The organism is Citrobacter sp. S46_ASV_140, from assembly GCF_018919545.1.
GTDB lineage: Bacteria > Pseudomonadota > Gammaproteobacteria > Enterobacterales > Enterobacteriaceae > Citrobacter > Citrobacter braakii.
Genome location: NZ_JAHLRC010000005.1, coordinates 1 through 57,671 on the forward strand (window position 1 = coordinate 1; position 57,671 = coordinate 57,671).

A 57,671-nucleotide genomic window follows, 5' to 3' on the forward strand; every position below is an offset into this window, starting at 1 on the left:
GATGCATATAGCCGTTATCAAAGGTCCAGTTATGCGGGAACACTTCCAACATTTGCTCGGAATACCCCATATATTCCTGTACGCCGAAGTTCGGCACCCACAGATCAAAGTGCAACGCGGCGGCCATGCATACTGGAGACAGATCGGAAGGTCCATGCGAACCGGTACGTACCTGATACAGCGACGCGAAATCGGCAATTCGACGCATGCCAGTGATACCGCCCGCATGGGTGATGGTGGTGCGGATATAGTCGATCAATTGCTCTTCGATAAGCTGTTTGCAGTCCCAGATGCTGTTGAAAACTTCCCCTACCGCAATCGGCGTGACCGTATGCTGGCGGATCAGGCGGAAGCATTCCTGGTTTTCAGCCGGGGTTGGGTCTTCCATCCAGAACAGACGGTATTGCTCGATGCTTTTGCCGAAACGGGCCGCTTCAATTGGCGTCAGACGGTGGTGCATATCGTGCAGAAGATGTTCGTTGAAGCCAAACTTATCGCGCACGGCTTCAAACAGTGTTGGTGTGAAATCGAGATATTTCTCCGTTGACCATAACTGCTCTTCTGGCCACTGCCCTTTGGTGGCGGGTTCGTAGGCCAGTCCTTTGCCTTTAGACATACCGTAAGTGGTTTTCATACCCGGCACGCCGCACTGCACGCGAATTGCTTTAAAGCCCATCTCTTTATGGCGCGCATAATCTTCGAGTACGTCATCAACGGTATGGCCAGTGGTGTGACAGTAAACCATAACGCCTTCACGAGATGCACCGCCGAGCAGCTGGTACAACGGCATATTCGCCGCTTTCGCTTTGATGTCCCACAATGCCATATCCACCGCGGAAATCGCCGACATGGTGACCGGACCACGACGCCAGTACGCGCCTTTGTAGAAAAACTGCCAGATATCCTCAATTCGGTGCGCATCGCGACCAATCAACTGCGGACAAACATGATCTTTCAGATAGGACGCTACGGATAACTCGCGTCCGTTTAACGTGGCATCTCCCAGCCCAGTGATCCCATCGTCTGTCGTAATTTTCAACGTGACAAAATTACGCCCCGGACAGGTGACAAACACTTCAGCCCCAACAATCTTCATTTCTTATTCCTTGCATTTGTTCTTGTGATGCAGGAAATTTACCCAACTGAACTACTACCATACAAGTATGAAGATCAAAAAAACGCTGATTGATCACAAAAAAGGCGCTATGCGCGCCCCCATCCAGCCACAATAATCAGCATGCCGCACAATGCCACCAGCGCGCCTGACCAGTCGTACAGGCTAAGTTTTACGCCGTCAACAATGCGTAGCCAAAGCAACGCTGTCACCACGTAAACTCCACCATAGGCCGCGTACACACGCCCGCTTGCTGCCGGATGTAGCGTCAGTAACCAGACGAATAAGGCCAGTGACATCCCGGCGGGTATCAGCAGCCAGGCCGTAGCCCCTCGCTTAAGCCAGAGCCAGGGTAAAAAGCAGCCAATGATTTCGCATAACGCGGTGATGAAAAAAAGGAATGTGGTTTTAAGCATTGATGTTATTCAGTTACCTTCGGTTTAACCATGATACGACAGAATGTCGTTAGCGTATCCATCTCCGCTGAGTGGGTATGCCCGCAAGCCTGAATAGTGTAGAATTTAGCCCTGTTTTATTGTTTTTCCCCTTTCCCATAAAAGGAATTCGCCATGAATATTACACTGACCAAACGCCTGTGCCTGACGGCTATGCTGACGCTGGCTGCGGCTGTGTACACCTCTTCCGCTTTTGCTGAAACCAGTAAACTGGTCATTGAATCCGGGGACAGTGCGCAAAGTCGTCAACAGGCAGCAATGGAAAAGGAACAATGGAACGATACGCGTCAGCTACGCCAGAAGGTCAACAAGCGTGCAGAGAAAGAGTGGGACAAAACCGACGCAGCTTTCGATAGCCGTGATAAGTGCGAACAGAGCGCTAATATTAATGCGTACTGGGAGCCCAACACCCTGCGCTGCCTCGACCGCCGCACTGGCCGCACCGTTGCCCCATAATGATTGCACTTTGAAAGATATTGAAAGGATACGATATGACTAGCGCCCTCAGTGTTAAGTTGCGCCCGCTGGAGCGTGAAGATTTACGATTTGTCCATCAGCTTGATAACAACGCCAGCGTAATGCGTTACTGGTTTGAAGAACCTTACGAAGCATTTGTTGAGCTGTCAGATCTGTATGACAAGCATATCCACGACCAAAGCGAACGTCGCTTTGTTGTGGAATGCGACGGTGAAAAAGCCGGACTGGTGGAGCTGGTTGAAATTAACCATGTGCACCGCCGGGCAGAATTCCAGATCATTATTTCGCCGGAGTATCAGGGCAAAGGTTTGGCTTCCCGGGCTGCTAAGCTGGCGATGGATTACGGCTTTACCGTACTTAACTTATATAAGCTGTATCTGATCGTTGATAAAGAGAACGAAAAAGCCATCCACATCTACCGTAAACTCGGCTTTATGGTCGAAGGCGAGCTGATTCATGAATTCTTTATCAACGGTCAATACCGCAACACTATCCGCATGTGTATCTTCCAGCAGCAGTATCTGGCAGAACATAAAACGTCAGGTCCCAACCTGCTGCAACCTACCGCTCAATAAAGACTGACTAATAGTAATCGATGGTGTTTTCAATCGAGTAATGGTGTTCAACTGCCGGCTTCACGCTCTCGTCAACGATAACAAGCTGGCAGTTGACCGGATTAGCATAGTCATCATACTTGCACGTTTGTTTTACATTACCTAACGGATGGTTATTGAGCAGACTTACCGCGGTGTAATCCAGCTTCTTTAACGGGTCAACCGACGGTTTGGCATCAACCTGCAAGGTATTGTCCTTATTGACGGTGGTTTTACCCAGCGGGTAGCCTTCCGCATCATAGCGATATTGCACCTTCATCTCTTTTCCCGTGGCGGAAACGACAAAACCGTTATCGTCGGTATCCCATACCACGCCCGCCGCAGGCAGTTCTGCTAACTGACATTTACCCTGTAAGCGGATCCGTTTTTCCAGCGTTTTGGCGTCCCGGTAATAGTTAGCATCCAGGACCAGCGCCATGCCGGTATTGCTTTCAATATTATGCAATTCAAGCGTATCGAAGCACCCTTCCTGTGAGAGCGTACCGACAACGCGCTTGGTGATTTCACCTTTGTCATTAAGCAGCGTCTGGCTGAAATCTTTTACTGGCCCGCGCAGCGGATCGAAATCAAATTCATTGGAAAAACTGGCCATTTCCGGCGTAAAGGAATCCAGGCCTTTGGCGTTATCACACCCGACCAGCATGACGCACAGGAAACCTAACAAGATCTTTTTCTTCACATTTTTCACCGGGATAAGAAGATAATTCTCAATCATATTAGCAAATACAGTTATTTACACCAGAAATGCTAATCTTAGTCCAGGTCGATCATAAAGGAGCTGATGATGAAATACATAACAGGAATTGCCGCGCTCTTACTGGCCGTCGCGTCCCCGCAGGTTTTGGCGGCACCGGCGTCATGTGAACGCGTGAAAAGCGATATCGAACAGCGCATCATTAATAATGGCGTTGCTGAATCCAGCTTTACGCTGAACATTGTTCCCAACGATCAGGCCGATCAGCCTGATTCACTGGTCGTGGGACATTGTGCAAACGATACGCACAAAATTCTCTATACCCGAACCAACAGTGGCAACGCCCCTGCCAATAGCACCCCTGCCCAGGACGGGCACGTCGCCGAACCGCAATAAATCACGCCCTCCGTGCGCGGAGGGTCACTCCAGTTTGATATGCATTAAGATGACATACCCATAAGTGGGTAAACTCAAACCATTATTAGCATGCTATTAATTTCGTTATAGAAATTAATATATAGCGATAACTATAATGAGGTGAGTAATGTCAAAAACTGAGCAATATGGAGGCATTAGCCGCAGGACGTTAGTGAAATCCTCGGCAATCGGTTCGCTGGCGCTTGCCGCGGGTGGGCTGTCGTTACCTTTCGGAATGCGCACTGCCGCCGCAGCGGTACAGCAGGCGATACAACCCGTTGAAGAGAAGGTTGTCTGGAGTTCTTGTACCGTTAACTGTGGTAGTCGTTGTCTTTTACGTCTGCACGTTAAGGATGACTCCGTCTATTGGGTAGAGTCGGACACAACGGGCGATGATACCTACGGTAATCATCAGGTACGTGCCTGCTTGCGTGGCCGATCGATCCGTCGCCGTATGAATCACCCTGACCGCCTAAAATATCCAATGAAACGTGTAGGCAAGCGTGGAGAAGGAAAATTTGAAAGGATCACCTGGGATGAAGCACTGGACACCATTAGTGGTAATTTGAAGCGGATCCTGCAGGATTACGGTAACGAAGCGGTTCACGTGCTGTACGGTACAGGTGTAGATGGTGGGAATATTACTAACTCCAACGTCCCCTACCGCCTGATGAATTCTTGCGGCGGCTATTTGAGCCGCTACGGTAGTTATAGTACCGCGCAAATCAGCGCCGCAATGGGTTATATGTTTGGTGCTAACGACGGCAACAGTCCTGACGACATCGCCAATACAAAACTGGTCGTCATGTTTGGCAATAACCCTGCCGAAACCCGTATGAGCGGCGGCGGTGTAACCTGGTATGTCGAGCAAGCCCGCGAACGTTCTAACGCACGAATGATCGTTATCGATCCTCGATATAACGATACTGCCGCTGGTCGTGAGGATGAATGGCTGCCTATCCGACCAGGAACTGACGCTGCATTGGCTGCGGCGATCGCCTGGGTACTGATCACCGAAGATCTGATTGATAAACCTTTTCTTGATAAATACTGTGTCGGCTTCGATGAAACCACTCTTCCCGCCAGTGCACCGCGGAATGCACACTATAAAGCCTATATTTTAGGCGATGGACCAGACGGGATAGCCAAAACACCGGACTGGGCTTCCCACATTACCAGCATTCCGGCTGAGAAAATTATCCAGTTAGCGCGTGAAATCGGCGCAGCGAAACCCGCTTATATCTGCCAGGGTTGGGGACCGCAGCGTCACTCCAACGGTGAACAAACCGCTCGCGCGATTGCGATGCTCTCCGTTTTAACCGGCAATGTGGGGATAAACGGTGGTAACTCAGGGATGCGCGAAGGGACCTGGGATCTGGGCGTGGAATGGTTCTCCATGCTAGAAAACCCGGTTAAAACGCAGATATCAGTCTTTACCTGGACGGATGCTATTGATCATGGTGCAGAGATGACCGCGACCAAGGACGGTGTTCGCGGTAAAGATAAGCTGGACGTGCCTATCAAGTTTATCTGGTGTTATGCCAGCAATACGCTCATCAACCAGCATGGCAATATCGCGCATACCCATGATGTCTTACAGGATGACAGCAAGTGCGAAATGATCGTCGGTATTGAGCATTTTATGACTGCCTCCGCAAAATACTGCGACATTCTGCTACCTGACCTGATGCCAACTGAACAAGAAGATCTCATCTCACACGAGTCTGCCGGGAACATGGGCTATGTCATCCTTGGTCAACCTGCGACATCGCCAAAATTTGAACGTAAACCCATTTACTGGATGTTAAGTGAAGTCGCCAAACGTCTAGGTCCGGATGTATATCAAAAATTCACCGAGGGTCGTACGCAGCATGAATGGGTGAAATACCTGCATGCCAAGACCAAAGAGCGTAACCCGGAAATGCCGGATTACGACGAAATGAAAACGACAGGTATTTTCAAGAAAAAATGCCCCGAAGAACACTATGTTGCTTTCCGTTCTTTCAGAGAAGATCCTGGGGCTAACCCATTGAAAACGCCATCAGGGAAAATTGAGATTTACTCTGAACGGCTAGCAACCATTGCAGAAACATGGGAACTCAAAGACGATGAGATTGTTCATCCTCTTCCAGCTTATGCACCAGGCTTTGACGGTTGGGACGATCCTAAGCGCAAAACGTATCCATTGCAGCTCACGGGTTTCCACTATAAGGCGAGAACCCACTCCAGCTACGGCAATATCGATGTTTTACAGCAGGCTTGCCCGCAGGAGATCTGGATAAACCCCGTCGATGCCAGGACGCGCGGCATCCGTAATGGCGACACAGTTAGGGTGTTTAATAATATCGGCCAGATGCTGATCAGCGCGAAAGTCACACCGCGTATTTTGCCCGGCGTCACTGCCATCGGACAAGGAGCCTGGCTCAATGCCGATATGTTCGGCGACCAGATCGATCATGGTGGTTCCATAAATATTCTCACGTCGCATCGACCTTCTCCATTAGCGAAGGGGAATCCATCCCACAGTAATCTCGTTCAGGTTGAAAAGGCATAAGGACTAACCCATGACAACTCAGTATGGATTTTTTATTGATTCCAGCCGTTGCACGGGGTGTAAAACCTGCGAGCTGGCCTGCAAAGATTACAAGGATCTCACTCCCGACGTCAGTTTCCGGCGTATTTACGAATACGCTGGAGGCGACTGGCTGGAAGATAACGGCGTCTGGCAACAGAATGTCTTCGCCTACTACCTCTCCATTGCCTGTAATCACTGCGAAGATCCGGCCTGCACCAAGGTTTGCCCCAGCGGCGCTATGCATAAGCGTGAAGATGGTTTTGTGGTGGTGGATGAAGACATATGCATAGGCTGTCGCTACTGCCACATGGCCTGCCCGTACGGCGCACCGCAGTACAATGCCGCCAAAGGTCATATGACCAAGTGCGATGGCTGTCATGACCGCGTGGCCGACGGCAAAAAGCCCATCTGCGTCGAGTCCTGTCCGCTGCGCGCGCTGGACTTTGGTCCAATTGATGAGCTGCGCAAAAAGCACGGTGAACTGGCGGCGGTCGCTCCGCTGCCAGGTGCGCACTTCACCAAACCGAGCATTGTGATCAAACCCAACGCCAATAGCCGCCCGACCGGGGATATCACGGGTTATCTGGCGAATCCGCAGGAGGTGTAACATGGGCAATGGATGGCATGAATGGCCGCTGGTCCTGTTTACGGTGCTGGGCCAGTGCGTGGCCGGGGCGCTGATAGTGAGTGGCTATGGCTGGCTGACCGCTAAAGACGAGGTGGCAAAACAACGTATCGTGCGCAGCATGTTTTTTCTGTGGCTGGTAATGGGCATCGCCTTTCTCGCCTCGGTAATGCACCTGGGTTCGCCACTGCGTGCCTTTAACTCGCTGAACAGAGTTGGCGCATCTGCGCTGAGTAACGAAATCGCCAGTGGTTCACTGTTTTTCGCCGTCGGTGGCCTGTGGTGGCTGGTGGCGTTTCTCGGTAAAATGCCCGCAGCGTTAGGTAAAATCTGGCTGCTGGTGGGCATGCTGCTGGGTCTGGTATTTGTGCTGGCGATGACCAGCGTCTACCAGATAGACACTGTCCCGACCTGGTATAACGGCTACACTACGGTGGCATTTTTTATGACGATGTTGCTGAGCGGACCGCTGTTTGCCGCCCTGCTGCTGCGTGCTGCGGGTGTTTCCTCTGGCACCGCCAGATTCGCCTACATAAGCGTTTTGGCCCTACTGGTGATCGTGGCGGTTATTGTTCTGCAGGGACTGTCGCTCGGCGGGATCCACAGTTCGGTGCAATCCGCCAGCGCGCTGGTTCCCGACTACGGAAGCTTGCAGGTCTGGCGCATCATTCTGCTGGCCGCCGGTCTGGGCTGCTGGATATGCCCGCTGATACGTCGTAAAGCACCGTCCGTCGGCGGCCTGGCGCTGGGCTTAGTGTTAGTCCTCGCCGGTGAAATCATTGGCCGCGGATTGTTTTACGGTTTACATATGACAGTCGGAATGGCTGTTGCAGGTTAACTTTCGGGTGCGGGGCAACCCGCACTGTTCAGGATTGTTTGCATGACCCATTTTTCGCAAGGTGACAACTTTTCTACCGCGGCGCGCGTTCTCGGCGCACTGTTTTACTATGCGCCAGATAGCGCGGAAGCCTCTGCATTAGTCAGCGCGTTAAGAGCCGATGGCTGGCAGGCGCAGTGGCCGCTCGATCAGGCAATGCTTTTTCCGCTGGCTGCACGGCTACAAGCCGAGGTCGATGAGCCTCTCCCGCAGGCCTGGCAACGCCTGTTTGTCGGTCCATATGCGCTACCCTCTCCGCCCTGGGGATCTGTCTGGCTGGATCGCGAAAACGTGTTGTTTGGCGACTCTACGCTGGCACTTCGTCAGTGGATGCGGGACCACGGCATCCAGTTTGCCATGCAGCAAAATGAGCCAGAAGATCACTTTGGTTCACTGCTGTTGCTGACGGCCTGGCTTGCTGAAAATGAACGCCACACCGAGTGCGAACAGCTGCTGGCCTGGCATCTGTTCCCGTGGTCATCCCGCTTCCTTGATGTGTTTATCGAAAAAGCTGACCACCCGTTTTACCAGGCGCTGGGGGAGCTGGCCCGTCTGACGCTGGCGCAATGGCAGTCGCAGTTACTGATCCCGATAGCCGATAAGTCACTTTTTCGTTAGTTTCACCACAGGCAGGATGTGTCCTGCCTGTGTAGCATCCTGTTGCGCACGCTGAGCTTTTGCTTCTATTGCCAAATAGCCGCAAAATAAAGCGTCTGAAATTTCCTGTCTGGCCACTCATGCATCATTTACATGCTTATCCTGACCTGCGCGCCATGTTCCGCCGCCTGCTGATTGCTGCGCTGATTGGTATCCTTGCTGCGTTGGCCGTCGCAGGATTTCGCCACGCCATGCTCCTTCTTGAATGGTTGTTCCTGAGCAATGACACAGGGAGTCTGGTCAACGCGGCAACAAACCTTTCCCCTGTAAGACGCATGCTGACACCTGCGTTAGGAGGGCTGGCGGCGGGTTTGCTGCTTTGGGGATGGCAAACGTTCAACCGGTTACGCCCGCAGGCTCCCACTGATTACATGGAAGCCTTGCAAACTAACGGACAATTTGACGTCAGTGCAAGCCTGGTGAAATCGCTGGCCTCGTTACTGGTCGTCTCCAGCGGGAGTGCCATCGGGCGCGAAGGTGCCATGATTTTACTGGCAGCGCTGGCAGCCTCCAGCTTTGCTCAACGCTTCACCCCGCGCACGGAATGGAAGTTATGGATTGCCTGCGGAGCCGCTGCGGGTATGGCCGGAGCGTATCATGCCCCACTGGCGGGCAGTCTATTTATTGCTGAAGTGTTGTTTGGCACCTTGATCCTCGCGTCACTGGGACCGGTGGTGGTATCCGCCGTCGTCGCCTTGCTCACCACCAATATGCTGAGCGACAGCAATGCGCTGCTGTATGCCGTGCACTTCACACGGGAACTGCATGCGCTGGAATACGTCATGATCATCAGCACCGGTCTGGCTGCCGGCGTTTGCGGACCGCTATTCATATGGTTGATGACCGCCAGCCATAATGGGTTTTTGCGCTTAAAACTCTCGCCCCCGTGGCAACTGGCGCTCGGCGGGCTGATCGTTGGCCTGCTGTCATTGCTCACGCCTGCGGTCTGGGGTAACGGCTACAGCGTGGTGCAGTCATATTTACTCTCCCCACCGCTGCTGGCCGTGGTGAGCGGGATCTTCATCTGCAAATTACTGGCGGTGCTTGCCAGCAGTGGTTCCGGTGCGCCTGGCGGTGTGTTTACGCCAACGCTGTTTGTCGGTCTTTCGGTGGGTATGCTGCTGGGACGAGTGTGGGGATTATGGCTTCCGGGTCCGGATGAGATTGCCATTCTGCTGGGATTAACAGGGATGGCCACGCTGCTGGCAGCGACCACGCATGCGCCAATAATGTCGACACTGATGGTTTGTGAAATGACCGGGGAGTATCGTCTGCTCCCCGGATTGCTGATTGCCTGTGTGGTGGCGTCTGTGCTGTCGCGAACGTTACGCCAGGACTCTATCTACCGACAACACGCTGCCGAGCATTGACAGACGGATGTACTGAGACAGCTCGCGCTGCTCTGCACGAGGCAGATAAGGCAGTTCACCGATCAGCGGTGCGGGTAATTTTTTGCCCAGCACATCAATGATTTCCGCATAATGCGCTAGCCCCGGGTTGATTCGGTTCGCGACCCAGCCAATCAAAGGCAGTCCGTCGCTGGCAATCGCCTGCGCGGTGAGAATGGCATGATTAATACAGCCTTCCTGGATACCCACCACCATCAGCACCGGCAGTTGTTCCTGCACCACCCATTCAGATAACGGACGCAGATCGTTCATCAGGCTCCGCCAGCCTCCGGTGCCTTCCACGACAACGTGATCCACTTTTTCGCTGAGGCTTGCGAGGCCGTTGGATAACAGGGTGTAATTGACCGGACCACTATGCGCTACGCTGCTTTCATCCTCACTCAACGCAATCGGGTTGATCGCCTCGTAGGGCAGTTCGATAGTGGACACGCTTTGCAGCACCAGCGCATCTTTGTTGCGCAGACCTTCAGGTGTCTCTTTGCTTCCTTTAGCCACGGGTTTGTAGCCCGCAACGCTTTTACCCCCTGACGCTAACGCTTGTAGTAATGCGCGGGAAACCACGGTCTTCCCAACAGAAGTGTCTGTACCTGTAATAAAGAAACGCTTCAGCATCACTAACTCCACCGTTATGCTTTGAAAATATAAGTCAGGAAAATAATACAGTGGAGAAAGTCTAAGGTATGACGACGAGAATCGGCTTGAGATAGCGCAATTTTTCGTACAACAGTTAAAAAATGTTAACCCTGTAATAGACGAATCAACAAAGAACCGTTATACATCGCGTCCTTCACGAGCGCCGCCCCTGCCATCGTCCCTTGATTGGTGAACTGCGTACTTTCGACGACAATATGCTGACTGTAGGCCGGGAGCGCTTGCTGACGAATGCTGTCAGCAATAGTGGGAAACAAAATATCCGCCGCTTTACTGAGCGGCGAACCAATCAATATCTTTTGCGGGTTGAACAAATTCACCATGATGGCCAGAATGCGTCCGACATGGGTCCCGACGCCGCTAATGATATCTTTCGCCAATAAATCCCCCTGCATCGCCGCCAGACACAGCGCGTCTACCGTTAACGGTTGCCCGTGTAGAGAAGAACTCATCGACTGCTTCAAGCGTACCTGTGCCAGTTCGAGCACGCTGTCGACGCTGGCGATCGTTTCCAGGCAACCATGGTTGCCGCAATAGCAGCGTTTGCCGTAGGGGTCCACCTGCGTATGACCAATTTCCACCAGGCTACTGCTGCCGGCATGCAGTAGATGACCGTCGGTGATTACTCCGGCCCCCACGTTATGATCGATCACCACCTGAATGACGTCGCGCGCGCCGCGCGATGCGCCAAAAAGCGCCTCGGCCATAGTCCAGGCGCTGATATCATGCTGAATATAGACCGGCACGCCGGTATGATTTTCAAGCGCTTCACCCAGCGGCATCTCTTTGACATCGTCGTAGAATGGCATGCGATGAACGATACCGTTTTCAGTATCAATAATGCCGGGTAAGGTAATGGCGATGGAGGTTAAGCGCTCCAGCTTTTGCTGGTGGCGGATGAAAAACTGATCGACCTGGGTAATAACGCGTTCCAGCAATGGTGTTTCACTGACCAGCGCCATTTCAAGACAATCTTCAACCACCAGTTTGCTGCTCAGATCGCGCAGCGCCAGAAAGATCTCGCCGCGACTGATACGAATGGATAGATAGTGCCAGGCTTCCGTTTCCACAACCAGCCCAACGGCCGGACGTCCTCGGCTGCCCGCTTCCTTGATTTCCAACTCTTGCACCAGGTGCGCTTCGAGCATTTCGCGGACAATTTTAGTAATACTAGCAGGCGCCAATTGTGCCAGGCGAGAGAGATCAATACGCGATACCGGACCCAGCTGATCAATCAGGCGATAAACCGCGCCCGCATTGGTCTGCTTAATTTGATCGATATGCCCAGGCTGACTATCAGCAACCACCACTTACTCCCTTTATTTTCGCGCTCCGAAATAATCTGCGGGCTATGGTGAAGCACTTCAATGGCTTCCGTCAACTTTTTACTTAGCCTTGTGATTTACTGCACATTTTCGCCCATTTTTAAACTAAATTAATCGCCTGAACGGCCGCCAGCAGTTGCTCGCGAAAGCGTTGCGCGGCGTGACTTTGCTCATGATGTTTTGGCCACACCAGCCACATTTCCGAAACGGCATCTTCTTCCGCTATCGGGATCCAACACATTTCATACAATTGCACCCGTTTAAAGGAAGCGGGAAGAATGGAAACGCCTAATCCTGCGGCCACCAGCCCGATGATAGTCATCGCCTCACCAACCTCCTGAGTGATAGTCGGCTTCAGTCCATAGCGACGCATGAGGCCAAGAATATCGTCATACAACCCCGTCCCCACATGCGGATCAAAAAAGACAAATGGCTCATTGGCCAACTCCGCCAATGTGACCACCGGCTTTTGCGCCAATGGATGCGCGCGCGGGATCATCGCCATCAGCGGCTCATGCAGAATGATTTCACGCTCCAGCGTTTCCGGAAGCTGCGTGTTGCGCAGAAGTCCCAAATCCAGCGTTCCTTCATTGAGCGGAGCAATTTGCTCGCGCGTGTTCATTTCACGGGTTTGCATATGTACAGCGGGGTAGCTCTGGCGAAAGAGGGATAACGTATCTGAAACCGCTTTGATAAACGGTGCCGATGACGTAAAGCCGATACGCAATTCCCCCGCTTCTCCCAGATGCAGACGCTCAGCCCTGGCAGCGGCCTCATTAACCAGCCCCAGGATCTGCCGACTGTCTGCCAGAAACTGCTTTCCGGCAGAGGTCAGCGCCACGCTGCGGTTAGTGCGCGCCAGAAGTCGGGCGCCGACCTGCTGCTCGAGGATCTGGATTTGCTGGCTCAGCGGCGGTTGCGAAATATTCAGCCGTGCCGCCGCCCGGCCAAAATGCAATTCTTCGGCAACCGCTACAAAGTAACGTAAATGACGCAGCTCGATATTCATATTTTTAAGATATCATTTGAGATTATTAATATATTAGACAGAATAATGTGATTTTCATACTCTTAATGCTAGTCATGTAGAGGTAATTGATTGAGCAAGGATTTCAAGTGAGCCGTACAACCACTGTCGATACCGCGCCGACAAGCGATGTTGATGAACAGAGAGTTACCCCGCCGGATAGTTTTATCAAACGCGGAACATCCCCATTTATGCGCGTCACGCTGGCGCTGTTTTCTGCCGGACTGGCGACATTTGCTCTCCTCTATTGCGTGCAACCCATACTGCCAGTGCTCTCGCACGAGTTTGGGGTCTCTCCCGCCAGCAGCAGTATTTCGCTTTCCATCTCAACGGCGATGCTCGCGATCGGTTTACTGTTTACCGGTCCACTTTCCGATGCGATAGGCCGCAAGCCGGTGATGGTGACCGCCCTGCTGCTCGCGTCCTGCTGTACGTTGCTTTCGACGATGATGACCAGCTGGCACGGTATTTTAATCATGCGTGCGCTGATAGGTCTTTCGCTCAGCGGCGTGGCGGCAGTGGGAATGACCTATCTGAGCGAGGAAATACATCCCAGCTTCGTCGCCTTCTCAATGGGCTTATATATCAGCGGTAACTCGATTGGTGGTATGAGTGGCCGTTTGATAAGCGGCGTGTTTACCGACTTTTTTAACTGGCGTATCGCGCTGGCGGCGATCGGTTGTTTTGCCCTCGCCTCCGCGCTGATGTTCTGGAAAATCTTGCCGGAATCTCGTCATTTCAGACCCACATCGCTGCGACCGAAAACGCTGTTTATCAACTTTCGTTTACACTGGCGCGACAGAGGGTTGCCGCTGCTGTTTGCGGAAGGTTTTTTACTGATGGGGTCGTTTGTCACGCTGTTTAATTACATCGGCTACCGTCTGATGCTCTCGCCGTGGGAACTCAGCCAGGCGGTTGTCGGTCTGTTGTCCGTGGCCTATCTGACCGGGACCTGGAGCTCACCGAAAGCGGGGTCGATGACCACCCGTTATGGACGTGGTCCGGTAATGCTCTTTTCAACCGGCGTGATGCTGGTTGGACTGTTGATGACCCTGTTCACGTCGTTGTGGCTGATCTTCGCCGGGATGCTGCTCTTTTCAGCCGGGTTCTTTGCCGCGCACTCCGTGGCAAGCAGTTGGATTGGACCACGGGCGAAACGCGCTAAAGGCCAGGCATCTTCCCTGTATCTGTTCAGCTATTATCTGGGTTCCAGTATTGCCGGTACGCTGGGTGGCGTATTCTGGCACAGCTACGGCTGGAACGGCGTGGGCGGATTTATCGCCCTGATGCTGGTGCTGGCGTTGCTGGTCGGTGCGCGTCTGCACCATCGTCTGCACGTATAATCCACGATGCCCGGGTTCCGGGCATCGCCTTCATCAACCTGGCTGTAACGTCTGAGCCCCCATTTGCAGGGCAATAACCGTCCCGTTCATCGCTATATGCAGTATAACCGGCATCAGCAGGCCGTTGCTTTTCAGTCTGGCGATGATCAAAACCTGCGACACAAGAAACAGCATCAGCAACGTGCGCAGATCCACATACTGCGTATGCATGATGGCAAAAATGACCGATACCACCACCGACGACAGCCAGGTTTTATTATTGAACCAATACTGGAATGCGTTGAATAAACAGCCCCTGAAAACAATCTCTTCATACACTGGCGCAATAAATATCAGGGTCAGAGTGGATAACCACAGCGCGTAGCTGTTTAGGGATATCTGGCTGGTCACCCACGCTTCGGTTTGTCTGAGGCCCAGAAACCATGGCAGGATAAGCTGAATAAACAGCAGCGCCACGAACAAAATGGCAAACCACCTGGCGTTGAAAATTCCCTTTCCCAGCCCCTCTCTTTTTCTGAAGAAGAAGTAATACAGCGGGACCAGCACAACAAATTCCAGCGCAAACAGCAGCGGAAAAAGTAGCCCTTTGGCAAGCAGAACCTGGCTGGTGGGGAAAAACAACGGGATAAACGTGAGGCCAAACATCAGCAAAAACATGGTAAAACAGCCAGCAACCGCTTTGGTCCTGACGATATACAGGTTGTCGGCATCCTGTGACATACGATCTCCTTGCGCTTATCAAAGATAACTTGATGAATTATCAATACATGATAAAAATTCTCATTATCACTGACAACCTACCAACATTTACGCAATGCCCACGGTTTACAACGCGTATAGCGTTACAGACTCTTTTCAGCGGAACATTCTCATCAGCTACTCAGTGGAGAATCCGCCAGCGGCAACGAAAAACGGAAACAGGCCCCTGCCGTTGAATTAATCAGGCGGATATCTCCCCCATGCAGTTCGAGCATTCTGCGCACGATCAGTAAGCCCAGACCACCACGCTCAGCCCGCTGCTCACGGGGTAGTAACGCCGTCGGGCGCTGAAATAATACTTCGCGAACAGCCTCTTCGACGCCAGGCCCGCTGTCCTGCACTTCTGCTAACAAGCGGTCTTCATCACGCCAGACTTTTAGCCACACTTCGCCCCCGTCAGGCGTATGACGGATAGCGTTATCCAGCAAATTCGTGACGATTCTTTCCATCATCGATAAATCGGCATTCACCAGCGGTAACGGACCAATTACGTCAAGGTGCAACTGCAAATGACGCGTGGCAACGGGTAGATCAAATTTCTGTGCCACATCCTGGATCAGCTCGCCAATAGCAAAACGTTCACGCTGTGGTTTTATGCCGCCATGCTCAAGTCTCGCCAGCTCAAAAAGCTGTTGTGACAGATGGCGAACCTTATGCCCCTGGCGCAGTGCAATGCTTAGATAATGCCGGTTTTCCTCCGGCGTCATCGTATCGGCTTTCAGCGACAGCATTTCCAGATACCCCAGCAGTGAAGTGAGCGGCGTACGTAAATCGTGCGAAATATTGGCGATAAACTCTCTGCGCTGACGATCGCTGTCAGCTAATAAATCCCATTGGTGGGCAATTTTCTGTGCTAACTCGATAAATGCATTGTTCAGCAACGCAATTTCATTCGCCGGGGCCAAATCAGGCTTTTTCTGCGCCAGCTGTTTGATGACGCTAATGCTGTCCTGCTCCAGATTAACCACCTGTCCGGTCAGCCTTTTCACCGGATTCGTCACCCATCTCCACACCAGGTACCCCGCGATTGCACCGGCTAATAAAACCAGTATTAACGTCCCGGTCACGGTATTCCAAAGCGTTTTTTGCCAGGCGGTATTCGCCAGTATATTGAGATCTTCGCCCTGGAGAATAATGTACAAATAGCCATGCAGCTTGCCGTTAAATAAAACTGGCGCAGCGCTGAATACCTTTTGCTGGCTGCTGCGCGGATCATTGCCATAGACGGGCAGCTCGTCCGAATTAAGGAAAACCTGGATCGGCTGTACGCTAATGTTCTGGCGCTGAATATGCCCAGGCGGAGCGGCATCAGCAAGTATCTTGCCTGACGGTGAAACCAGATACAGCTCCACGCTAGGGTTGAGCGTCATTAGGTGATTAAACAGTCCTTTTAAGGTCTGCCGATTAACCTGCCCGCTGGCATCAATAAGCGACTCACTTTTGACAATCTTGCTCGCCAATTCCAGCGAGAGCCTTTGCACCATGGCGTCGCCATACTGTTTACTGCTGCGGATCTGAACAACGCTGACCGCAACCGCGCAAATCAACATAATAGCGGTAAAGACCAGGGTCAGACGCTGGCTCAGCGACAATCGATAAATCATGGTTGATGCTCCGCGTTAACCGCAGCAAGCTTATAGCCCCGTCCCCACACGGTAAGAATAATTTCCGGCTCCGCAGCATCTTTTTCAATTTTGGTGCGCAGGCGATTAATATGACTGTTCACCGTATGCTCATATCCTTCGTGCTGGTAGCCCCACACCTGGTCTAACAACGCCTGACGCGAAAAGACCTCCCCGGGATGGCGGGCAAAAAAATAGAGCAGATCGAATTCACGCGGCGTTAAATCGAGGGATTTACCCTGCAGGCGGACTTCCCGGGCTAATGGATCAATCTCCACACCATGGACGGTGATAATCCCCGCCTCCATACGCAGGTTCTGACTCATCGCCTCTTGACGGCGAAACAACGCCTTCACCCGGGCCATCAATTCCAGCACCGAGAAAGGTTTGGCTAAATAATCATCGGCGCCCATTTCCAGCCCCAGTACGCGGTGAGTTTCACTGGTGCGAGCGCTGATAATAATGACAGGTAGATAGAAACTCATTTGCCGAATGCGACGACAAATTTCCAGACCGTCCACGCCCGGCAGCATTAAATCGAGGATAACGGCATCCCAGACGTGCTTCTCCAGTAGCTCGACCGCTCGTGCCCCATCAGCCTCATGAATAATTTCGTACCCCTCATCCTTCAGGCTAAGTTGCAAAAGTGAGGCAATATCGCTGTCATCTTCCACCAAAAATATCTTTTTTGCGCCTGCCATCAGTGTCATCCCCCTCTCGTCATGCTGAAAGCTTACCTCAGGCAAGGGGCGGAAGTTATCACAAAATTTTTAACTTTTCGTGAGGATCCAGGGATACGCATGCGTCCAGTATGTCGTTATAGATAGGTCAGGCATCAACAGGGAAACGTCGATTTGTTTTCCTTAACATGAAAATAAAAAGGAAAAGTTATGCAGAAAAAACATCCACTTCGGGAAGCTGATGTTACCGCCGAGTCCGTTTTTTTTATGCAACGACGACAGATCCTCAAAGCTCTTGGGATAGGTGCGGCGGCGGCTTCGTTCTCTTCCCCGACACAGGCCGGTCTGCTGAATTGGTTTAAAGGCAACGATCGCCCGTCTGCACCAGCGGGCAAACCGCTCGAGTTCACAAAACCAGAGATCTGGCAAAACAATCTGCCCTTGACGCCGGAAGACAAGGTAACGGGCTACAACAATTTCTACGAATTTGGTCTGGATAAAGCCGATCCTGCCGCGAATGCCGGTAGCCTGAAAACCGATCCCTGGACGTTAACCATCAGCGGTGAAGTGAACAAACCTTTAACGTTGGATCATGATGCGCTGACGACTCGTTTTCCATTAGAAGAGCGTATTTACCGGATGCGCTGCGTTGAGGCGTGGTCGATGGTTGTACCGTGGGTCGGCTTTCCTTTGCATAAATTATTGGCGCTGGTTGAACCCACCAGCCACGCCAAATACGTCGCCTTTGAAACACGCTACGCGCCTGATGAAATGCCCGGCCAGAAAGATCGCTTCATTGGTGGCGGGTTGAAGTATCCCTATGTTGAAGGTTTACGTCTGGACGAGGCCATGCACCCGCTTACCCTTCTGACCGTGGGCGTGTATGGCAAAGCGTTGCCGCCGCAAAACGGGGCGCCAATACGCCTGACCGTACCCTGGAAGTACGGCTTCAAGGGCATTAAATCGATAGTCAGTATTAAGCTGACGCGTGAACAGCCGCCGACGACCTGGAATATGTCGGCACCTAACGAATACGGTTTTTACGCCAACGTAAATCCGCAAGTCGATCACCCCCGCTGGTCTCAGGCCACAGAGCGTTTTATCGGTTCGGGTGGCATTCTCGATGTGCAGCGACAGCCCACGTTGCCTTTTAATGGTTATGCCGATGAGGTGGCTTCTTTATATCAGGGCATGGATCTACGGGAGTATTTTTAAGTGAGGTTAACCGCAAAACAGATAACCGGCCTGAAAGTACTACTGCATCTCGCCGGTTTATTACCCCTGCTATGGCTCTTCTGGGCCGCACAGCATGGTGAGTTGGGGGCCGACCCGGGTAAAGATATCCAGCACTTTACGGGCATCACCGCGCTGAAGTTTCTGCTTGCTACCCTGCTGGTGTCACCGCTTGCCCGCTACGCAAAGCAGCCGTTGTTGTATCGCACCCGTCGATTATTAGGGTTATGGTGTTTTGCATGGGCCTCGCTGCATATGACCAGCTATGCGCTGCTGGAGTTGGGTATACAAAATCTGGGATTATTGGGACGTGAACTGGTTTCACGCCCATGGCTAACGTTGGGCATGACTGGTTGGATAATCTTATTCCTGCTGACGCTGACCTCCACGCAAGCCGCGCAGCGTAAAATGGGCAAACGCTGGCAAACGTTGCACAACTACGTCTACCTGGCGGCCGTTTTGCTTCCGCTGCATTATCTGTGGTCGGTAAAAGTGTTATCACCGCTCCCCATTATTTATGCCCTCTGTTTTCTCGTGCTACTGGCTTTTCGCTATAAAAAGCTGTTACGCAAAGTCGGGTACAAAGGTGTGTTTATGAAAAGTGAATGAATCACGGTAAACTTCTCATCACACCTAAACAGAACGAGAACAAAAAATGAGTAACAATGATAATTACCATCAGCTCACCCGCACGTTCCAGCGGCTCTCTCGCTTCTCCCACCTCTCGGCAATCGCCAGTTGGGACATGTTTACCATGATGCCATCTGGCGGCAGCAAAGCTCGCGGCGAAGCGCTGGCCGAGCTGAGTGTGCTTGAGCACCAGCTGTTAACCGACCCGAAGGTAGCAACGTGGATCGCCGCAGCCCAACAGGAAGACCTTAACGATGTTGAGCAGGCCAACCTACGCGAAATGTCGCGACTGCATCATCAGGCATCCTTACTACCTGAATCGTTGGTAGAAGCGAAATCACTCGCGGGTAGCCGCTGTGAGCATGCCTGGCGCAGCCAGCGACCAGCCAATGACTGGGAGGGATTTTCCGAAAACCTGAAAGAGGTCGTGAAGCACAGTCGTGAAGAAGCCCGGCTGCGTGCCGAAGCCACAGGCTGTTCGCCGTATGACGCGCTACTGGACATATTCGAACCAGGGATGACCAGTGCCCAATTGGATGTCCTGTTTGCAGACGTTAAAAGCTGGCTACCGGATCTGCTCAACAAGGTGGTGGCAAAGCAGTCTCAGCAGTCGCTCATCGCCCCGGTTGGTCCTTTCCCAACCGCAATCCAGCGAGAGTTGGGCCTTGAAACGATGGCGCAGTTGGGATTCGATTTTACGGCTGGTCGACTGGATATCAGTGCGCACCCCTTCTGTGGTGGCGTACCTGAAGATGTGCGTATCACCACCCGCTATGATGAAAACGAATTACTTAGCGCGCTGTTTGGCGTGATCCATGAAACCGGTCACGCCCGCTATGAGCAAAATCTGCCGCACAGTTGGTCAGGGCAACCTATCGCCCTGGCACGCTCAACCGCTATTCATGAGTCCCAGAGTCTGTTCTTTGAGATGCAACTGGGGCGTAGTAAAGCATTTCTGACGCGGTTAATTCCTGCTGTGACGCGCCACTTTGGCGATCAGGCTGCGTTTGAAGAAAGCAATTTCATCGCCTGGAACCAGCAGGTTAAACCCGGTTTTATCCGTGTCGATGCCGACGAGGTGAGCTATCCTGCTCACGTTATCCTGCGTTATGAAATCGAACGCGCGCTCATTAATGGCGATATTGAAGTGGATGATATCCCGGCATTGTGGAATGAGAAAATGCAGTCCTGGCTGGGGCTGTCAACCATCGGCAACTATCGTAACGGTTGTATGCAGGATATTCACTGGACCGATGGCGGCTTTGGCTACTTCCCTTCCTATACTTTAGGCGCCATGTATGCAGCGCAGTTATTCAGTGCCGCTAAGCGCGCATTGCCTGATTTAGAGCAGTCTATTGCGCAAGGTGAGTTTGGTGCCCTGTTTGACTGGTTACGTCAGAATATCTGGCAGCATGGCAGCCGTTTCACCACTGAACAGCTTATTACCCAGGCCACCGGAGAGCCGCTCAGCAGCCGTTATTTCCGCGCTCACCTGGAAGCCCGCTATTTGTAATCTCATACCGTGAGTCATTGTACATATCGTAACAAGCCGAAACCAATGACTCACGGAAGCCCTGTGATTACAGCGATATAGTTATTTCAACGGCCCCGAAGTGGGGTTGAATGAAAAACCAAATCGAGGGTATGAGAATGAAAAAAGTATTAGCTCTGGTTGTTGCCGCTGCTATGGGTCTGTCTTCTGCTGCATTTGCTGCTGAAACAACTGCTACCACCGCTCCGGCTGCTGCTGCAACCACCAAAGCAGCTCCGGCAAAAACCACTCATCATAAAAAACAGCACAAAGCAGCGCCGCAGAAAGCGCAGGCTGCCAAGAAACACGCTAAAAAATCCACCACAAAACCGGCTGTAGAACAGAAAGCGCCAGAGCAGAAAGCACAGGCAGCTAAAAAACACACCAAAAAAGCAGCGACCAAACCCGCTGCAGAACAAAAAGCACCAGAGCAGAAAGCTCAGGCAGCTAAAAAACACACCAAAAAAGCCGTAAAACACGACACCGCTAAACCCGCTGCTCAGCCAGGTGCATAACACATTTGTAGTTACTATGGCGTCCCCCACGCCATAGCATACGGCGCTAAATCGACCTGATTTAGCGCCGCCTTTTGGAGGGTAAAATGGTGTCACATTACCGCTTTGAGTTCATTCTTATTACCCTGATAATTTGCGCCCTCATTGCCATGCATTTTTATCTTTCCTGAGTGTAGTTATCTGATTTTACTCCCACTTTCCCGCCGTCCCGTCTATAGTATTAACTGAGGGTTTGCTGTTAAAAATCATAATTCCCCACCAGAGTGTGATATGCATAAAACCATTGCTGTGTTACTGGGTTCAATTTGTTTACTTCCTGTCGTTGCGCATGCGGACCAGCCTGCAACGGCCAGCGCTGAAGCAGAAAACGTAAAAACGCTGTTTTTTGGTCATGACGATCGCATAAAAGTGACTGACCCAACGCAATCTCCTTGGGACGCTATCGGGCAACTGGAAACCGCCAGCGGTAACCTGTGTACTGCCACGCTCATTTCACCACGACTGGCACTGACTGCCGGACACTGCTTACTCACCCCCCCGAAAGGCAAGCCGGATAAAGCCGTGGCATTACGCTTCGTGTCGAAAAAGGGTGTCTGGCGCTACGAGATCCACGGCATTGAAGGACGGGTAGATCCCTCGCTCGGAAAACGTTTAAAAGCCGATGGCGATGGCTGGATTGTGCCGCCTTCCGCGGCCCCGTGGGATTTTGGTCTGGTGGTGCTGCGTTACCCACCTTCCGGCATCACACCGCTGCCATTATTTGAAGGTGATAAAGCGGCATTAACCGCGGCGCTGAAAACCGCAGATCGTAAAGTTACGCAGTCGGGTTACCCGGAAGATCATCTCGATGACTTGTACACGCATCAGGATTGCGTGGTGACCGGTTGGGCGCAGAATACCGTTTTGTCGCACCAGTGCGACACACTCCCGGGCGACAGCGGTTCACCATTGATGTTGAAGACAGATACTGGCTGGCAGTTGATTGGCGTACAAAGCTCCGCTCCGGCGGCGAAAGATCGCTGGCGGGCCGATAATCGCGCCATATCCGTGACCGGGTTTCGCGATAAGCTGGATGAGTTGGCGAAGGAATAACCTATGCTGCCCGTAGTAACGGGCAGCACTGAGATCAGGCAAGTTTAATCATTACCATTCCGGCAAGCAGCAGCGCCACACCGATCCAGCCTTTATGATTCAGGCGCTGACCAAACAATACCCAACCTGCCGCTAACGTCGCGGCAATCCCGAAGCCGCCCCACAAGGCGTAGGCAACAGAAAGGTCGATACCTTTTACCGCCTGGGACAGCGCGCTAAAGGCCGCTAACACGGCTGCCAGCGACAGCACGCCATAAGTCTTGCGGCGAAACCCATCTGAAAATTTCAAAAAGACGTTAGCGACGATTTCGAGCACAATGGCTATGCCAAGCCATGCGCCGTGAACCCACTCAAACTGCTGCATGGCTCACCTCTCTGCCCGCCTTTGTCGGTTTTCGTGTACCGGATTTAATCAGCACAATACCTAACACCAGCGAGACCAGTCCAGCCACCTTCATCGTGGACAAGGTTTCGTCAAATAACAGCACGCTGAACAGCGTAATAAATAAAATACCGATACCTTCCCATAAGGCATAGGCCACACCAAGGGCAATTTTTTTAACGGCAAAACTGAGAAAAATATACGATAAGGCAATCATTACCAGCATTAAAATAAAGCCCGAATTACCATGGCCGACGCTTGCCCATTTCATTGACAGCGTACCAGTAATTTCAGCCGCGATGGCCAGACCTAATAATATCCAGTAAAACATAATGCTTCTCCTGCTTGAGAATATAGTCCTTTGGGCCTACTGCATGCAGTAAACCAAAAAATAAAATTAGTTAGCTCAGCGCACAGCGCCAGCTCAGGCAGAAGAAGGGACTAAAGCGCGTTGCGCCAGTGTTGCTCACCCGCAAGCAAGAAAGTGGAGGAGGTACGAAGAAGTGAAGGTAAACGCAAAAACATCCTGAACATATTGTCCATAATATTACAATTATCCGCAGTGTTGCTTCTCATCATCGCGGATGATAATTGTCCTCGGTAGTTAAACACAGATGATTTGTACCATAGCTTCAATGCGAACTCAAAGTCTTTTCACTTCTTTACCTGCCCCATTTGATTTTTGTTATAACGGCTCGACGCAAATCACATTATTATTCAGATTCAAAAATGAAAAATGCAGGAATACACATGGCGAAACCGATCATCACGCTTAACGGCCTAAAAATAGTCATTATGCTGGGCATGCTGGTTATCATCCTGAGCGGCATCCGCGTTGCCGCAGATATCATCGTCCCATTTATTCTGGCGTTATTTATTGCCGTCGTGCTTAACCCCGTGGTGCAGCGGATGGTCAAACTTCGCATACCGCGCGTAATAGCGGTATCATTGCTCATTGTTATTATTGTGATGCTAATGGTGTTGCTATTAGCGTATTTAGGTACATCCTTAAATGAGCTTGCGCGAACGCTGCCGCAGTATCGCTCTTCACTGGTTATCCCACTCAAAAACCTTGAGCCGTGGTTACAGCGCGCAGGGATCGGCGTTTCCGTGGATGAACTCGTCAAATATATCGATCCGAACGCGGCAATGACGCTGGTGACCAATTTACTGGCACAGCTGTCTAATGCCATGTCATCGATATTTTTACTGCTGTTAACGGTGGTTTTTATGCTGCTGGAAGTACCGCAGTTACCCAACAAACTCAAACAAATGATGAGCCGTCCCATTGAGGGAATGGCGGCGATTCAACGCGCCATCGACAGCGTATCCCACTATCTGGTGCTCAAAACGGCGATCAGCATTGTGACCGGGCTGGTGGCCTGGGGCATGCTCGCCGCACTCGACGTGCGTTTCGCTTTTGTCTGGGGACTGCTGGCGTTTGCGCTCAACTATATTCCTAATATCGGTTCAGTGCTGGCCGCCATTCCTCCTATTGCTCAGGTGCTGGTATTTAGCGGCCTTTATGACGCCCTGGTGGTTTTCGCAGGTTATCTGGTCATTAACCTGGTGTTCGGGAATATCCTCGAACCGCGGATCATGGGACGTGGACTTGGGTTGTCTACGCTGGTGGTGTTTCTGTCGTTAATCTTCTGGGGCTGGTTACTAGGGCCTGTCGGGATGCTGCTTTCTGTGCCGCTGACCATCATCGTGAAAATCGCGCTTGAGCAAACCAACGGCGGTCAAAGCATTGCCGTGTTGCTGAGCGATCTCAATAAAGAATGAATATACACGGCGTTTTACGGTGATTAGACGGTTATAACCGTATGGGTTTATGAGCGGTAATCATGAATAGCGGAGTATTAAAAAAAAACGGCCTCCGCAGAGGTTATGCCCGTCAGTTAATCATTATGGAGAACATGTGATTTTGGCTCAGGGTTCCGTTCACCTCAGTGGTATCAATTCTATGAGGCTCAGATACCCGTGAACGCGCAAGGGAGGCTCACCGCCGCCTCCCTTGCAACCCAGGCTCCCGGCGGGAAAATCGTCGCTGCGCGATTCATTCGTCTTATGCCGTCTGCCTGTCGGGTCGGGGCCGAGCCTGCGTCCCTGCAGGCCGTCCCCTCTGCCCGCATCCCTGCGGGCAGACCCGGTCAGCCGTCAACGCCTCATCGATTTTCAGCCGGACCGGGGTCATCGCTGCAACGCACTGACTTCCAGTTAACTCTGTTTTGCTGTTCAGATAAAAAAACGCAGGGGGTCAGGTGTGGGCTGGTCCGGCTGAAAATTGACGACGTGTTTCCGGAAGGCCGGGAGAACCCGCAGGGATGCGGGTTCAGGGCGCGTTTTGCAGGGACGCTACCTCGCGCCCGGCCCGTTAGCCTGAAGGAATAAGCGGAGGGTATTGCGCAGCAACAATTTTCCCGCCGGGAGCCGGGATTGTTAAGGGTACGGCGATAGTACCCTTAACACGTTCACAGGTCGTATTGCCTCAGAGAAGTGACAAACATAAGGTGAACGTAGCAATATACCGGAGGCAACAGATTCATTACCTCCGTATGTGCCACTCATCCTCGTTAACTGACAAGCATTACCTCCGCAGAGGCCGTCTTGGTTTGCGCTGACGATTACAGCGCTTTCAGGATCGCATCCACGCTGGCTTTGGCATCGCCAAACAGCATATGGGTGTTTTCTTTAAAGAACAGCGGGTTCTGCACGCCAGCATAGCCGGTGTTCATAGAGCGTTTGAACACGATAACGTTCTGCGCTTTCCATACTTCCAGCACCGGCATACCGGCGATTGGGCTACGCGGATCGTCCTGCGCCGCCGGGTTTACCGTATCGTTGGCGCCAATTACCAGCACGGTATCGGTATCGGCGAAATCATCATTGATTTCATCCATTTCCAGCACGATGTCATAGGGTACTTTGGCTTCCGCCAGCAGTACGTTCATATGACCTGGCAAGCGCCCTGCTACCGGGTGAATACCGAAACGTACCTTGATGCCGCGCGCGCGCAGTTTCTCGGTGATTTCAGCGACCGGATATTGCGCCTGTGCCACGGCCATGCCATAGCCCGGGGTGATTATCACGGAGTGCGAGTTCTTCAGCATTTCTGCCGTGTCTTCCGCATTAATCTCACGATGCTCACCGACTTCTTCATCAGACCCCGTAGAAGAACCATCAGAACCAAAGCCACCGGCAATCACGCTGATAAACGAACGGTTCATCGCCTTACACATGATGTAAGACAGGATCGCACCGGAAGAACCGACCAGCGCACCGGTGACGATCAGCAGATCGTTACTGAGCATAAAGCCCGCTGCCGCCGCCGCCCATCCTGAATAGGAGTTAAGCATTGAAACGACGACCGGCATATCCGCACCGCCGATGGACGCCACCAGATGCCAGCCAAAGGCTAACGCAATAATGGTCATCACCAGCAGCGCCAGAACCTGCAGACCCACGCTTTCGGTACGAACAAACACCACCAGCAGCAGGAAAGAAACAACCAGTGCCGCCAGGTTCATTTTGTGACGATTCGGCAGCATCAGCGGTTTAGAAGAGATCTTACCCCGCAGTTTGCCAAACGCCACCACGGAACCGGTAAAGGTCACCGCACCGATGAAGATACCAAGGAACACTTCTGTCAGGTGAATGTTCACCAGAATCGGTTCCAGGCCCGTGTCGTGATACAGGTAGCTGTTGAAACCCACCAGTACCGCCGCCAGACCGACGAAGCTGTGCAGAATCGCCACCAGCTCCGGCATCTCGGTCATCTCGACTTTCTTCGCCAGACGAATACCAATCGCGCCGCCGATGATCATCGCCACCAGGATCCACGCAACGTTGCCGGTCTCCGGGCCAAAAATCGTGGCAATCAGCGCAATCGCCATCCCGGCGATACCGTAGTTGTTACCCTGTTGAGAGGTTTCGTGTTTCGAAAGCCCCGCCAGGCTGAAAATAAACAGGATCGCGGCAACAATGTATGCAGCTGTAACTAATCCTCCAGACATATGTTACCCCTTAGTTTTTCCGGAACATTTTCAGCATGCGCTGAGTCACGGTGAAGCCACCGAAAATATTAATGCTGGCAATAAGCACCGCGATAAAGCTCAGGAAACTCACCCAGCCACCCTGGCCAATTTGCAATAACGCCCCGACAACGATGATCCCGGAGATAGCGTTTGTCACGGACATCAGCGGAGTGTGTAGCGCGTGCGACACATTCCAGACCACGTAGTAACCCACTACACAGGAAAGCGCGAACACCGTAAAGTGACCCAGGAACTCTTTCGGCGCGACATCAGCGAGCCAGCCAAACAGTATGACGACCAGCGCCATCAGCGCATATTTGCGCCACGGTGAGGTCGGTTTTTTCTCTTCTTTCGGTGCGGGCGCGGCTTTTGGCGCAGCCTGCGGCTGAGCAGAAACCTGGATCGGCGGCGCAGGCCAGGTGATTTCACCCTCGCGAACCACCGTAACGCCACGTACGACTACATCGTCAAAATCGACGGTGATATTGCCGTCTTTCTCTTTGCACAACAGCTTGAGCAGGTTAACGAGGTTCGTGCCATAAAGCTGGGAAGACTGCGTCGGCAGTCGGCCTGGCAGGTCGGTATAACCGATAACCTTCACCCCGTTCTCGGTGGTGGTCACCTGGTTGGGCACGGTATATTCGCAGTTACCGCCGTTTTGCGCGGCGAGATCGACAATCACGCTGCCCGCCTTCATCGAATCGACCATTTCACGGGTGATCAGTTTCGGTGCCGGTTTGCCCGGAATCAACGCGGTGGTAACGATAATATCAACGTCTTTCGCCTGTGCGGCGAAGAGCGCCATTTCGGCTTTGATGAACGCTTCGGACATCACCTTGGCGTAACCGTCGCCGCTGCCGGCCTCTTCTTTAAAGTCCAGTTCGAGGAACTCAGCGCCCATACTCTGAACTTGTTCTTTCACTTCCGGACGAGTGTCAAAAGCACGAACGATAGCGCCCAGGCTGTTTGCCGCACCGATAGCTGCCAGACCTGCCACACCCGCCCCAATCACCATGACCTTGGCAGGTGGAACCTTGCCCGCGGCGGTGATCTGGCCGGTGAAGAAGCGGCCAAATTCATGAGCGGCTTCAACAATGGCACGATACCCGGCGATATTCGCCATCGAGCTTAAGGCATCCAGCGACTGCGCGCGCGAAATACGCGGCACGGAGTCCATCGCCATAACCGTCACGTTGCGCTCTGCCAGCTTCTGCAACAGCTCAGGGTTTTGCGCGGGCCAAAGAAAACTCACCAGCGTCGTGCCCGGGTTGAGCAACGGGATTTCCGCCTCTTCCGGCGCGTTGACCTTCAGGATGATCTCTGACTGCCAGACGGCATTTCCGTCAACAATTTCTGCGCCTGCTTGTACAAACGCCTTATCGTCAAAACTTGCCAGTTGACCTGCACCGCTTTCAACCGCGACGCTGAAACCCAACTTAAGCAGCTGCTCAACCGTCTTCGGCGTAGCTGCGACGCGGGTTTCATTGGTTAACCGTTCTCTTGGTATGCCAATTCGCATAATGTTCCCTTCCATCTGTATTTGTGATGATGGTTTATCAATGTTCGCACGAGGCATGCGCGCACTCTCGAAAGAGGTCAGTGTTACCCCAATAAAATAAAACAGTAACAAACTCTGTATAACCTACTGAAAATGACGCCTGTGATCTAGCGCCAAAAAACAGTATTTATTATGAAATTCGCGAAATAGAGATGAATCGAACCGCTGGCAGATAAAATACCCTAAAAATAGCCCACAAAGGCCGATAATTCGCTCAAGCGAAGCGGCAAAACATGATTACGTGCCTGCCAAAAACAATTGATTAACATTAAATTAACTTATGAAATTCAACTGCTTTATCAGTTTTGGTCGCCAAACGCCGAAATTTTCGACATATCACAAAATGTTATCTGTGTTGTTACGTCACGTGGCACGATGAGTGAAAATTGACGCAGACACTGACACAATTTAAATGCAATAATCAGCGACGTTTCTAGTCAATAACAATACCAGTACCTGGTTTGCGCAAGGCGAAGGATTATTTTTATGAAGCTTAAGAACACTCTCCTGGCGTCCGCACTTATTTCTGCGACTGCTTTTTCTGTAAATGCAGCGACAGAATTGACGCCGGAGCAAGCGGCTGCCCTGAAACCCTATGACCGCATTGTGGTTACCGGTCGTTTTAATGCTATCGGTGACGCGGTGACCGCCGTATCACGCCGTGCAGATAAAGACGGTGCAGCCTCCTTTTATGTTGTTGATACCTCAGATTTTGGCAGCGGCGGTAACTGGCGCGTTGTAGCCGACATCTATAAAGCCGATGCTGAAAAAGCGGAAGCGTCCAAAAACCGTGTCATTAACGGCGTGATGGAATTACCGAAAGATCAAGCCGTTCTGATAGAACCATTCGATACCGTTACGGTGCAGGGCTTCTACCGCAGCCAGCCTGAAGTGAACGATGCCATCACCAAAGCAGCGAAAGAGAAAGGCGCTTACTCCTTCTACATCGTGCGCCAGGTCGATGCCAACCAGGGCGGCAACCAGCGTATTACCGCATTCATCTATAAAGCTGATGCGAAAAAACGCGTAGTACAAAGCCCTGATGCGATCCCAGCAGATTCAGATGCCGGACGTGCCGCATTAGCAGCCGGTGGCGAAGCCGCGAAGAAAGTTGAGATCCCAGGCGTTGCGACTACCGCGTCTCCGAGCGCTGAAGTCGGTCGTTTCTTCGAAACGCAATCCACCAAAGGTGGGCGTTACACTGTCACGCTACCGGATGGAACCAAAGTTGAAGAACTGAACAAAGCAACCGCCGCTATGATGGTGCCGTTCGACAGCATCAAGTTCACCGGTAACTATGGCAACATGACTGAAATCTCTTACCAGGTAGCCAAACGCGCAGCGAAGAAAGGCGCTAAGTATTATCACATCACCCGCCAGTGGTCTGAACGTGGTAATAACATGACCATCAGCGCTGACCTGTATAAGTAATACTCAATACCTTATCAGGTCTACAGCCTTGTAGACCTGATAATTTCCCGCCATCCTCCCCTCGGGCGAAACAAAAACAGCAGTATTAAGACTACTTTTCACACTATTAGTCACAAATCTCTCTATCCCCATTGCATGCGTTCTCTTCTCTCCGTAAAATCCCGCGCCTTAGTGGCTTTCACCATTTTTATGCGGTTTGCCAAAATAATTATTCTCTCACTCTCGTTTTTGTCACTGGATACAAATGGAAAAGAAATTGGGTCTGAGCGCACTCACCGCGCTGGTTTTAAGCTCAATGCTCGGCGCTGGTGTTTTCAGCCTGCCACAAAATATGGCGGCGGTAGCAAGCCCGGCTGCATTACTGATTGGTTGGGCGATTACCGGTGCGGGTATCCTTTTGCTCGCCTTTGCCATGCTGATTCTGACGCGTATCCGTCCTGAACTGGATGGCGGCATATTTACCTATGCACGTGAAGGTTTCGGTGAGCTGATTGGCTTTTGCTCCGCGTGGGGATACTGGCTGTGTGCTGTTATCGCTAACGTTTCGTATCTGGTGATTGTTTTCTCTGCGCTCAGCTTCTTTACCGACACGCCGGAGTTACGTCTGTTTGGCGACGGTAATACCTGGCAGTCGATTGTTGGCGCATCGGTGCTGTTGTGGGTGGTCCATTTTCTGGTGCTGCGTGGTGTGCAAACGGCAGCCAGTATTAACCTGGTGGCGACGCTGGCGAAATTACTGCCGCTTGGTCTGTTTATCGTGCTGGCGTTTATGCTGTTTAAGCTCGACACCTTTACCCTCGATTTTACCGGCGTAGCGTTGGGCGTTCCCGTCTGGGAGCAGGTAAAAAACACCATGCTCATCACCCTGTGGGTTTTCATCGGTGTGGAAGGCGCGGTGGTGGTTTCAGCTCGTGCCAGAAACAAACGCGATGTCGGACGCGCTACGCTGCTGGCGGTACTCGCCGCGCTGGGCGTTTATCTGCTTGTCACCCTGCTGTCTCTGGGCGTTGTCGCACGTCCCGAACTGGCGGAGATCCGCAACCCCTCAATGGCCGGTCTGATGGTGAAAATGATGGGGCCATGGGGTGAAATTATTATTGCCGCAGGTCTGATTGTCTCCGTGTGCGGTGCTTATTTAAGCTGGACGATTATGGCGGCGGAAGTGCCGTTCCTCGCCTCCACGCACAAAGCGTTTCCACGCATTTTTGCGCGGCAGAACGCGCAAGGCGCGCCATCGGCGTCGCTGTGGCTGACCAATATCTGCGTACAGATTTGCCTGGTGCTGATCTGGCTCACAGGTTCCGACTACAATACGTTATTAACCATCGCCTCAGAAATGATTCTGGTGCCCTATTTACTGGTCGGCGCATTTCTGCTGAAAATTGCCACTCGTCCAATTCATAAGGCTGTCGGTATCGGAGCGAGTATTTATGGCATATGGTTATTGTATGCGTCAGGTCCGATGCACCTGCTGCTGTCTGTGGTGCTGTATGCGCCAGGGCTGCTGGTCTTCCTTTATGCCCGTAAAACACACGCGCATGAAAACGTATTAAAACGCCAGGAAATGGCGCTGATCGGCCTGCTGCTTGTTGCTGCTGTTCCGGCGACCTGGATGTTGATGGGGTAACATTGTCCCCATCGTTCGCGACACATGGAGATTACGATGGGTAAAAAGCCCCCTTTGCCAATTCTTATCACCGGAGGAGGTCGACGTATCGGCCTCGCCGTCGCATGGCACTTTATTAATCAAAAACAGCCAGTTATCGTTAGCTACCGCACGCATTATCCGGCTATTGATGGCCTGCGAGATGCGGGCGTGCTGTGTATCCAGGCTGATTTTTCCACCGATGAGGGCGTACTGGCCTTTGCGGATGAGGTCAAAGCACAGACGGATGGCCTGCGCGGTATTGTGCATAATGCCAGTGCCTGGCTTGCAGAAAAGCCCGGTGCGCCGTTAACCGAAGTGCTGTCAGCCATGATGCAGATTCACGTCAATACCCCCTACCTGCTCAACCACGCGCTGGAAGGATTGCTGCGCGGGCATGGACACGCGGCCAGCGATATTATCCATTTTACGGATTATGTTGTGGAGCGTGGCAGCGATAAGCACATCGCTTATGCAGCCAGCAAAGCGGCGCTGGACAACATGACCCGCTCGTTCGCGCGCAAACTGGCACCAGAAGTGAAAGTGAACGCGATTGCCCCCTCGCTAATCCTGTTTAACGAGGGTGACGATGCAGAGTATCGTCAGCAGGCATTGAACAAATCACTGATGAAAACAGCGCCGGGTGAAAAAGAGGTCATTGATTTAATTGACTATCTGTTGACCAGCTGTTTTGTCACCGGGCGTAGTTTTGCCCTTGATGGCGGGCGTCATCTGCGTTAGTGCAATTTAATCCAACAAAAAATAAGCAACCATGCGCTCAGGCCCCAGCACCCCACTGAACCGCCGAGCGCAACGGGTAAGCGCATAAATCCGGTGAAATACCACAGCGAAACGAGGTAGACAAAATAGGGAATAATCGACCACATGCTGAAGACAATGGTTGTACGCAACGCTTCGATCCCACGTTCACTGGCCACGATATAGTGGGCAATCAACGCAAAGGTCGGGAACAACGGAATTAATCCGGCAATATAGTAGTTCTTTGTTTTCGCCAGCACACCAATCAACACCACCACCAGCGCACCGAGCGCCGCTTTTATAACGAGTCCCATCACTCTGCCTTAACACATCAATAACATCAGCCCCTAGCATAACGGAAGCGTTCTTGTTTAGAAAAGATTAATGGAAGGAAAAACCAGGGCGGTGTATGTTGGCGTTTTATATTCAAAATGAATGATATGAACACCATCGTATTTGTTGAAGATGATCCCGAAGTTGGCTCGCTGATTGCAGCCTATCTGGCCCGGCATGATATTGAGGTTATCGTTGAGCCTCGAGGTGATTTGGCCGAGGAGAAAATCCTGCAAGTTCAACCCGATCTGGTGTTATTAGATATCATGCTGCCGGGCAAAGATGGGATGACTATCTGCCGCGATTTGCGTGGACGCTGGCAGGGTCCTATTGTCCTGCTCACCTCGCTGGACAGCGATATGAACCATATTCTGGCGCTGGAAATGGGTGCCTGTGACTATATTCTGAAGACAACGCCACCAGCAGTGCTGCTTGCTCGCCTGCGTCTGCATCTGCGCCAGAATGAACACTCAGTCCAGTCTAAAGGCATTCAGGCGGCAACCATCACGCCGCACACGACGCTGCGCTTTGGCACACTCACTATCGACCCAACCAATCGTTCCGTGCTGCTCGGCGGCGAGCAAGTCTCACTCTCCACCGCAGATTTTGAATTACTGTGGGAGCTGGCAACCCATGCCGGGAAAATTATGGACCGCGATGCGCTGCTGAAGAACCTGCGCGGCGTAAGTTATGACGGCATGGATCGCAGCGTTGATGTCGCAATTTCCCGGTTACGCAAAAAACTGCTCGATAACGCGACTGAACCCTATCGAATCAAAACGGTGCGCAACAAAGGTTATCTGTTTGCACCGCACGCCTGGGACGATGAGTCTCAAATGTAATCCCTCCGGGCCGACCATTATACGTTACACCGTCACTTTTAATATCACCCAGATTTGGGTGATGAAAATGGTGTGTATCGTCACCGTGAATTAGTCAGTCCTCAAGTAAGATCCAAGCCTTCCCTTTCACGGAAGGCTTTCTTTTGTGTCAACTAAACGTCAGCCCGTCGTATTTTTTCCAACGGTAATTTATTGCAGAAATAATCCAGCAGCCGATAAAGACGCCAATAATCGCAAACCCGACATTCCCCATATGGTCACTCAACTCGCTGACGGTATCCCACAACCCCCCCTGAAGCGAAAATGCGTCAGAGAGAAGCCCCAGCGCCTCCAGCCCGCCAATAAAAAGCGCAACAATTACCGAGGTCCCGGTGATGGTCATATTGTAATAGAGCTTACGCTGCGGCTTATTGAATGCCCATCCGTAGGCCTCAACCATCAGGATACTGTCGAGGCAGTCGATCAGCGCCATGCCGCAGGTAAACAGCGCCGGGAACACGAGAATTGACCACACCGACATGCCACTGGACGCGCTTGAAGCAGAAATTCCGAGCAGAGAAATTTCAGTAGCGGTATCAAAACCCAGGCCAAACAAAAAGCCGACAAAATACATATGCCAGTCTTTGCCTACCAGCCGAAACGCCGAGCGGAAAAGCCAGTTCAGCGGGCCTGAAACTGTCATTTCCTCTGTGGTGCCATCGTAAGTACCGGTGCGTTTTAGATGACGAAAAGCCTTCCAGACATGACAGAATATAACGAGATTAATGGTAGCCAGAATCAACAGAAATACGGCAGAAACCGTGGTACCTATCAGACCGCCGACATTCTGAAACCATGTCATGTGTTGCTTAAACACGCTGGTGGTCAACGCAATGCCAATGCTTGCCAGTACCACAATGGTGGAATGCCCCAGAGAAAACCAGGCTCCCGTCGTCAGGGCGCGTTTTTTCTGCTGCATGAGTTTACGCGTAGCGTTATCTATCGCGGCGATATGATCGGCATCAACAGCATGGCGCAAACCATAGCACCATGCGATCAGACTAAGCGCCAGTAACGATGTGTTGTTGCTAAACACAGTGAAAGCCCACAGCCACGCCACGATGTTTGCCCCGATGAGTAAGACCATCAACAAAATAATGTTCGGGCGTTTTTTTAAAAATGAAAACAATGCGTTCATTGCTCCCAGCCTGTCAAATTTGCGCTAGACAACACACCACACCGCCGTTCAATGATTGATTAATAAAACATTTACCAGGCTAATGATAACTCTAAATAATTACCAACCCAGTGTCGTAGATCAAAATTGATTACCCCCAAAAGCGAGTTCCGCGCTCGCTAACTCTGCGATGCGCAGGGGTATCGTGGCGCAGTCTCCTTCTTGCAGAAACCAGGCAGACGACAACCCACACCAGGCAATAATCCACATCAGCAAACGCTGCCGTTCAATCCTCGCGATTTCAGACACAATATTTACCCGTTGTGCGAATATTTCTGGCTCAATGGCGACAGGTTTGGTGGGGTCGGCAAGATCGGGATTAGTAAAAATATTGGCGTAATCAAAGCCACGCTCGCCCACCAGCCCTTTAGGATCGATAGCCAGCCATCCTTTCGTTCCGAAATCAAGAATATTGCCGTGGTGTAAGTCACCGTGCAATACGACTTCATTCTGGGGAGAGGAGAGCAATATGTTTGCCACCTCTGCACAATGCGTCAGGATGCCGCCATGCTTTTTCGCGGCAGGAGCCAGATCGCGAAACCAATAAAGTAGCGGTGTTAACGCAGGCGTTGACGCATTCCGGGGGAGATGGAGTCGACTGGCTGCATGGCAAATAATGCGACAGGCCTGCGCATCATTGCCAGACCAGGACATGTCCGCTAAAGACCCCGCCCCTGTTGCACGTTCTAACAGAATCGCCCCTGCTGCATGAGCAAGCACTTTCGCAGCACCATTCCCGTTCCACCAGACCATTAGTTCGCAGCCGTTCCGTTCACTGTCATCGTCGGTGAGTTTGAGTATGGCTTTCTGACCATCTTTGGTCACCACGGGCAAAAGCTGTGATGTGTGCGTCTCAAGCGGTTGGCCATCAGGAGTAAGTCCCCAACGGCTAAGCCAGGTGTTGAACAGACTATTTTCCAAACATTATCCTCATTTTTTTCGCCGGAAATGACCCTCGACAGGGACGGTGTAGACATTATTCCTGCTTTCTGCTGGTTGGGCCACAACGACCCACGCCCACCATTCCTAGCTTATCGTGTAGAGCACTAAAGGGCACACCCTTGCGTATCGGTGTGCCATGCTGACTGTGTTTTTTCAATAGAGGAAGACACGATGATCACGTTATGCAAAGCCTGTGGAACATCCTATGAGGTTGCAGACGCCCTTCCTGAACATTGCGATATCTGCCAGGACGAACGTCAGTATGTCCCCGCGACCGGACAGGAATGGGTCGATTTTGCCGCACTTTGTGCTTCGCACACAAATAAGTGGCGGCAACATGACAGCACCCTCCTCAGCATCCGCACCGTTCCTGGTTTTGCAATTGATCAACGGGCGTTTATTCTGCGTACTCCGGAAGGCAATATTTTATGGGACTGCATTGCCACGCTCGACGACGCCACAAAAATGCTAATAACGTCCCTGGGCGGGCTTAAGGCCATCGCGATTTCGCATCCTCATTACTACACCACCATGCAAGACTGGGCTGACGAATTTAACGCTCCCATTTATCTCCATGCCAACGACCGCAAGTGGGTAATGCGCGACAGCCCGTGGATTAAATTTTGGGATGGCGACACCCTGGAACTAACACGCGACGTCAGTGTGATACGCCTCGGCGGACACTTTGCTGGCGGCTGCGTTCTGCACTGGGCGCGAGATGAAGGCGTGGTGCTTTCCGGCGATATCGTTCAGGTCACCCCTGGGGCGCATGCCGTCTCCTTTATGTGGAGCTACCCCAATATGTTGCCATTGCCAGCCGCAACGGTCAGCGACATTACCCACCGCCTGAGTACGGTGAAATTTAAGCAACTTTATGGCGCGTTTGAAGGGAAAGACATAACGAAAAATGCCGATGACATCGTGCAGCGCTCAGGTGAAAAGTACGTTTCCTGTCTCAAGTAAGCAGGCTGCCTGTCACTGACGTTCACCAGGATGAAAAAGGATAGAAATGATAGGCCGCTCCGATGACAGACACATTCACTATCACACTGATAATAAAGTAGGTTTTGAATGGCTGTTTTTGTGTTTTATGGCGAAAGAGTTGTTGAGCGGCTATCGCGCCACCCCACCCGCCAACAACGCCAAACAGCAGCAAAGTGGACTCCGGCACTCGGCGCCAGGCCCTGCGCGCTGCCATTTTATCCGCACCGTACATTGCCAACGTCAGTATGTTGGCGAGCAAAAACCATATAACAAAGGGATGCGAGGTGAAAATGCAGCCTAACGCTGCGAAAATGAGTAGTAAATAACAACAGCGATTGAAATTCATATTTTTATATCACAGCAATTTTGAGAGTATCGGTGAGCATTATATTATGTATTCGGTGATTTTTTATGAAGAAGCTGTTTGTACAGTTTTATCTCCTGCTGTTTGTCTGCTTTCTGGTGATGACCCTGCTGGTCGGCCTGGTCTATAAATTCACCGCAGAGCGCGCAGGCAGACAATCCCTCGACGATTTAATGAAAAGCTCGTTATACCTGATGCGCAGCGAGCTTCGCGAGATCCCGCCACGTGACTGGGGTAAAACGCTGAAGGAGATGGATTTGAACCTCTCCTTTGACCTGCGCGTTGAACCGTTAAATAAGTACACGCTGGACGTTCAAACAATGCAACGTTTGCGCGAAGGCGATATCGTGGCGCTTGACGATCAGTACACATTTATTCAACGGATCCCACGCAGCCATTACGTGCTGGCCGTCGGCCCGCTTCCCTATCTCTATTTTCTCCATCAAATGCGCTTGCTGGACATCGCGTTGATGGCGTTTATTGCTATCTCGCTGGCCTTTCCGGTACTTATCTGGATGCGACCGCACTGGCAGGAAATGCTGCGACTGGAAGCTGCTGCACAGCGTTTTGGGGAAGGACATCTGGGCGAACGCCTCCATTTTGACAGCGGTTCCAGCTTTGAGCGATTGGGTATCGCGTTTAACCAGATGGCAGACAATATCAATGCGCTAATCGCCAGTAAGAAACAACTTATCGATGGCATTGCCCATGAGCTTCGTACCCCACTGGTACGCTTACGTTACCGGCTGGAAATGAGTGATAACCTCACCGCGCAGGAATCCCAGGCACTAAATCGCGATATTGGCCAACTGGAAGGGTTAATCGAAGAATTACTGACCTATGCACGGCTGGACCGCCCGCAAAATGAACTGAAGCTCAGCGTACCGGATCTGGCCGTTTGGCTGACAACCCATCTGGAGGATGTGCAAAGCGTAAACCCTGAGCGTGCGGTGCGCTTACGCCATCTTAATATTGGCGACTACGGCGCGCTGGATATGCGCCTGATGGAGCGCGTACTGGATAATCTACTGAATAACGCCCTGCGCTATTGCCAGTCTACGGTGCAAGCGAGCCTGTTATTGAATGGCAATCAGGCGACGCTGGTTGTGGAAGATGACGGTCCCGGTATTGCTCCAGACGCCCGCGAACAGGTTTTTGAACCGTTTGTACGCCTTGACCCCAGCCGTGACCGGGCGACCGGTGGTTGCGGGCTTGGGCTAGCCATTGTTCACTCGATCGCATTGGCTATGGGCGGTACGGTCGTCTGTGATAAAAGTGAACTCGGCGGCGCCCGCTTTTGTTTCAGTTGGCCCGTCTGGCATAACATTCCTGAAATTTCAGCTGCCTGACCCATTCGGCTCGGTGGTCAAATGGTGGAGGTTGTGCTATAAAAAAGTATGTTGTAACTAAAATGGTAAATCTATGGCCCGTTACGATCTCGTCGACCGCCTGAACGGCACCTTCCGCCAGATGGAGCAAGAGCTGGCGCTTCTGAACGACAATCTGTTGCAGCAGACGCTGCTGATTGCGCGCGTCTTCTCGTTACCGGAAGTGGCCAAAGAGGCAGAGCATGCCCCACTGCAGAACATTGATGTTAAGCAGCATTTAGGTAAAGAGGCTGAAACGCTGGCGCTACGCCACTATCGTCATCTGTTTATCCAGCAACAGTCCGAGAATCGTAGCAGCAAAGCGGCCGTCCGCCTGCCAGGCGTACTGTGTTATCAGGTAGATAACGCAGCTCAGCGCGCTCTGGAAGAGCAAATACAGCGTATTAACCAGCTAAAAACCACCTTCGAGCGCATTGTCACGGTGGAATCAGGGCTGGCACCGGCAGCGCGTTTTGAATGGGTGCATCGCCACCTGCCGGGACTGATTACACTGAATGCCTATCGTACGCTCACCCTTGTCAGAGAGCCTGCCACCCTGCGATTTGGCTGGGCCAACAAACACATTATTAAAAATCTGAAACGCGATGAAGTACTACAGCAACTGGAAAAAAGCCTGACGTCGCCGCGCAGCGTACATCCCTGGACGCGGGAAGAGTGGCAGGCGAAACTTGAACGGGAATATCAGGATGTCGCCGCCCTGGGCCAGCAGGCGCGCCTGAAGATTAAACGGCCGGTAAAAGTGCAGCCCATCGCCCGCGTCTGGTACAAAGGAGAACAAAAGCAGGTGCAATATGCCTGCCCGACGCCCTTGATCGCGTTGCTCAACAATGAAAACGGCATGACCGTACCAGATATCGGCGAGTTACTGAATTATGATGCCGACAATGTTCAGCATCGTTTTAAACCTCAGGCGCAGCCGTTGAGATTGATTATTCCCCGGCTGCACCTGTACGTTGCGGACTAACTGCCTGGCCGCATACTGCCAACCATCAGTTCCGGGCGTACCCAGCTGTCAAACTCCGCTTCGGTTAGATACCCCAGCGCCAGGGCGGAGGCTTTTAACGTCAGCCCCTCTTTGTGCGCCTTTTTGGCAATTTCAGCGGCTTTATCATAACCGATATGGGTATTGAGCGCGGTCACCAGCATTAGCGACTCGTTGAGCAGTTGATCGATTCGTTCACGATTGGGCTCGATCCCTGTCGCGCAGTGCTCGTTAAAGCTTTCCATACCGTCAGCCAGCAGACGCACCGACTGCAGGAAATTGTGGATGACCATCGGACGGTAAACGTTGAGCTCAAAATTACCTGACGCTCCGCCCATGTTGATGGCGACATCGTTGCCCATTACCTGACAGCAAAGCATGGTGAGCGCTTCACACTGGGTAGGATTGACCTTACCCGGCATAATGGAGCTGCCCGGTTCATTTTCAGGAATCGAAATTTCGCCAATCCCGCAACGCGGACCGGATGCCAGCCAGCGCACATCGTTGGCGATTTTCATCAGCGATGCCGCCAACCCTTTTAGCGCGCCGTGGGCGTGAACCAGCGCATCGCAGGTGGCTAGCGCTTCAAATTTATTCGGTGCGGTAACGAACGGCGCACAGGTAATGTCCCGCAATTCATCCGCGACCCGACGGGCATATTCCGGATGCGTGTTCAGTCCGGTCCCTACCGCGGTTCCTCCCAGCGCCAGTTCCGCCACGTGGGGTAAGCTGTTTTCAATGTGTCTGAGGTTATGTTCAAGCATTGCCACCCAGCCGGAAATCTCCTGGCCAAGCGTAAGCGGGGTTGCATCTTGCAGATGTGTACGACCGATTTTGACGATATCCGCGAAAGCGTGTGATTTATCACTGAGCGTTTTGGTTAACACATTTAACTGCGGGATCAGTGAGTTACGCAGCGCCAGCAGCGCGGCAACGTGCATTGCGGTCGGGAACACATCATTCGAGCTTTGGCTTTTATTGACATCATCGTTGGGGTGAACTTTCCGTTCCATCCCCCGCACGCCGCCCAGCAACTCGCTGGCCCGGTTTGCCAGCACCTCGTTCATGTTCATATTGCTTTGCGTACCTGACCCGGTTTGCCAGATGGCCAGCGGAAACTCATCGCGGTGTTTATCCGCCAACACCTCATCTGCGGCCTGCATAATAGCCCTGGCTTTATCCTCCGCCAGCAGCCCGAGATCCTGGTTAACCTTTGCTGCGGCGCGTTTCGTCAGCGCCAGCGCATGGATCAGCGAGACCGGCATTTTCTCCGTAGAGATACGAAAATGCTCCAGCGAACGTTGGGTTTGCGCGCCCCAAAGTTTATCGGCTGGAACATCAATCGCCCCCATTGAATCATTCTCGCGGCGTACCGTTACCATTACCTGCTCCTTACATTAACAATTGATTAGGTTATGTTTCGACATTGCCCATTTGCATTGGTCTTATGAGTATTAACGAGGATTAATCTGTCGTTTGGTGGTTCGTGCGGTAAAAAAAAACCGCCCCGAAGGGCGGCTGACGTTACTTAACGCAGCGTGCGCACTGCGACGTCTGAATCTGTTTGAAGAAATCGTTGCCTTTGTCATCCACCAGGATAAACGCCGGGAAATCTTCCACTTCAATTTTCCAGATGGCTTCCATCCCCAGTTCAGGGTATTCCACACACTCCAGACTCTTGATACTGCCCTGGGCCAGCACCGCTGCCGGGCCGCCGATACTGCCTAAGTAGAAGCCGCCATGCTTATGACAGGCATCGGTCACCTGCTGGCTGCGGTTGCCTTTCGCCAGCATGATCATGCTGCCACCTGCGGACTGAAGCTGGTCAACATACGAATCCATACGCCCTGCCGTGGTTGGTCCAAGCGAACCAGAGGCATAGCCTTCCGGCGTTTTTGCCGGGCCAGCGTAATAGATCGGATGATCTTTAACATACTGCGGCAAACTTTCACCGTTATCCAGACGTTCTTTCAGTTTCGCATGCGCAATATCACGGCCAACAATGATGGTGCCGTTAAGCGACAGACGTGTAGAAACCGGGTATTGCGACAGCTGAGCCAGGATCTCTTTCATCGGACGATTGAGGTCAACCCGTACCGCTTCGCCTTCTCCCGCCTGGCGCAACTCTTCTGGTATATATTTGCCAGGATTATGCTCCAGTTTTTCGATCCAGATACCTTCACGGTTGATCTTAGCTTTGATATTTCGATCGGCTGAGCAAGAAACGCCCATACCAACCGGACACGACGCACCGTGACGCGGCAGGCGGATCACGCGGATATCATGAGCGAAGTACTTCCCGCCGAACTGCGCGCCCAGCCCCAGATTCTGTGCCTCAATCAGCAGCTCTTTTTCCAGCTCCACATCGCGGAATGCCTGACCATGTTCGTTACCTTCGGTCGGCAGCTCATCGTAATATTTAGCCGACGCCAGTTTCACCGTTTTCAGCGTGGCTTCAGCTGACGTTCCACCGATCACGAACGCAATGTGATACGGCGGACAGGCCGCTGTTCCCAGCGTTCGCATCTTCTCAACCAGGTAATTTTTTAATTTGCCCGGCGTGAGCAGCGCTTTGGTCTCCTGGTACAGATAGGTTTTGTTCGCCGAACCACCGCCTTTGGCAATACACAGGAATTTGTATTCATCGCCATCGACGGTATACAAATCTATCTGTGCCGGCAGGTTGGTACCGGTGTTCACCTCTTTATACATATCCAGCGCGGCGTTTTGTGAATAGCGCAGGTTATCTTCGATGTAGGTGTTATACACACCGCGCGCCAGCGCAGCTTCATCACCGCCGCCGGTCCAGACGCGCTGACCTTTTTTACCCACGATAATCGCGGTGCCGGTGTCCTGACAGGTCGGCAAAATACCTTTTGCCGCAATATCAGAATTCCGCAGGAATTGCAGGGCCACATATTTGTCGTTTTCGCTGGCCTCCGGGTCACGCAGAATGTCGGCCACCTGCTGCTGATGCGCAGGACGCAGCATAAACGATGCATCATGGAAGGCCTGACGAGCCAGCAGCGTTAAGGCTTGCGGCGCGACTTTAACGATCTCCTGCCCTTCAAATTCGGCAACGGAGACATGGTCGCTGGTCAGCAGATAGTATTCGGTATCATCCTTTTTGAGGGGGAAAGGATGCTGATAATGAAAGGGTTTGTTTGACATTGTGCTCTCACTTACTGCTCGGTCTGGTTATTCTCTGGGCAGATGTTCCATTGCCCTGCTTCCCTGCCGCAGGTCGGGTTGTAGAAGGAAAGGCTTTCTGCAACCGGAATTACTCAGGGTATTAAAAGCGAGTCACCATATCCTACACAATTTTTTAACAAAAACTGAGACAAGTACGACTTTTTACATGTGCAGGTTACTTCGCTCAGGGTTTCTTGGTTTAATAGCCGTAGAAAATTCCACATTGAAACAGGGCTTGAGAATGCAAAAACTCATCAACTCAGTGCAGAACTACGCCTGGGGAAGTAAAACTGCGTTAACGGAACTTTATGGGATTGCCAACCCCACTCAGCAACCGATGGCTGAGCTGTGGATGGGCGCGCATCCGAAAAGCAGTTCGCAGGTTCTGGACGCTAACGGCCAGACGGTCGCTCTGCGTGATGTCATAGAACACGATAAATCCGCACTGTTAGGCGATGCCGTTGCGAAACGCTTTGGTGAACTGCCTTTCCTGTTTAAAGTGCTGTGCGCCGCGCAACCTCTTTCGATTCAGGTTCATCCTAACAAGCACAACTCTGAAATCGGATTTGCCAAAGAAAACGCGGCGGGGATCCCGATGGATGCCGCCGAGCGCAATTACAAAGATCCTAACCACAAACCGGAACTGGTTTTTGCTTTGACACCGTTCCTGGCGATGAACGCATTCCGCGAGTTCTCTGACATTGTCGCATTGTTACAACCGGTGTCCGCCGCGCATCCGGCTATTGCGCATTTCCTGCAGGAACCGAGCGCGGAACGTCTGAGCTATCTTTTCGCCAGCTTGCTGAATATGCAGGATGAGGAGAAATCCCATGCGCTGGCGATCCTGAAATCGGCGCTGAACAGCCAGCAGGGTGAACCGTGGCAAACCATTCGCCTGATCGCCGATTTCTATCCGAATGACAGCGGGCTCTTCTCCCCGCTGCTGCTCAATGTGGTGAAGCTCAATCCTGGCGAAGCGATGTTCTTATTTGCCGAAACCCCACACGCCTACCTGCAAGGTGTGGCGCTGGAGGTAATGGCTAACTCGGACAACGTGCTGCGCGCCGGACTGACGCCAAAATACATTGATATCCCGGAGCTGGTCGCCAACGTTAAGTTTGTCGCCAAGCCAGCCAATCAGTTGCTGACCACGCCAGTTAAGACTGACAGCGAACTGGACTTCCCCATTCCGGTCGACGATTTCGCGTTCTCCTTGCATGAACTGACCGCCAATGGCGCAGATATCAGCCAGCAAAGTGCGGCCATTTTGTTCTGCATCGAAGGTGAAGCCGTGCTGAGCAAGGGCGAGCAGCGTCTGGTGCTGCAGCCGGGTGAGTCGGCCTTTATTAGCGCGAATGAATCGCCGGTAAACGTCAGCGGCACGGGCCGTTTAGCTCGGGTTTATAACAAGCTGTAGCAAGATACTGATATTTTTAACAACTCTTGCTAAGCTGTAGTGAGTTAAAGACATGTCACTCCTCCAGGCGTCTTCAAACGCCTGGTTTTATTTTATGGATATCAAAATGAAAAAATCGCTGGTAGCTGCGGGTGTGGTGGTTGCACTGGGTATCGTCTGGACGGGCGGCGCCTGGTACACAGGAAAGAAACTCGAAACGCATCTCGCCGAGATGGTGACGCAGGCAAACGATCAGTTAAAACGCTACTCCCCAGAGGCGGGCATTGAACTGAGTTATCAAAACTACCAGCGCGGCGTGTTCAATAGCCAACTGCAGTTGGTGGTGAAACCTGTTGCCGGGCAGGCAGATTCCTGGCTGAAACCGGGACAAAGCATCGTCCTGAATGAAACCGTGGATCACGGTCCTTTCCCGCTGGCTCAGCTGAAATCACTGAATCTTGTTCCGGCAATGGCCTCCGTGAAAACGACGCTGGTCAATAACGACGTGACGAAGCCGCTGTTTGATATTGCCAAAGGTGAGACGCCATTCATCATTAATTCCCGTATTGGCTACAGTGGGGATACCCGTTCCGATCTCTCCCTCAAACCGCTGAACTACGAGAAAGGCGACGAAAAAGTGGCCTTTAGCGGCGGGGAGTTCCAGTTTACGGCAGATAAGGATGGTAATGCGGTGTCGCTGACTGGCGAGGCGCAAAGTGGCCTGGTTAATGCCGTCAATGAGTATGATCAGAAAGTACAAGTTACTTTCAATAACCTGAAAACTGAAGGTTCCAGCAGTATTGCAAGCTTTGGTGAGCGCATCGGCGATCAGAAATTGTCCCTCGAAAAACTGTCGATTTCAGTCGAGGGCAAAGAGCTGGCGGTGCTGGAAGGCATGGGTATCGATGGCAAATCCGATCTGATTAACAATGGCAAAACCGTCAACAGCCAGTTGGATTACACCCTGAACAGCCTTAAATTGCAGGGCCAGGATATGGGGAGCGGTAAGCTGACGTTGAAAGTTGGCCAGATTGACGGTGAAGCACTGCACCAGTTCAGCCAGCAGTACAGCGCCCAAACCAAAGCGCTGATGGCGCAGATTGATGTGGTGCAAAATCCTGAGCTTTATCAGCAGAAAGTCACCGAAGCCTTCTTTAATGCGCTACCGATTCTGATGAAAGGCGAACCGGTTGTCACCATTGCTCCACTGAGCTGGAAGAATGCAAAAGGTGAAACCACATTTAATCTGTCACTGCTGCTAAAAGATCCGACCGCAAACACGGTGGAGCCGCAAACGCTGGCCCAGGAAGTGGATCGTTCCGTCAAATCGCTGGATGCGAAACTGACCATCCCTGTCGATATGGCGACTGAGTTCATGACGCAAATTGCCAAACTGGAAGGATATCAGCAGGAAGAAGCGGCTGGTCTGGCGAAGCAACAGGTTAATGGCCTGGCGGCGATGGGTCAGATGTTCCGCATTACGACTTTGCAGGACAACGTTATCGGCACCAGCCTGCAATACGCAAACGGCCAGGTGACGCTGAACGGACAAAAAATGCCGCTGGATGAGTTTGTTGGTATGTTCGGTATGCCTTCTCTTACACAGCCGGATGCCCCTGCCATCCCGCAACAATAATCACTCGTCAGTGACAGGCCCGGTAACAGTGTTTATCGGGCTTTTTTATTTCGCCGCCACCAGACGAGCGGAAAGCGTCAGATTGCGTGAATGACCTTCATCGTGGGCAATGCGTTGTAGCATACGTTCAGCAAGGGTGTATCCCATTTCACGCGCGGGCGAACAGGCCCAGGTAATCGGGATATCGTCCAACGCGTTTTCCGCCACATCAGCGAATCCGGCCAACGATATTTGCTGTTCGAAATAGCGATCGACACCAATTTCACCACTCTGACGTCCTGCTCTCATCAGGCCAAACCAGGCGCCTATGGCGATTATTTCGTTGTAGCACACCACCGCGCTGATCGTGGGATTGCGGCGTAACAGCGCCGTTACCTCTTCTGCGGCCTGCTTCTGGCTGGATGAGCACTCCAACACCCAGTCGCTATGAAACGGTAAACCATATTTTAGTAACGTTGCACAATAACCGCCGACGCGCTCTGCGCGAGTCAATGAAGAACTCTGCCCGCCCAGCCAGGCAATACGCTGGTGTCCGTGGCGGATAAGATGTTCAACCAGTAACTGTGCAGCCTGCATGTTATCGGGCCTGACGGTGTCTGCGTCATCCATGTAGCTGGCGCGTGATGCAAATACCACCGGGATCCCTTTATCAGCGGCCAACTGTTGCAGTGCATCACTGCTACCGGCGGCCCCGGCAATGACCACGCCATCCACCCCCTGGTTGAGTAACATCGCGAAACGCTGCGCCAACTGCTCCCCATCTTTACCGCCGTGCAGTAAGAAGACCATGCGCCCCTGCGCTTCTAACGCTTCCGTCAGACCCGCCGTCAGCTCGGCGTAAAACGGCGTTGAAAGATCGCGTACAATCAAACCAACTACTCCGCTCTGCCCGCCGCGCAGCGCTGATGCCTGGCGGTTACGCACAAACCCCAGTTGCTCAATAGCAGCATTCACCCGCTCCCCGGTCGCTGATGAAATTCGCCCTTTTCCACTGAGCACCAATGAGACGGTGCTGACCGAAACCCCCGCAGCCAGCGCAACATCATGGATGGTTATTTTTTTGGCTATAGCCATAAAAACAGAAAACTCCCTGATAACGTGACAGATAAAACGTTTTATCAATCACTTATATTTATACCCCCTATTATCGTTCGATAATGTGATTTATACCGCACTAAAATTAGGTAAAACGTTTTATCTTCTCGCCATCATTAGTCAGCTAGCCTTTACAAGGAGTCGTTTGATGACGGCGAGAACCACACCAAAAATAACGTTATGGGAATTTTTCCAGCAGTTGGGCAAAACCTTTATGCTGCCTGTAGCGCTGCTTTCATTTTGCGGGATCATGTTGGGGATCGGCAGCTCGTTGAGCAGCCATGATGTCTTGACGCTGATCCCGGCGTTGGGGAATCCGGTGCTGCAGGCCATCTTTACCTGGATGAGTAAAGTTGGCTCATTTGCGTTTAGCTTCCTGCCAGTCATGTTCTGTATTGCCATTCCTCTGGGCCTGGCGCGCGAGAACAAAGGCGTTGCGGCGTTCGCCGGTTTTGTCGGTTATGCGGTCATGAACCTCGCCGTCAATTTTTGGTTAACCGCCAAAGGTATCTTACCCACCACAGATGCGGCGATCCTGAAAGCCAACAACGTGCAAAACATTCTGGGGATCCAGTCGATCGACACCGGGATCCTCGGTGCCGTTATTGCCGGGATCATTGTCTGGATGCTGCATGAACGCTTCCACAACATTCGTCTGCCGGATGCGCTGGCGTTTTTCGGTGGTACGCGCTTTGTGCCTATCATCTCCTCGGTGGTGATGGGATTGGTCGGGCTGGTCATTCCCCTGATTTGGCCGGTTTTCGCCATGGGCATTACCGGACTCGGTCACATCATCAATAGCGCGGGGGAATTTGGTCCTATGCTGTTTGGTACCGGTGAGCGTCTGTTGCTGCCTTTTGGCCTGCACCATATTCTGGTGGCACTCATTCGCTTCACCGAAGCTGGCGGCACACAGGAAGTCTGCGGCCATAGCGTGAGCGGCGCACTGACTATTTTCCAGGCTCAACTGAGCTGCCCGACAACGCAAGGTTTCTCTGAAAGCGCAACACGCTTCCTGTCCCAGGGTAAAATGCCGGCGTTCCTCGGCGGTTTACCGGGTGCGGCATTAGCCATGTACCACTGCGCACGCCCTGAAAATCGTCATAAAATTAAAGGGTTATTAATTTCTGGTCTGATTGCCTGTGTCATCGGCGGTACAACTGAACCACTTGAGTTCTTATTCCTGTTCGTCGCTCCGGTTCTGTATGTAATCCACGCCCTGCTAACCGGTCTTGGCTTCACCGTGATGGCGGTGCTTGGCGTCACTATCGGTAACACTGACGGTAACCTGATTGACTTCGTGGTGTTCGGCATCCTGCACGGATTGTCCACCAAGTGGTACCTGGTCCCTGTTGTCGCGGCTATCTGGTTTGCGGTGTACTACGTGATCTTCCGCTTCGCCATCACGCGTTTCAATTTGAAGACGCCGGGCCGTGAAGTCGAAATTGCCAGCAATATCGAAAAAGTAATGGCCGGAGCGCCTGGTAAATCAGGTTACAACGTCCCTGCTATTCTGGCGGCGCTGGGCGGCGCAGAAAACATTGTCAGCCTGGATAATTGCATCACCCGTCTGCGCCTGTCAGTGAAAGATATGTCGCTTGTTAACGTACAGGCTCTGAAGGACAATCGTGCCATTGGCGTAGTACAACTCAATCAGCATAACCTTCAGGTCGTTATCGGTCCGCAGGTCCAGTCAGTGAAAGACGAGATCGCGGTTCTGATGAACACCGTACAGGCTTAAGGACAACAATATGTTTGATTTTTCAAAGGTTGTGGACAGGCACGGTACCTGGTGTACTCAGTGGGATTACGTTGCCGACCGTTTTGGTTCAGCCGACCTGCTGCCATTCACCATCTCCGATATGGATTTTGCCACCGCACCTTGCATTCTGGAGGCGCTGACTCAGCGCCTGTCACATTGCGTGTTGGGTTACAGCCGCTGGAAAAACGATGAGTTTCTGGCGGCGATAAGCCACTGGTTTCTTTCGCGGCATAACACTCAAATAGATCCTCAGTCGCTGGTATATGGCCCCTCGGTCATCTATATGGTGTCGGAGTTGATCCGCCAGTGGTCATCCGTGGGCGATGCGGTGGTTATCCATACTCCGGCGTACGATGCGTTTTACAAAGCGATTGAAGGTAATCAGCGCCAGGTGTGCGCAGTCGGACTAGAAAAACGCGCCGACGGCTGGTTTTGCGACATGGTTGCGCTGGAGAAAGCCCTGTCTCGACCTGAAAGCAAAATTCTTCTGCTTTGCAGCCCACAAAACCCAACGGGCAAAGTGTGGACGCGCGACGAGCTGGAAGCCATGGCGGAACTGTGTCAGCGCCATGGTGTAAAAGTTATCTCCGATGAGATTCATATGGATATGGTATGGTCAGACCGGCCGCACATCCCGTGGAGTAACGTCGCGCGTGGCAGTTGGGCACTGCTCACTTCCGGCTCAAAGAGTTTTAATATTCCGGCACTAACCGGGGCTTACGGACTCATTGAAGATGCTCAAAGCCGCAACGATTACCTCAGCGCGTTAAAAGGCCGCGATGGTCTTTCCTCGCCTGCGGTGCTGGCGCTTAGCGCACATATTGCCGCTTATCAACAGGGTGCAAGCTGGCTTGATGCGCTGCGCGATTATCTTGCCAGCAATCTGCATTACGTTGCGCGTGAGCTTAATGCCGCATTCCCCGAACTCAACTGGCAGATCCCGCAATCCACCTATCTGGCATGGATTGACCTGCGTCCGCTCAATATTGATGACCATGCCTTGCAGGATGCTCTCATCCACCAGCAGAAAGTCGCTATCATGCCGGGATATACCTACGGAGAAGAAGGTCGCGGTTTTGTACGCCTCAATGCCGGATGCCCAAGATCCAAGCTTGAAAAAGGCGTTCAGGGGCTGATTAACGCCATCCGTTCTGTACGCTAATTAAGTTTGCGCAATGAAATTATTCATTGCGCAACATAGCTTTTTATCCCGATTTTTTCATATAATATGACGCACTTTACCTAAATACACGAGTGCGACCATGATTGATACTTCCCTCCCCCTGACCGACGTCCATCGCCACCTTGATGGTAACATCCGTGCCCAAACGATCCTGGATCTGGGTCGTCAGTTCAATTTAACGCTTCCGGCACAAACGCTGGAAATGCTGATCCCTCATGTGCAAGTCACATCAACTGAGCCGGATTTAGTGAGCTTTTTATCCAAGCTCGACTGGGGCGTGAAGGTACTGGCCTCGCTGGATGCGTGTCGCCGCGTGGCATTTGAGAATATTGAGGATGCAGCACGTAACGGCCTGCACTATGTAGAATTACGTTTTTCACCCGGCTATATGGCGATGGCGCATCAGCTCCCGGTTGCGGGCGTGGTTGAAGCCGTCATTGCCGGCGTACGCGAGGGCTGCAAGACCTTTGGCGTCGAAGCTCGCTTAATTGGCATTATGAGCCGTACCTTCGGCGAAGCCGCCTGCCTGCAGGAACTGGATGCGCTGTTAGCCCACCGTGACCATATTACGGCACTGGATCTGGCTGGTGACGAATTGGGTTTCCCGGGCAGTCTATTCCTGTCGCATTTCAATCAGGCGCGCGACGCCGGCTGGCGTATTACCGTACATGCGGGCGAAGCCGCGGGACCAGAAAGTATCTGGCAGGCTATTAAAGAGCTGGGCGCAGAACGTATTGGTCACGGCGTAAAAGCCGTTGAAGACCGTGCGTTGATGGATTACCTCACCGAACACCGTATCGGCATCGAATCCTGCCTGACATCGAACATTCAGACCAGCACCGTCGCCTCTCTGGCAACCCACCCGCTGAAAACATTCCTTGAGCATGGCGTTTTAGCCAGCTTGAATACGGACGATCCGGCGGTACAGGGTGTGGATATTATTCACGAGTACACCATTGCCGCGCCAGCAGCAGGACTCACGCGCGAACAGATCCGTCAGGCGCAAATCAACGGCCTGGAAATGGCATTTCTGAGTATCGAAGAAAAACGTGCCCTGCGCGAGAAAGTCGCCGCAGCGTGACGGTTAAAGTGCCGGATGAGATGCTGAGCATCACCATCCGGCATTTGCCTAATCAGGCAAGGCACAGCGTCGAGCGATGTTTCGCCGATTCAAGACCCAGCTCAATCAGCTCCATGATTTGAATAGCTTGTCTCGCCGGTACCGGGTTTTCACCGTGACCATTTAGCGCATCACGAATGCCAGCATAGTACGCCGGGTAATTACCCGGTACAGTCAGCCAGGTCTCTTCAACCTGCTCTTCGCCTTCTATTCGCGTCAACACGCCATCGCGCATGTCGTAACCCCAGTCTTCCTGAGGCAGTCGCTCGCCATTTTTCAGGCGCTCTTCCTGCGGGTCAAGACCATACTTCACATAGCTGCCACGCGATCCGTGCACGATATAACGGGCCGACTCAGCGGCAGCGAGCATGGTGCCGTGCAGAATCACACGACGCTGCGGGTAAGTCAGGATGGCATGGAAGTAATCCGTCGCTTGCGCACCTGGGCGAAGCTGAGCCAGGTCTACCGTCATGCTGACGGGCAAACCAAACAGGTTAATCGCCTGATCCAGAAGATGCGGTGCTAAATCATACCAGATGCCGCTGCCCGGCCCCCCCTGTTCACGCCAGCGGTCACGAACCTGCGGGCGGAATCGATCGAAATGGGATTCGAAATACGCCACCTCCCCCAAAACGCCATCCGCCAGCAGGGCTTTCAACGTCAGAAAATCACTGTCCCAACGGCGGTTATGGAAAACGGACAGCACACGGCCAAGGCTGCGCGCCAACGCATCCAGTTCGCGTGCTTGTGACAGTGTCACGGTAAAAGGCTTATCAACAACCACATGTTTGCCCGCTTCCAGTGCAGCCTTCGCTAACGGGAAGTGAGTGTCATTAGGCGTGGGGATCACAATCAGGTCGATATTCGGATCGTTAAAAAGGTGTTTAGGCTCAGCAACAACCGCCACCGTTGGCCAGTCTGCCTTCACTTTTGCTTCATCACTACTGGAAACCGCAGCCAGTTCGAGGCCCGGTGTGCCCACAATCAGGGGGGCATGGAAGGTTTTACTGGCGTAACCATAGCCAATTAGCCCAACGCGGATGTTGTCACTCATGTTATAGCCTCTCAATTCAGGACTGACCTATTTCACACCATACCCTGCAACGTCTCAATAGTTTAATAACCATTGCGCTACAAAGGTTGTTTATTAACTTAAGTCAAACATATGCCACTTATGCTTAACTTGCAGCGAAAAAGAGGGAGAAATCGTTCCCAATTATCTTGCTGTATTATTGAGAGATTAGTAACATTTGCAGCCTGTGTTTATGGATAAATCAAAGCAAATGTCATCAGTAATGAATCGTCTTATTGAATTAGCAGGTTGGATTGTTCTCACCGTCTCTGTGATCCTGCTGGGTGTTGCCAATCATATTGACAATTACCAGCCACCGGAGCCCGTTGCTGCTGTGCAGAAGAAATAAGCATCTGCAGTCCCTTATAACCCGGCAATTAACATCGAGTAACGGCAGGGTTTGGCTGCAAAAGATCGAATTTTGTCAAAAAAAGAGAATAATGCTGCATCCCGCTCCGGTGCATATTGCCTGCTGTAGCGAAGCGCGTTACCCTTACCGCAGGTGCGCATAGCGCCTGCTTTTCCACAGGTATGAACACTCTTCTCACATTTGCGCGTCAATCCGCTTTTACCTGTGCATGTTGTTTATTATTTATATTTACTACTCCGTTGGTATTATTTTATTAATATGGATTTCCATTTATGACTGTTCAGGATTACTTATTAAAATTCCGCAAAATCAGTTCACTCGAAAGTCTGGAAAAACTGTTCGACCATCTTAACTACACGCTCACCGACGATAGCGACATTATCAATATGTATCGGGCTGCAGACCATCGCCGTGCGGAGCTTATCTCAGGAGGTCGTCTGTTTGATGTTGGTCAGGTACCCAAATCAGTCTGGCATTACGTGCAATAAAGAAGAAAGTAGCGCTCAACGTTAAAAGCTTTATAATAATTGCCCCAAAATGAATGGCATGTTTGATTGCGCGCGTAAACCTGGAGAAGAGATGACTACCACACCGGCACAACGTATCGGGGGCTGGCTACTTGGGCCACTGGCCTGGCTGTTAGTCGCATTGTTGAGCGCTTCGCTGGCGTTATTACTTTATGTCACTGCGCTGGCTACACCGCAAACCTTCCAAACGCTGGGTGCGCAAAGTACGGCAAATTTGCTGTTATGGGGCGTCTCTTTTATTACCGCGATTGCCATGTGGTATTACACGCTATGGCTGACGATTGCGTTTTTTAAACGCAGAGCCTGTGTGCCTAAGCATTATATTCTATGGCTGCTGATCTCCGTGTTACTGGCGATTAAAGCGTTTGCGTTTTCACCGGTTCCGGACGCCTTTGCCGTGCGCCAACTGCTGTTCCCATTGCTGGCTGCAGCACTGTTGGTGCCCTATTTCAAACGCTCGCAACGCGTTAAATCGACGTTTGTGAATCCGTAATAACCCTACAGTTAACCTGTTGTCGCCTGTTGTAGATTGTCAGATAATAGGCGGCTTTTTTATTTCAGGCCGAAAAATGACTGATTACCTGCTGCTGTTTGTCGGAACTGTACTGGTCAATAACTTTGTACTGGTCAAGTTTCTGGGGCTCTGCCCGTTTATGGGCGTTTCCAAAAAACTGGAAACCGCAATGGGTATGGGCCTTGCCACGACGTTTGTCATGACACTGGCATCCATCTGCGCATGGCTGATTGATACCTGGATCCTTATTCCACTCAATCTCATCTATCTGCGCACGCTGGCTTTTATTCTGGTCATCGCCGTCGTCGTGCAATTTACCGAGATGGTTGTACGCAAAACCAGCCCTGCACTTTACCGCCTGCTGGGGATCTTCCTACCGCTGATCACCACTAACTGCGCGGTATTAGGCGTGGCGTTACTGAACATCAACCTCGGTCATAACTTTTTACAGTCGGCGCTATACGGTTTTTCCGCCGCCGTCGGCTTCTCACTGGTGATGGTACTGTTCGCCGCGATCCGCGAACGCCTCGCCGTGGCGGACGTGCCTGCTCCGTTTCGCGGTAATGCGATTGCGCTGATTACCGCTGGTTTAATGTCATTGGCCTTTATGGGCTTTAGTGGTTTGGTGAAGTTGTAATGAATGCTATCTGGATTGCCGTTGCCGCAGTGAGTCTACTGGGTCTGGCGTTCGGCGCTATTTTGGGTTACGCCTCACGACGTTTTGCCGTCGAAGATGATCCTGTCGTGGAGAAAATTGATGAAATTCTCCCGCAAAGCCAGTGTGGACAATGCGGCTATCCGGGCTGTCATCCTTACGCTGAAGCGATCGGCTCTCAGGGCGAAAAAATCAACCGTTGCGCACCCGGAGGCGAAGCGGTGATGTTAAAAATTGCCGCCCTGCTGAACGTCGACCCGCAGCCGATTGATGGTGATGAACACGATATTACCCCCGTGCGTATGCTGGCGGTCATTGATGAAAATAACTGTATCGGTTGTACAAAGTGCATTCAGGCCTGCCCGGTTGATGCGATCGTGGGCGCGACCCGCGCCATGCACACGGTGATGAGCGATCTCTGCACCGGGTGCAACCTGTGTGTTGATCCGTGCCCGACGCAATGTATCGAATTACGCCCGGTGGCCGAGACACCTGATAGCTGGAAATGGGATTTAAACACCATCCCTGTGCGCATCATTCCCGTGGAACAACATGTTTAAGTTATTCTCTGCATTCAGAAAAAACAAAATCTGGGACTTTGATGGCGGCATTCATCCACCAGAAATGAAGACCCAGTCGAACGGTACGCCGCTGCGACAGGTTCCGCTGGCGCCACGCTTTGTTATTCCGCTGAAACAACATATTGGCGCGGAGGGTGAGCTGTGCGTAAACGTAGGCGACACCGTGCTGCGTGGTCAGGCGTTAACCCTTGGGCGTGGTAAAATGCTTCCGGTACATGCGCCAACGTCAGGCACCGTTGTTGCTATTGCGCCGCATTCTACTGCACATCCATCGGCATTAGCTGAGCTGAGCGTTATTATTGACGCCGATGGCGAAGATCGCTGGATTGAGCGAGACGGCTGGGCCGATTACCGTTCCCGCAGCCGGGAAGAGCTGATCGCACGTATTCACCAGTTCGGCGTCGCCGGACTGGGTGGCGCGGGTTTTCCCACCGGCGTTAAGCTGCAGGGCGGCGGAGATAAAATTGAAACGCTGATCATTAACGCTGCTGAATGCGAGCCGTACATTACGGCTGATGACCGCCTGATGCAGGACTGCGCGGCGCAGGTCGTCGAAGGTATCCGCATCCTGGCGCATATTCTTCAGCCACGCGAAATTCTACTGGGCATTGAAGATAACAAGCCACAGGCAATTTCCATGCTGCGCGCGGTGCTGGCTGATTCACACGATATCAGCTTACGCGTGATCCCCACCAAGTACCCGTCAGGCGGGGCCAAACAGTTAACGCAAATCCTGACCGGCAAGCAGGTTCCCCACGGGGGACGCTCCTCAGATATCGGCGTGCTGATGCAAAACGTTGGAACCGCCTACGCGATTAAACGTGCGGTGATTGACGGAGAACCGATTACCGAACGTGTCGTGACGCTGACCGGCGAAGCCGTCAGCCGTCCGGGCAACGTCTGGGCGCGTTTAGGCACGCCGGTTCGTCATCTGCTCAACGACGCGGGCTTCTGCCCTTCCGCCGACCAGATGGTGATTATGGGCGGGCCGCTGATGGGCTTTACGCTGCCGTGGCTGGATGTACCGGTGGTGAAGATAACCAACTGTCTTCTGGCGCCCTCTGCCAGTGAAATGGGAGAAACGCAGGAAGAGAAAGGCTGCATTCGCTGTAGCGCATGCGCCGATGCCTGTCCGGCCGATCTCCTGCCGCAACAGCTTTATTGGTTCAGTAAAGGGCAGCAGCACGACAAAGCAACGGCGCACAATATCGCGGACTGCATTGAATGCGGTGCCTGCGCCTGGGTATGCCCAAGCAATATTCCACTGGTGCAGTATTTTCGTCAGGAAAAAGCCGAGATTTATGCCATTAGTCAGGAAGAAAAACGTGCCGCTGAAGCGAAAGCGCGATTTGAAGCCCGACAGGCGCGACTCGAACGTGAAAAAGCAGCCCGTCTTGAACGTCACAAAAGCGCTGCCGTTCAGCCTGCGGCTAAAGATCATGATGCCATTGCCGCCGCGCTGGCTCGCGTAAAAGAAAAGCAGGCTCAGGCAATGCAGCCGGTAGTCATTCAGGCTGGCGAAAAACCTGACAATAGTGCCGTGATTGCCGCACGCGAGGCGCGTAAGGCGCAAGCTCGCGCAACCCGGATGGAAAACCCTCCCCAAACAGGAGGCAGCAGTACAGAGGTCGATCCGCGTAAAGCCGCCGTGGAAGCGGCAATCGCTCGTGCCAAAGCCCGCAAGCTTGAGCAGGAAGCCGTAACGGAAACGGCCGAACCGGTCGATCCGCGTAAAGCCGCCGTGGAAGCGGCTATCGCCCGCGCCAAAGCTCGCAAGCTCGAGCAGCAGACGGTTACGGAAACGGTCGAACCGGTGGATCCGCGTAAAGCCGCCGTGGAAGCGGCTATCGCCCGCGCCAAAGCCCGCAAGCTCGAACAGCAGGCGGTTACGGAAACGGTCGAACCGGTGGATCCGCGTAAAGCCGCCGTCGAAGCGGCTATTGCCCGCGCCAAAGCCCGCAAGCTCGAGCAGCAGACGGTTACGGAAACAGTCGAACCGGTGGATCCGCGTAAAGCCGCCGTCGCGGCCGCTATTGCACGCGCTCAGGCAAAGAAAGCCGCCCAGCAGCAGGTTGTAAACGAGGAATAAATGGTATTCAGAATAGCAAGCTCCCCTTATACCCATAACCAGCGCCAGACATCGCGTATCATGATGCTGGTGTTACTGGCTGCATTGCCGGGGATCGCCGCTCAGCTGTGGTTCTTTGGCTGGGGTACGTTGTTCCAGATAGTTCTGGCCGCCATCAGCGCTATCGCCGCCGAAGCGGGCGTGCTTAAACTGCGCAAACAACCCATTGTCGCGATTTTACAAGACAACTCCGCATTGCTCACCGGGTTACTGCTGGCCGTGAGTATTCCCCCGCTCGCCCCCTGGTGGATGGTAGTTTTAGGCACGGTATTCGCCGTTATCATTGCTAAACAGCTGTATGGCGGCCTCGGTCAGAACCCGTTTAACCCCGCCATGATTGGTTACGTGGTGCTGCTGATTTCATTCCCGGTACAGATGACAAGCTGGCTGCCGCCGCATGAAATTGCGGCGACTGTGCCTGGTTTTTTTGACGCCCTGAACGTTATCTTTAGCGGACATACCGCCAGTGGCGGGGATATGAACACGCTGCGTATGGGTATTGATGGTATCAGTCAGGCAACACCTCTCGATACCTTTAAGACTTCGCTGCATGCAGGACGTACTGTTGAGCAGGTGATGCAATACCCAATCTACAGCGGCATGCTTGCAGGCGCTGGCTGGCAGTGGGTTAACCTTGCCTGGCTGGTGGGCGGCGTCGTGTTGCTATGGCAGAAAGCGATTCGCTGGCATATCCCGGTTAGCTTCCTGCTGTCGCTCGCCGTTTGTGCCACTTTAGGCTGGATTTTCTCGCCAGATTCGCTGGCCTCGCCTCAGTTGCACCTACTTTCCGGCGCGACCATGCTGGGTGCATTCTTTATTCTTACCGATCCCGTTACAGCATCAACTACCAACCGTGGTCGCCTGATTTTTGGCGCACTTGCGGGCCTGTTAGTGTGGTTGATTCGCAGTTTTGGCGGTTATCCTGATGGCGTGGCTTTTGCCGTATTGCTGGCAAATATCACGGTTCCCCTGATTGATTATTACACCCGCCCTCGCGTGTACGGACATCGCTAAGGACTCCCTATGCTGAAAACGATTCGTAAACACGGTATTACTCTGGCGCTGTTTGCAGCGGGCTCGACGGGGTTAACCGCGGCAATCAATCAATTAACCAAGTCCACCATTGATGAACAGGCCGCGCTGCAGCAAAAAACGCTGTTCGATCAGGTTCTGCCAGGCGATCGCTACAATAATAACTTGTCCGAAAGTTGTTATCTGGTCGATGCGCAGGCGTTGGGCAAAGGTACTCACCGAG

The 57,671-nt window shown here is 52.4% G+C and carries 57 protein-coding genes (1 of these 57 running past the window's edge); 36 read left to right on the forward strand and 21 right to left on the reverse strand.

The features are described from left to right. Positions 1-1,096, reverse strand: a 1,096-nt coding sequence (gene manD, locus KQJ19_RS02735) for a D-mannonate dehydratase ManD (RefSeq protein WP_216403314.1), incomplete at its 3' end; no start/stop codon positions are given. A gap of 107 nt (positions 1,097-1,203) precedes the next feature. Then, positions 1,204-1,530: a YnfA family protein gene (locus KQJ19_RS02740; protein ID WP_016153055.1), complete on the reverse strand. Its 327-nt coding sequence runs from the start codon at positions 1,528-1,530 to the stop codon at positions 1,204-1,206. Between the two features lie 153 nt (positions 1,531-1,683). Here KQJ19_RS02740 and KQJ19_RS02745 point away from each other — a divergent pair, with 153 nt between their 5' ends. Then, positions 1,684-2,025 (forward strand): DUF1283 family protein, encoded by a 342-nt coding sequence (locus KQJ19_RS02745; protein ID WP_151222673.1) that lies wholly within the window; start codon positions 1,684-1,686, stop codon positions 2,023-2,025. 35 nt (positions 2,026-2,060) lie between these two features. Further along, positions 2,061-2,621 (forward strand): spermidine N1-acetyltransferase, encoded by a 561-nt coding sequence (speG, locus tag KQJ19_RS02750; protein WP_006684613.1) that lies wholly within the window; start codon positions 2,061-2,063, stop codon positions 2,619-2,621. A 7-nt stretch (positions 2,622-2,628) separates the two neighbouring features. On the opposite strand, the gene KQJ19_RS02755 is transcribed toward speG, so the two are convergent. Beyond that, entirely contained in the window at positions 2,629-3,339 is a 711-nt protein-coding gene (locus KQJ19_RS02755; protein WP_216403315.1) for a YnfC family lipoprotein, read from the reverse strand. 102 nt (positions 3,340-3,441) lie between these two features. On the opposite strand from KQJ19_RS02755, the gene KQJ19_RS02760 reads away from it, so the two are divergent. The 6 genes from KQJ19_RS02760 to clcB all read left to right on the forward strand — a co-directional run bounded on the left by KQJ19_RS02760 (position 3,442) and on the right by clcB (position 9,875). Continuing rightward, entirely contained in the window at positions 3,442-3,750 is a 309-nt protein-coding gene (locus KQJ19_RS02760; RefSeq protein WP_085951053.1) for a DUF1161 domain-containing protein, read from the forward strand. 148 nt (positions 3,751-3,898) lie between these two features. Then, positions 3,899-6,325 carry a selenate/tellurate reductase subunit YnfF gene (gene ynfF, locus KQJ19_RS02765; RefSeq protein ID WP_181628648.1) on the forward strand — a complete coding sequence of 809 codons (2,427 nt, stop codon included), beginning with the start codon at positions 3,899-3,901 and terminating at the stop codon, positions 6,323-6,325. Between the two features lie 10 nt (positions 6,326-6,335). After that, the gene (locus KQJ19_RS02770) at positions 6,336-6,953 is read left to right on the forward strand and encodes a DMSO/selenate family reductase complex B subunit (RefSeq protein ID WP_049281795.1); all 618 of its coding nucleotides are present in this window, start codon (positions 6,336-6,338) and stop codon (positions 6,951-6,953) included. 1 nt (position 6,954) lies between these two features. Beyond that, a complete protein-coding gene (locus KQJ19_RS02775) occupies positions 6,955-7,809 on the forward strand; it encodes a dimethyl sulfoxide reductase anchor subunit family protein (protein ID WP_049281796.1) in 855 nt (284 codons plus the stop codon). A 42-nt stretch (positions 7,810-7,851) separates the two neighbouring features. After that, complete coding sequence (dmsD, locus tag KQJ19_RS02780) at positions 7,852-8,466, forward strand: Tat proofreading chaperone DmsD (protein ID WP_216403316.1); 615 nt, start codon at positions 7,852-7,854, stop codon at positions 8,464-8,466. Positions 8,467-8,585: 119 nt separating this feature from the next. After that, positions 8,586-9,875: a voltage-gated ClC-type chloride channel ClcB gene (clcB, locus tag KQJ19_RS02785; RefSeq protein ID WP_103766284.1), complete on the forward strand. Its 1,290-nt coding sequence runs from the start codon at positions 8,586-8,588 to the stop codon at positions 9,873-9,875. Here clcB and bioD read toward each other — a convergent pair. The 3 genes from bioD to KQJ19_RS02800 all read right to left on the reverse strand — a co-directional run bounded on the left by bioD (position 9,831) and on the right by KQJ19_RS02800 (position 12,899). Next, on the reverse strand, positions 9,831-10,526 hold the full coding sequence (gene bioD / locus KQJ19_RS02790; protein WP_065554461.1) for a dethiobiotin synthase: 696 nt from the start codon (positions 10,524-10,526) through the stop codon (positions 9,831-9,833). The two genes, clcB and bioD, sit on opposite strands and share 45 nt — an antisense overlap. 125 nt (positions 10,527-10,651) lie before the next feature. Beyond that, positions 10,652-11,872, reverse strand: coding sequence for a sugar metabolism global transcriptional regulator Mlc (gene mlc, locus KQJ19_RS02795; protein ID WP_016153045.1), 1,221 nt, complete (start codon positions 11,870-11,872; stop codon positions 10,652-10,654). Positions 11,873-11,990: 118 nt separating this feature from the next. Then, positions 11,991-12,899, reverse strand: coding sequence for a LysR family transcriptional regulator (locus tag KQJ19_RS02800; RefSeq protein WP_016153044.1), 909 nt, complete (start codon positions 12,897-12,899; stop codon positions 11,991-11,993). A gap of 107 nt (positions 12,900-13,006) precedes the next feature. On the opposite strand from KQJ19_RS02800, the gene KQJ19_RS02805 reads away from it, so the two are divergent. Further along, positions 13,007-14,260 (forward strand): MFS transporter, encoded by a 1,254-nt coding sequence (locus tag KQJ19_RS02805; RefSeq protein WP_016153043.1) that lies wholly within the window; start codon positions 13,007-13,009, stop codon positions 14,258-14,260. A 33-nt stretch (positions 14,261-14,293) separates the two neighbouring features. Here the strand turns inward: KQJ19_RS02805 and KQJ19_RS02810 are convergent, their stop codons facing one another. The 3 genes from KQJ19_RS02810 to KQJ19_RS02820 all read right to left on the reverse strand — a co-directional run bounded on the left by KQJ19_RS02810 (position 14,294) and on the right by KQJ19_RS02820 (position 17,342). Beyond that, a complete protein-coding gene (locus KQJ19_RS02810; RefSeq protein WP_216403317.1) occupies positions 14,294-14,980 on the reverse strand; it encodes a CPBP family intramembrane glutamic endopeptidase in 687 nt (228 codons plus the stop codon). A gap of 152 nt (positions 14,981-15,132) precedes the next feature. Then, positions 15,133-16,623: an ATP-binding protein gene (locus tag KQJ19_RS02815; protein ID WP_216403318.1), complete on the reverse strand. Its 1,491-nt coding sequence runs from the start codon at positions 16,621-16,623 to the stop codon at positions 15,133-15,135. After that, entirely contained in the window at positions 16,620-17,342 is a 723-nt protein-coding gene (locus tag KQJ19_RS02820; protein WP_016153040.1) for a response regulator transcription factor, read from the reverse strand. The genes KQJ19_RS02815 and KQJ19_RS02820 overlap by 4 nt, the downstream gene beginning before the upstream one ends. 189 nt (positions 17,343-17,531) lie before the next feature. Here KQJ19_RS02820 and msrP point away from each other — a divergent pair, with 189 nt between their 5' ends. The 5 genes from msrP (at position 17,532) to KQJ19_RS02845 (ending at position 22,322) form a co-directional block, all read left to right on the forward strand. Beyond that, complete coding sequence (msrP, locus tag KQJ19_RS02825; RefSeq protein ID WP_019076759.1) at positions 17,532-18,536, forward strand: protein-methionine-sulfoxide reductase catalytic subunit MsrP; 1,005 nt, start codon at positions 17,532-17,534, stop codon at positions 18,534-18,536. Further along, positions 18,537-19,163, forward strand: a complete 627-nt coding sequence (gene msrQ / locus KQJ19_RS02830; RefSeq protein WP_216403319.1) for a protein-methionine-sulfoxide reductase heme-binding subunit MsrQ — start codon at positions 18,537-18,539, stop codon at positions 19,161-19,163. Between the two features lie 46 nt (positions 19,164-19,209). Beyond that, positions 19,210-20,697, forward strand: coding sequence for a carboxypeptidase M32 (locus KQJ19_RS02835; protein WP_016156460.1), 1,488 nt, complete (start codon positions 19,210-19,212; stop codon positions 20,695-20,697). 137 nt (positions 20,698-20,834) lie between these two features. After that, positions 20,835-21,230 (forward strand): acid resistance repetitive basic protein Asr, encoded by a 396-nt coding sequence (gene asr / locus KQJ19_RS02840; RefSeq protein WP_216403333.1) that lies wholly within the window; start codon positions 20,835-20,837, stop codon positions 21,228-21,230. A gap of 270 nt (positions 21,231-21,500) precedes the next feature. Continuing rightward, on the forward strand, positions 21,501-22,322 hold the full coding sequence (locus tag KQJ19_RS02845) for a serine protease (protein WP_016153036.1): 822 nt from the start codon (positions 21,501-21,503) through the stop codon (positions 22,320-22,322). Between the two features lie 34 nt (positions 22,323-22,356). Here the strand turns inward: KQJ19_RS02845 and mdtI are convergent, their stop codons facing one another. Together mdtI and mdtJ are read right to left on the reverse strand one after the other, a co-directional pair. Further along, positions 22,357-22,686: a multidrug/spermidine efflux SMR transporter subunit MdtI gene (gene mdtI / locus KQJ19_RS02850; RefSeq protein ID WP_047500497.1), complete on the reverse strand. Its 330-nt coding sequence runs from the start codon at positions 22,684-22,686 to the stop codon at positions 22,357-22,359. Further along, the gene (gene mdtJ / locus KQJ19_RS02855; protein ID WP_161623250.1) at positions 22,673-23,038 is read right to left on the reverse strand and encodes a multidrug/spermidine efflux SMR transporter subunit MdtJ; all 366 of its coding nucleotides are present in this window, start codon (positions 23,036-23,038) and stop codon (positions 22,673-22,675) included. The genes mdtI and mdtJ overlap by 14 nt, the downstream gene beginning before the upstream one ends. 416 nt (positions 23,039-23,454) lie before the next feature. Between mdtJ and KQJ19_RS02860 the strand changes: the two genes are divergently transcribed. Both KQJ19_RS02860 and KQJ19_RS02865 read left to right on the forward strand, forming a co-directional pair. Continuing rightward, entirely contained in the window at positions 23,455-24,489 is a 1,035-nt protein-coding gene (locus tag KQJ19_RS02860; RefSeq protein WP_019076755.1) for an AI-2E family transporter, read from the forward strand. 198 nt (positions 24,490-24,687) lie between these two features. Next, positions 24,688-25,098 (forward strand): hypothetical protein, encoded by a 411-nt coding sequence (locus tag KQJ19_RS02865; RefSeq protein WP_216403335.1) that lies wholly within the window; start codon positions 24,688-24,690, stop codon positions 25,096-25,098. A 233-nt stretch (positions 25,099-25,331) separates the two neighbouring features. Here the strand turns inward: KQJ19_RS02865 and pntB are convergent, their stop codons facing one another. Further along, entirely contained in the window at positions 25,332-26,720 is a 1,389-nt protein-coding gene (pntB, locus tag KQJ19_RS02870) for a Re/Si-specific NAD(P)(+) transhydrogenase subunit beta (RefSeq protein WP_016153031.1), read from the reverse strand. A 10-nt stretch (positions 26,721-26,730) separates the two neighbouring features. After that, positions 26,731-28,260, reverse strand: a complete 1,530-nt coding sequence (pntA, locus tag KQJ19_RS02875) for a Re/Si-specific NAD(P)(+) transhydrogenase subunit alpha (RefSeq protein WP_181220456.1) — start codon at positions 28,258-28,260, stop codon at positions 26,731-26,733. Between the two features lie 525 nt (positions 28,261-28,785). Between pntA and ydgH the strand changes: the two genes are divergently transcribed. The 3 genes from ydgH to folM all read left to right on the forward strand — a co-directional run bounded on the left by ydgH (position 28,786) and on the right by folM (position 32,116). Next, a complete protein-coding gene (gene ydgH / locus KQJ19_RS02880; RefSeq protein ID WP_016156455.1) occupies positions 28,786-29,730 on the forward strand; it encodes a DUF1471 family protein YdgH in 945 nt (314 codons plus the stop codon). A 244-nt stretch (positions 29,731-29,974) separates the two neighbouring features. Then, positions 29,975-31,357, forward strand: a complete 1,383-nt coding sequence (locus KQJ19_RS02885; protein WP_016153028.1) for an amino acid permease — start codon at positions 29,975-29,977, stop codon at positions 31,355-31,357. A 36-nt stretch (positions 31,358-31,393) separates the two neighbouring features. Then, complete coding sequence (gene folM / locus KQJ19_RS02890) at positions 31,394-32,116, forward strand: dihydromonapterin reductase (protein ID WP_049041460.1); 723 nt, start codon at positions 31,394-31,396, stop codon at positions 32,114-32,116. On the opposite strand, the gene KQJ19_RS02895 is transcribed toward folM, so the two are convergent. Further along, positions 32,113-32,448: a GlpM family protein gene (locus tag KQJ19_RS02895; protein ID WP_216403320.1), complete on the reverse strand. Its 336-nt coding sequence runs from the start codon at positions 32,446-32,448 to the stop codon at positions 32,113-32,115. The two genes, folM and KQJ19_RS02895, sit on opposite strands and share 4 nt — an antisense overlap. 117 nt (positions 32,449-32,565) lie before the next feature. On the opposite strand from KQJ19_RS02895, the gene rstA reads away from it, so the two are divergent. Next, on the forward strand, positions 32,566-33,309 hold the full coding sequence (gene rstA / locus KQJ19_RS02900; RefSeq protein WP_181220457.1) for a two-component system response regulator RstA: 744 nt from the start codon (positions 32,566-32,568) through the stop codon (positions 33,307-33,309). A 148-nt stretch (positions 33,310-33,457) separates the two neighbouring features. On the opposite strand, the gene KQJ19_RS02905 is transcribed toward rstA, so the two are convergent. Then, the gene (locus KQJ19_RS02905; protein WP_216403321.1) at positions 33,458-34,486 is read right to left on the reverse strand and encodes a HoxN/HupN/NixA family nickel/cobalt transporter; all 1,029 of its coding nucleotides are present in this window, start codon (positions 34,484-34,486) and stop codon (positions 33,458-33,460) included. A gap of 120 nt (positions 34,487-34,606) precedes the next feature. After that, positions 34,607-35,446, reverse strand: a complete 840-nt coding sequence (locus KQJ19_RS02910; protein ID WP_049281806.1) for an aminoglycoside phosphotransferase family protein — start codon at positions 35,444-35,446, stop codon at positions 34,607-34,609. Between the two features lie 192 nt (positions 35,447-35,638). Between KQJ19_RS02910 and KQJ19_RS02915 the strand changes: the two genes are divergently transcribed. Then, positions 35,639-36,430 carry an MBL fold hydrolase gene (locus tag KQJ19_RS02915; RefSeq protein ID WP_019076747.1) on the forward strand — a complete coding sequence of 264 codons (792 nt, stop codon included), beginning with the start codon at positions 35,639-35,641 and terminating at the stop codon, positions 36,428-36,430. A 22-nt stretch (positions 36,431-36,452) separates the two neighbouring features. On the opposite strand, the gene KQJ19_RS02920 is transcribed toward KQJ19_RS02915, so the two are convergent. Beyond that, positions 36,453-36,797 (reverse strand): DUF1294 domain-containing protein, encoded by a 345-nt coding sequence (locus KQJ19_RS02920; protein ID WP_072034061.1) that lies wholly within the window; start codon positions 36,795-36,797, stop codon positions 36,453-36,455. Between the two features lie 65 nt (positions 36,798-36,862). On the opposite strand from KQJ19_RS02920, the gene rstB reads away from it, so the two are divergent. Together rstB and tus are read left to right on the forward strand one after the other, a co-directional pair. Further along, positions 36,863-38,164 carry a two-component system sensor histidine kinase RstB gene (rstB, locus tag KQJ19_RS02925; protein ID WP_046276335.1) on the forward strand — a complete coding sequence of 434 codons (1,302 nt, stop codon included), beginning with the start codon at positions 36,863-36,865 and terminating at the stop codon, positions 38,162-38,164. A 73-nt stretch (positions 38,165-38,237) separates the two neighbouring features. Then, complete coding sequence (gene tus, locus KQJ19_RS02930) at positions 38,238-39,167, forward strand: DNA replication terminus site-binding protein (protein WP_019076745.1); 930 nt, start codon at positions 38,238-38,240, stop codon at positions 39,165-39,167. On the opposite strand, the gene fumC is transcribed toward tus, so the two are convergent. Both fumC and fumB read right to left on the reverse strand, forming a co-directional pair. Next, positions 39,164-40,567: a class II fumarate hydratase gene (fumC, locus tag KQJ19_RS02935; protein ID WP_016153018.1), complete on the reverse strand. Its 1,404-nt coding sequence runs from the start codon at positions 40,565-40,567 to the stop codon at positions 39,164-39,166. The two genes, tus and fumC, sit on opposite strands and share 4 nt — an antisense overlap. Positions 40,568-40,709: 142 nt before the next feature. Continuing rightward, positions 40,710-42,356, reverse strand: a complete 1,647-nt coding sequence (gene fumB / locus KQJ19_RS02940) for a class I fumarate hydratase (RefSeq protein ID WP_016153017.1) — start codon at positions 42,354-42,356, stop codon at positions 40,710-40,712. A gap of 262 nt (positions 42,357-42,618) precedes the next feature. Between fumB and manA the strand changes: the two genes are divergently transcribed. Beyond that, a complete protein-coding gene (manA, locus tag KQJ19_RS02945; protein ID WP_049041450.1) occupies positions 42,619-43,794 on the forward strand; it encodes a mannose-6-phosphate isomerase in 1,176 nt (391 codons plus the stop codon). Positions 43,795-43,900: 106 nt separating this feature from the next. After that, complete coding sequence (locus KQJ19_RS02950) at positions 43,901-45,409, forward strand: YdgA family protein (RefSeq protein WP_131345660.1); 1,509 nt, start codon at positions 43,901-43,903, stop codon at positions 45,407-45,409. A gap of 45 nt (positions 45,410-45,454) precedes the next feature. Here the strand turns inward: KQJ19_RS02950 and KQJ19_RS02955 are convergent, their stop codons facing one another. After that, a complete protein-coding gene (locus KQJ19_RS02955) occupies positions 45,455-46,483 on the reverse strand; it encodes a Mal regulon transcriptional regulator MalI (protein ID WP_016153014.1) in 1,029 nt (342 codons plus the stop codon). Between the two features lie 169 nt (positions 46,484-46,652). On the opposite strand from KQJ19_RS02955, the gene malX reads away from it, so the two are divergent. The 3 genes from malX to add all read left to right on the forward strand — a co-directional run bounded on the left by malX (position 46,653) and on the right by add (position 50,530). Next, positions 46,653-48,245 (forward strand): maltose/glucose-specific PTS transporter subunit IIBC, encoded by a 1,593-nt coding sequence (gene malX / locus KQJ19_RS02960; protein WP_016153013.1) that lies wholly within the window; start codon positions 46,653-46,655, stop codon positions 48,243-48,245. Positions 48,246-48,255: 10 nt separating this feature from the next. Next, entirely contained in the window at positions 48,256-49,428 is a 1,173-nt protein-coding gene (locus KQJ19_RS02965) for a MalY/PatB family protein (protein ID WP_216403322.1), read from the forward strand. Between the two features lie 100 nt (positions 49,429-49,528). Then, positions 49,529-50,530, forward strand: coding sequence for an adenosine deaminase (gene add / locus KQJ19_RS02970; protein ID WP_216403323.1), 1,002 nt, complete (start codon positions 49,529-49,531; stop codon positions 50,528-50,530). Between the two features lie 52 nt (positions 50,531-50,582). Here the strand turns inward: add and KQJ19_RS02975 are convergent, their stop codons facing one another. Beyond that, positions 50,583-51,623, reverse strand: a complete 1,041-nt coding sequence (locus tag KQJ19_RS02975; protein WP_016153010.1) for an oxidoreductase — start codon at positions 51,621-51,623, stop codon at positions 50,583-50,585. Between the two features lie 241 nt (positions 51,624-51,864). Here KQJ19_RS02975 and blr point away from each other — a divergent pair, with 241 nt between their 5' ends. The 8 genes from blr to rsxG form a co-directional block, all read left to right on the forward strand. After that, positions 51,865-51,990 carry a division septum protein Blr gene (gene blr, locus KQJ19_RS02980; RefSeq protein WP_019076739.1) on the forward strand — a complete coding sequence of 42 codons (126 nt, stop codon included), beginning with the start codon at positions 51,865-51,867 and terminating at the stop codon, positions 51,988-51,990. A gap of 293 nt (positions 51,991-52,283) precedes the next feature. Further along, the gene (gene ydgT / locus KQJ19_RS02985) at positions 52,284-52,499 is read left to right on the forward strand and encodes a transcription modulator YdgT (protein WP_003832804.1); all 216 of its coding nucleotides are present in this window, start codon (positions 52,284-52,286) and stop codon (positions 52,497-52,499) included. A gap of 91 nt (positions 52,500-52,590) precedes the next feature. Next, the gene (locus KQJ19_RS02990; protein WP_016153009.1) at positions 52,591-53,031 is read left to right on the forward strand and encodes a DUF2569 domain-containing protein; all 441 of its coding nucleotides are present in this window, start codon (positions 52,591-52,593) and stop codon (positions 53,029-53,031) included. Between the two features lie 76 nt (positions 53,032-53,107). Continuing rightward, positions 53,108-53,689, forward strand: a complete 582-nt coding sequence (gene rsxA, locus KQJ19_RS02995) for an electron transport complex subunit RsxA (protein ID WP_003029144.1) — start codon at positions 53,108-53,110, stop codon at positions 53,687-53,689. Further along, positions 53,689-54,267 carry an electron transport complex subunit RsxB gene (rsxB, locus tag KQJ19_RS03000; protein WP_049281812.1) on the forward strand — a complete coding sequence of 193 codons (579 nt, stop codon included), beginning with the start codon at positions 53,689-53,691 and terminating at the stop codon, positions 54,265-54,267. Before rsxA ends, rsxB begins: the two co-directional genes overlap by 1 nt. Next, positions 54,260-56,377 (forward strand): electron transport complex subunit RsxC, encoded by a 2,118-nt coding sequence (gene rsxC / locus KQJ19_RS03005; protein ID WP_216403324.1) that lies wholly within the window; start codon positions 54,260-54,262, stop codon positions 56,375-56,377. Before rsxB ends, rsxC begins: the two co-directional genes overlap by 8 nt. Then, complete coding sequence (rsxD, locus tag KQJ19_RS03010) at positions 56,378-57,430, forward strand: electron transport complex subunit RsxD (protein ID WP_137397051.1); 1,053 nt, start codon at positions 56,378-56,380, stop codon at positions 57,428-57,430. Positions 57,431-57,439: 9 nt separating this feature from the next. Further along, a protein-coding gene (gene rsxG / locus KQJ19_RS03015) for an electron transport complex subunit RsxG (RefSeq protein ID WP_016153006.1) crosses the window boundary here: on the forward strand, positions 57,440-57,671 show its beginning. Its footprint extends 389 nt past the window's final position; only the first 232 of its 621 coding nucleotides appear in the window; its start codon is at positions 57,440-57,442; its stop codon lies beyond the right edge, outside the window.

Bases quoted from the DNA above. Each gene is read 5' to 3' on its own strand.
- KQJ19_RS02740 (WP_016153055.1), bottom strand. From the start codon at position 1,530: ATGCTTAAAACCACATTCCTTTTTTTCATCACCGCGTTATGCGAAATC.
- KQJ19_RS02745 (WP_151222673.1), top strand. From the start codon at position 1,684: ATGAATATTACACTGACCAAACGCCTGTGCCTGACGGCTATGCTGACG.
- speG (WP_006684613.1), top strand. From the start codon at position 2,061: ATGACTAGCGCCCTCAGTGTTAAGTTGCGCCCGCTGGAGCGTGAAGAT.
- KQJ19_RS02760 (WP_085951053.1), top strand. From the start codon at position 3,442: ATGATGAAATACATAACAGGAATTGCCGCGCTCTTACTGGCCGTCGCG.
- ynfF (WP_181628648.1), top strand. From the start codon at position 3,899: ATGTCAAAAACTGAGCAATATGGAGGCATTAGCCGCAGGACGTTAGTG.
- KQJ19_RS02770 (WP_049281795.1), top strand. From the start codon at position 6,336: ATGACAACTCAGTATGGATTTTTTATTGATTCCAGCCGTTGCACGGGG.
- KQJ19_RS02775 (WP_049281796.1), top strand. From the start codon at position 6,955: ATGGGCAATGGATGGCATGAATGGCCGCTGGTCCTGTTTACGGTGCTG.
- dmsD (WP_216403316.1), top strand. From the start codon at position 7,852: ATGACCCATTTTTCGCAAGGTGACAACTTTTCTACCGCGGCGCGCGTT.
- clcB (WP_103766284.1), top strand. From the start codon at position 8,586: ATGCATCATTTACATGCTTATCCTGACCTGCGCGCCATGTTCCGCCGC.
- bioD (WP_065554461.1), bottom strand. From the start codon at position 10,526: ATGCTGAAGCGTTTCTTTATTACAGGTACAGACACTTCTGTTGGGAAG.
- KQJ19_RS02800 (WP_016153044.1), bottom strand. From the start codon at position 12,899: ATGAATATCGAGCTGCGTCATTTACGTTACTTTGTAGCGGTTGCCGAA.
- KQJ19_RS02810 (WP_216403317.1), bottom strand. From the start codon at position 14,980: ATGTCACAGGATGCCGACAACCTGTATATCGTCAGGACCAAAGCGGTT.
- KQJ19_RS02815 (WP_216403318.1), bottom strand. From the start codon at position 16,623: ATGATTTATCGATTGTCGCTGAGCCAGCGTCTGACCCTGGTCTTTACC.
- KQJ19_RS02820 (WP_016153040.1), bottom strand. From the start codon at position 17,342: ATGGCAGGCGCAAAAAAGATATTTTTGGTGGAAGATGACAGCGATATT.
- msrP (WP_019076759.1), top strand. From the start codon at position 17,532: ATGCAGAAAAAACATCCACTTCGGGAAGCTGATGTTACCGCCGAGTCC.
- KQJ19_RS02835 (WP_016156460.1), top strand. From the start codon at position 19,210: ATGAGTAACAATGATAATTACCATCAGCTCACCCGCACGTTCCAGCGG.
- asr (WP_216403333.1), top strand. From the start codon at position 20,835: ATGAAAAAAGTATTAGCTCTGGTTGTTGCCGCTGCTATGGGTCTGTCT.
- KQJ19_RS02845 (WP_016153036.1), top strand. From the start codon at position 21,501: ATGCATAAAACCATTGCTGTGTTACTGGGTTCAATTTGTTTACTTCCT.
- mdtI (WP_047500497.1), bottom strand. From the start codon at position 22,686: ATGCAGCAGTTTGAGTGGGTTCACGGCGCATGGCTTGGCATAGCCATT.
- KQJ19_RS02860 (WP_019076755.1), top strand. From the start codon at position 23,455: ATGGCGAAACCGATCATCACGCTTAACGGCCTAAAAATAGTCATTATG.
- pntB (WP_016153031.1), bottom strand. From the start codon at position 26,720: ATGTCTGGAGGATTAGTTACAGCTGCATACATTGTTGCCGCGATCCTG.
- pntA (WP_181220456.1), bottom strand. From the start codon at position 28,260: ATGCGAATTGGCATACCAAGAGAACGGTTAACCAATGAAACCCGCGTC.
- ydgH (WP_016156455.1), top strand. From the start codon at position 28,786: ATGAAGCTTAAGAACACTCTCCTGGCGTCCGCACTTATTTCTGCGACT.
- KQJ19_RS02885 (WP_016153028.1), top strand. From the start codon at position 29,975: ATGGAAAAGAAATTGGGTCTGAGCGCACTCACCGCGCTGGTTTTAAGC.
- folM (WP_049041460.1), top strand. From the start codon at position 31,394: ATGGGTAAAAAGCCCCCTTTGCCAATTCTTATCACCGGAGGAGGTCGA.
- KQJ19_RS02895 (WP_216403320.1), bottom strand. From the start codon at position 32,448: ATGGGACTCGTTATAAAAGCGGCGCTCGGTGCGCTGGTGGTGGTGTTG.
- rstA (WP_181220457.1), top strand. From the start codon at position 32,566: ATGAATGATATGAACACCATCGTATTTGTTGAAGATGATCCCGAAGTT.
- KQJ19_RS02905 (WP_216403321.1), bottom strand. From the start codon at position 34,486: ATGAACGCATTGTTTTCATTTTTAAAAAAACGCCCGAACATTATTTTG.
- KQJ19_RS02915 (WP_019076747.1), top strand. From the start codon at position 35,639: ATGATCACGTTATGCAAAGCCTGTGGAACATCCTATGAGGTTGCAGAC.
- KQJ19_RS02920 (WP_072034061.1), bottom strand. From the start codon at position 36,797: ATGAATTTCAATCGCTGTTGTTATTTACTACTCATTTTCGCAGCGTTA.
- rstB (WP_046276335.1), top strand. From the start codon at position 36,863: ATGAAGAAGCTGTTTGTACAGTTTTATCTCCTGCTGTTTGTCTGCTTT.
- tus (WP_019076745.1), top strand. From the start codon at position 38,238: ATGGCCCGTTACGATCTCGTCGACCGCCTGAACGGCACCTTCCGCCAG.
- fumC (WP_016153018.1), bottom strand. From the start codon at position 40,567: ATGGTAACGGTACGCCGCGAGAATGATTCAATGGGGGCGATTGATGTT.
- fumB (WP_016153017.1), bottom strand. From the start codon at position 42,356: ATGTCAAACAAACCCTTTCATTATCAGCATCCTTTCCCCCTCAAAAAG.
- manA (WP_049041450.1), top strand. From the start codon at position 42,619: ATGCAAAAACTCATCAACTCAGTGCAGAACTACGCCTGGGGAAGTAAA.
- KQJ19_RS02950 (WP_131345660.1), top strand. From the start codon at position 43,901: ATGAAAAAATCGCTGGTAGCTGCGGGTGTGGTGGTTGCACTGGGTATC.
- KQJ19_RS02955 (WP_016153014.1), bottom strand. From the start codon at position 46,483: ATGGCTATAGCCAAAAAAATAACCATCCATGATGTTGCGCTGGCTGCG.
- malX (WP_016153013.1), top strand. From the start codon at position 46,653: ATGACGGCGAGAACCACACCAAAAATAACGTTATGGGAATTTTTCCAG.
- KQJ19_RS02965 (WP_216403322.1), top strand. From the start codon at position 48,256: ATGTTTGATTTTTCAAAGGTTGTGGACAGGCACGGTACCTGGTGTACT.
- add (WP_216403323.1), top strand. From the start codon at position 49,529: ATGATTGATACTTCCCTCCCCCTGACCGACGTCCATCGCCACCTTGAT.
- KQJ19_RS02975 (WP_016153010.1), bottom strand. From the start codon at position 51,623: ATGAGTGACAACATCCGCGTTGGGCTAATTGGCTATGGTTACGCCAGT.
- blr (WP_019076739.1), top strand. From the start codon at position 51,865: ATGAATCGTCTTATTGAATTAGCAGGTTGGATTGTTCTCACCGTCTCT.
- ydgT (WP_003832804.1), top strand. From the start codon at position 52,284: ATGACTGTTCAGGATTACTTATTAAAATTCCGCAAAATCAGTTCACTC.
- KQJ19_RS02990 (WP_016153009.1), top strand. From the start codon at position 52,591: ATGACTACCACACCGGCACAACGTATCGGGGGCTGGCTACTTGGGCCA.
- rsxA (WP_003029144.1), top strand. From the start codon at position 53,108: ATGACTGATTACCTGCTGCTGTTTGTCGGAACTGTACTGGTCAATAAC.
- rsxB (WP_049281812.1), top strand. From the start codon at position 53,689: ATGAATGCTATCTGGATTGCCGTTGCCGCAGTGAGTCTACTGGGTCTG.
- rsxC (WP_216403324.1), top strand. From the start codon at position 54,260: ATGTTTAAGTTATTCTCTGCATTCAGAAAAAACAAAATCTGGGACTTT.
- rsxD (WP_137397051.1), top strand. From the start codon at position 56,378: ATGGTATTCAGAATAGCAAGCTCCCCTTATACCCATAACCAGCGCCAG.